Annotated in this window: 52 protein-coding genes and 1 pseudogene (2 of these 53 only partly in view); 12 read left to right on the top strand and 41 right to left on the bottom strand. The window is 60.8% G+C overall.

The features are described 5' to 3' along the window. The 6 genes and pseudogenes from B0E42_RS05875 to B0E42_RS05850 form a co-directional block, all read right to left on the bottom strand. Positions 1–248, bottom strand: partial view of a hypothetical protein gene (locus tag B0E42_RS05875; RefSeq protein ID WP_053178310.1) — the 5' portion only. The gene continues 337 nt to the left of window position 1, outside the view; 248 of the gene's 585 nt are visible here — the first part of the coding sequence; it begins with the start codon at positions 246–248; the stop codon falls past the left edge of the window. Positions 249–333: 85 nt separating this feature from the next. Next, positions 334–675 (bottom strand): annotated as a pseudogene (locus tag B0E42_RS05870) (hypothetical protein); the annotation flags it as partial. A gap of 36 nt (positions 676–711) precedes the next feature. Continuing rightward, a complete protein-coding gene (locus B0E42_RS05865) occupies positions 712–1,062 on the bottom strand; it encodes a phage holin family protein (RefSeq protein ID WP_024618257.1) in 351 nt (116 codons plus the stop codon). Positions 1,063–1,128: 66 nt separating this feature from the next. After that, positions 1,129–1,710 carry a DUF642 domain-containing protein gene (locus B0E42_RS05860; RefSeq protein ID WP_053178309.1) on the bottom strand — a complete coding sequence of 194 codons (582 nt, stop codon included), beginning with the start codon at positions 1,708–1,710 and terminating at the stop codon, positions 1,129–1,131. Between the two features lie 38 nt (positions 1,711–1,748). Then, the gene (locus B0E42_RS05855; RefSeq protein WP_077506046.1) at positions 1,749–1,907 is read right to left on the bottom strand and encodes a Com family DNA-binding transcriptional regulator; all 159 of its coding nucleotides are present in this window, start codon (positions 1,905–1,907) and stop codon (positions 1,749–1,751) included. 460 nt (positions 1,908–2,367) lie between these two features. After that, positions 2,368–3,102 carry an XRE family transcriptional regulator gene (locus B0E42_RS05850; protein ID WP_053178392.1) on the bottom strand — a complete coding sequence of 245 codons (735 nt, stop codon included), beginning with the start codon at positions 3,100–3,102 and terminating at the stop codon, positions 2,368–2,370. A gap of 548 nt (positions 3,103–3,650) precedes the next feature. On the opposite strand from B0E42_RS05850, the gene B0E42_RS05845 reads away from it, so the two are divergent. The 3 genes from B0E42_RS05845 (at position 3,651) to fdxA (ending at position 8,149) form a co-directional block, all read left to right on the top strand. After that, a complete protein-coding gene (locus tag B0E42_RS05845) occupies positions 3,651–4,004 on the top strand; it encodes a DUF6124 family protein (protein ID WP_077505939.1) in 354 nt (117 codons plus the stop codon). A 1,111-nt stretch (positions 4,005–5,115) separates the two neighbouring features. Further along, complete coding sequence (mutS, locus tag B0E42_RS05835) at positions 5,116–7,683, top strand: DNA mismatch repair protein MutS (protein ID WP_174599569.1); 2,568 nt, start codon at positions 5,116–5,118, stop codon at positions 7,681–7,683. 142 nt (positions 7,684–7,825) lie between these two features. Further along, on the top strand, positions 7,826–8,149 hold the full coding sequence (fdxA, locus tag B0E42_RS05830; RefSeq protein ID WP_024618571.1) for a ferredoxin FdxA: 324 nt from the start codon (positions 7,826–7,828) through the stop codon (positions 8,147–8,149). A gap of 952 nt (positions 8,150–9,101) precedes the next feature. Here the strand turns inward: fdxA and B0E42_RS31020 are convergent. The 9 genes from B0E42_RS31020 to B0E42_RS05785 all read right to left on the bottom strand — a co-directional run bounded on the left by B0E42_RS31020 (position 9,102) and on the right by B0E42_RS05785 (position 16,649). After that, complete coding sequence (locus B0E42_RS31020) at positions 9,102–9,269, bottom strand: nucleoid-structuring protein H-NS (protein ID WP_139353156.1); 168 nt, start codon at positions 9,267–9,269, stop codon at positions 9,102–9,104. Positions 9,270–9,522: 253 nt separating this feature from the next. Then, positions 9,523–10,530 carry an RNA polymerase sigma factor RpoS gene (gene rpoS, locus B0E42_RS05820; RefSeq protein ID WP_003198289.1) on the bottom strand — a complete coding sequence of 336 codons (1,008 nt, stop codon included), beginning with the start codon at positions 10,528–10,530 and terminating at the stop codon, positions 9,523–9,525. A 106-nt stretch (positions 10,531–10,636) separates the two neighbouring features. After that, positions 10,637–11,485: a peptidoglycan DD-metalloendopeptidase family protein gene (locus B0E42_RS05815; protein ID WP_033062503.1), complete on the bottom strand. Its 849-nt coding sequence runs from the start codon at positions 11,483–11,485 to the stop codon at positions 10,637–10,639. Between the two features lie 211 nt (positions 11,486–11,696). Then, positions 11,697–12,332, bottom strand: coding sequence for a protein-L-isoaspartate(D-aspartate) O-methyltransferase (locus B0E42_RS05810; protein ID WP_170862085.1), 636 nt, complete (start codon positions 12,330–12,332; stop codon positions 11,697–11,699). Positions 12,333–12,373: 41 nt separating this feature from the next. After that, positions 12,374–13,123, bottom strand: coding sequence for a 5'/3'-nucleotidase SurE (gene surE / locus B0E42_RS05805; RefSeq protein WP_038856712.1), 750 nt, complete (start codon positions 13,121–13,123; stop codon positions 12,374–12,376). Next, on the bottom strand, positions 13,111–14,169 hold the full coding sequence (truD, locus tag B0E42_RS05800) for a tRNA pseudouridine(13) synthase TruD (RefSeq protein WP_018603679.1): 1,059 nt from the start codon (positions 14,167–14,169) through the stop codon (positions 13,111–13,113). Before truD ends, surE begins: the two co-directional genes overlap by 13 nt. Then, complete coding sequence (ispF, locus tag B0E42_RS05795) at positions 14,166–14,639, bottom strand: 2-C-methyl-D-erythritol 2,4-cyclodiphosphate synthase (RefSeq protein WP_003184863.1); 474 nt, start codon at positions 14,637–14,639, stop codon at positions 14,166–14,168. Before ispF ends, truD begins: the two co-directional genes overlap by 4 nt. A 43-nt stretch (positions 14,640–14,682) precedes the next feature. Then, positions 14,683–15,528, bottom strand: coding sequence for an S-formylglutathione hydrolase (fghA, locus tag B0E42_RS05790; RefSeq protein WP_018603685.1), 846 nt, complete (start codon positions 15,526–15,528; stop codon positions 14,683–14,685). A gap of 8 nt (positions 15,529–15,536) precedes the next feature. Further along, positions 15,537–16,649, bottom strand: coding sequence for an S-(hydroxymethyl)glutathione dehydrogenase/class III alcohol dehydrogenase (locus tag B0E42_RS05785; RefSeq protein ID WP_018603686.1), 1,113 nt, complete (start codon positions 16,647–16,649; stop codon positions 15,537–15,539). Between the two features lie 107 nt (positions 16,650–16,756). Between B0E42_RS05785 and B0E42_RS05780 the strand changes: the two genes are divergently transcribed. Beyond that, positions 16,757–17,653 carry a LysR substrate-binding domain-containing protein gene (locus B0E42_RS05780; RefSeq protein WP_018603688.1) on the top strand — a complete coding sequence of 299 codons (897 nt, stop codon included), beginning with the start codon at positions 16,757–16,759 and terminating at the stop codon, positions 17,651–17,653. A gap of 172 nt (positions 17,654–17,825) precedes the next feature. Here B0E42_RS05780 and ispD read toward each other — a convergent pair whose 3' ends face one another. The 23 genes from ispD to rpsB all read right to left on the bottom strand — a co-directional run bounded on the left by ispD (position 17,826) and on the right by rpsB (position 44,255). Continuing rightward, positions 17,826–18,533 (bottom strand): 2-C-methyl-D-erythritol 4-phosphate cytidylyltransferase, encoded by a 708-nt coding sequence (gene ispD / locus B0E42_RS05775; protein ID WP_018603690.1) that lies wholly within the window; start codon positions 18,531–18,533, stop codon positions 17,826–17,828. Then, positions 18,530–18,808 carry a cell division protein FtsB gene (ftsB, locus tag B0E42_RS05770; protein ID WP_018603692.1) on the bottom strand — a complete coding sequence of 93 codons (279 nt, stop codon included), beginning with the start codon at positions 18,806–18,808 and terminating at the stop codon, positions 18,530–18,532. The genes ispD and ftsB overlap by 4 nt, the downstream gene beginning before the upstream one ends. A gap of 171 nt (positions 18,809–18,979) precedes the next feature. Beyond that, on the bottom strand, positions 18,980–20,269 hold the full coding sequence (gene eno, locus B0E42_RS05765) for a phosphopyruvate hydratase (protein ID WP_018603694.1): 1,290 nt from the start codon (positions 20,267–20,269) through the stop codon (positions 18,980–18,982). 252 nt (positions 20,270–20,521) lie between these two features. After that, on the bottom strand, positions 20,522–21,367 hold the full coding sequence (kdsA, locus tag B0E42_RS05760; protein ID WP_003198268.1) for a 3-deoxy-8-phosphooctulonate synthase: 846 nt from the start codon (positions 21,365–21,367) through the stop codon (positions 20,522–20,524). Between the two features lie 4 nt (positions 21,368–21,371). Next, a complete protein-coding gene (locus B0E42_RS05755; RefSeq protein ID WP_018603697.1) occupies positions 21,372–23,003 on the bottom strand; it encodes a CTP synthase in 1,632 nt (543 codons plus the stop codon). Positions 23,004–23,277: 274 nt separating this feature from the next. Further along, positions 23,278–24,603 carry a tRNA lysidine(34) synthetase TilS gene (gene tilS / locus B0E42_RS05750; protein ID WP_077505933.1) on the bottom strand — a complete coding sequence of 442 codons (1,326 nt, stop codon included), beginning with the start codon at positions 24,601–24,603 and terminating at the stop codon, positions 23,278–23,280. A gap of 151 nt (positions 24,604–24,754) precedes the next feature. After that, the gene (locus B0E42_RS05745; RefSeq protein WP_057451689.1) at positions 24,755–25,702 is read right to left on the bottom strand and encodes an acetyl-CoA carboxylase carboxyltransferase subunit alpha; all 948 of its coding nucleotides are present in this window, start codon (positions 25,700–25,702) and stop codon (positions 24,755–24,757) included. Positions 25,703–25,851: 149 nt separating this feature from the next. Beyond that, positions 25,852–29,373, bottom strand: coding sequence for a DNA polymerase III subunit alpha (gene dnaE / locus B0E42_RS05740; protein ID WP_024619347.1), 3,522 nt, complete (start codon positions 29,371–29,373; stop codon positions 25,852–25,854). A 227-nt stretch (positions 29,374–29,600) separates the two neighbouring features. After that, entirely contained in the window at positions 29,601–30,245 is a 645-nt protein-coding gene (gene rnhB, locus B0E42_RS05735) for a ribonuclease HII (RefSeq protein ID WP_168188496.1), read from the bottom strand. Between the two features lie 11 nt (positions 30,246–30,256). Further along, positions 30,257–31,387 carry a lipid-A-disaccharide synthase gene (gene lpxB / locus B0E42_RS05730; RefSeq protein WP_077505931.1) on the bottom strand — a complete coding sequence of 377 codons (1,131 nt, stop codon included), beginning with the start codon at positions 31,385–31,387 and terminating at the stop codon, positions 30,257–30,259. Between the two features lie 2 nt (positions 31,388–31,389). Next, the gene (gene lpxA / locus B0E42_RS05725) at positions 31,390–32,166 is read right to left on the bottom strand and encodes an acyl-ACP--UDP-N-acetylglucosamine O-acyltransferase (protein ID WP_018603708.1); all 777 of its coding nucleotides are present in this window, start codon (positions 32,164–32,166) and stop codon (positions 31,390–31,392) included. After that, a complete protein-coding gene (fabZ, locus tag B0E42_RS05720) occupies positions 32,163–32,603 on the bottom strand; it encodes a 3-hydroxyacyl-ACP dehydratase FabZ (RefSeq protein WP_003184897.1) in 441 nt (146 codons plus the stop codon). The genes lpxA and fabZ overlap by 4 nt, the downstream gene beginning before the upstream one ends. Before the next feature lie 105 nt (positions 32,604–32,708). After that, on the bottom strand, positions 32,709–33,764 hold the full coding sequence (gene lpxD / locus B0E42_RS05715) for a UDP-3-O-(3-hydroxymyristoyl)glucosamine N-acyltransferase (RefSeq protein ID WP_018603710.1): 1,056 nt from the start codon (positions 33,762–33,764) through the stop codon (positions 32,709–32,711). A gap of 3 nt (positions 33,765–33,767) precedes the next feature. Further along, entirely contained in the window at positions 33,768–34,271 is a 504-nt protein-coding gene (locus B0E42_RS05710; protein WP_003184901.1) for an OmpH family outer membrane protein, read from the bottom strand. Positions 34,272–34,316: 45 nt separating this feature from the next. Then, positions 34,317–36,704, bottom strand: a complete 2,388-nt coding sequence (bamA, locus tag B0E42_RS05705; RefSeq protein WP_018603712.1) for an outer membrane protein assembly factor BamA — start codon at positions 36,702–36,704, stop codon at positions 34,317–34,319. 74 nt (positions 36,705–36,778) lie between these two features. Beyond that, positions 36,779–38,131 carry an RIP metalloprotease RseP gene (gene rseP / locus B0E42_RS05700; protein ID WP_018603715.1) on the bottom strand — a complete coding sequence of 451 codons (1,353 nt, stop codon included), beginning with the start codon at positions 38,129–38,131 and terminating at the stop codon, positions 36,779–36,781. A gap of 52 nt (positions 38,132–38,183) precedes the next feature. Further along, positions 38,184–39,374, bottom strand: coding sequence for a 1-deoxy-D-xylulose-5-phosphate reductoisomerase (ispC, locus tag B0E42_RS05695; protein WP_053185899.1), 1,191 nt, complete (start codon positions 39,372–39,374; stop codon positions 38,184–38,186). Further along, positions 39,371–40,177 (bottom strand): phosphatidate cytidylyltransferase, encoded by an 807-nt coding sequence (locus tag B0E42_RS05690; protein WP_018603719.1) that lies wholly within the window; start codon positions 40,175–40,177, stop codon positions 39,371–39,373. Before B0E42_RS05690 ends, ispC begins: the two co-directional genes overlap by 4 nt. Next, positions 40,177–40,932, bottom strand: a complete 756-nt coding sequence (uppS, locus tag B0E42_RS05685; RefSeq protein ID WP_018603722.1) for a polyprenyl diphosphate synthase — start codon at positions 40,930–40,932, stop codon at positions 40,177–40,179. Before uppS ends, B0E42_RS05690 begins: the two co-directional genes overlap by 1 nt. Positions 40,933–40,945: 13 nt before the next feature. Next, positions 40,946–41,503, bottom strand: a complete 558-nt coding sequence (gene frr, locus B0E42_RS05680; RefSeq protein WP_003198238.1) for a ribosome recycling factor — start codon at positions 41,501–41,503, stop codon at positions 40,946–40,948. Then, a complete protein-coding gene (gene pyrH / locus B0E42_RS05675) occupies positions 41,500–42,243 on the bottom strand; it encodes a UMP kinase (RefSeq protein WP_003184915.1) in 744 nt (247 codons plus the stop codon). Before pyrH ends, frr begins: the two co-directional genes overlap by 4 nt. A gap of 216 nt (positions 42,244–42,459) precedes the next feature. Then, on the bottom strand, positions 42,460–43,323 hold the full coding sequence (tsf, locus tag B0E42_RS05670; protein ID WP_024619613.1) for a translation elongation factor Ts: 864 nt from the start codon (positions 43,321–43,323) through the stop codon (positions 42,460–42,462). A 194-nt stretch (positions 43,324–43,517) separates the two neighbouring features. After that, positions 43,518–44,255, bottom strand: coding sequence for a 30S ribosomal protein S2 (gene rpsB / locus B0E42_RS05665; RefSeq protein ID WP_003198231.1), 738 nt, complete (start codon positions 44,253–44,255; stop codon positions 43,518–43,520). A gap of 375 nt (positions 44,256–44,630) precedes the next feature. Between rpsB and map the strand changes: the two genes are divergently transcribed. The 3 genes from map to dapC all read left to right on the top strand — a co-directional run bounded on the left by map (position 44,631) and on the right by dapC (position 49,482). Continuing rightward, positions 44,631–45,413, top strand: coding sequence for a type I methionyl aminopeptidase (map, locus tag B0E42_RS05660; RefSeq protein ID WP_018603733.1), 783 nt, complete (start codon positions 44,631–44,633; stop codon positions 45,411–45,413). Positions 45,414–45,457: 44 nt separating this feature from the next. After that, entirely contained in the window at positions 45,458–48,160 is a 2,703-nt protein-coding gene (locus B0E42_RS05655; RefSeq protein WP_018603734.1) for a [protein-PII] uridylyltransferase, read from the top strand. Positions 48,161–48,282: 122 nt separating this feature from the next. Next, positions 48,283–49,482: a succinyldiaminopimelate transaminase gene (dapC, locus tag B0E42_RS05650; RefSeq protein WP_018603735.1), complete on the top strand. Its 1,200-nt coding sequence runs from the start codon at positions 48,283–48,285 to the stop codon at positions 49,480–49,482. 203 nt (positions 49,483–49,685) lie between these two features. Here the strand turns inward: dapC and B0E42_RS05645 are convergent, their stop codons facing one another. Continuing rightward, positions 49,686–50,048: a DUF6124 family protein gene (locus tag B0E42_RS05645; RefSeq protein ID WP_053178297.1), complete on the bottom strand. Its 363-nt coding sequence runs from the start codon at positions 50,046–50,048 to the stop codon at positions 49,686–49,688. A gap of 504 nt (positions 50,049–50,552) precedes the next feature. Beyond that, positions 50,553–51,908 (bottom strand): hypothetical protein, encoded by a 1,356-nt coding sequence (locus tag B0E42_RS05640; protein ID WP_053185889.1) that lies wholly within the window; start codon positions 51,906–51,908, stop codon positions 50,553–50,555. A 176-nt stretch (positions 51,909–52,084) separates the two neighbouring features. On the opposite strand from B0E42_RS05640, the gene B0E42_RS05635 reads away from it, so the two are divergent. The 4 genes from B0E42_RS05635 (at position 52,085) to B0E42_RS05620 (ending at position 55,299) form a co-directional block, all read left to right on the top strand. Next, the gene (locus B0E42_RS05635; RefSeq protein ID WP_014336784.1) at positions 52,085–52,447 is read left to right on the top strand and encodes an ArsC family reductase; all 363 of its coding nucleotides are present in this window, start codon (positions 52,085–52,087) and stop codon (positions 52,445–52,447) included. 32 nt (positions 52,448–52,479) lie between these two features. After that, positions 52,480–53,514, top strand: coding sequence for a 2,3,4,5-tetrahydropyridine-2,6-dicarboxylate N-succinyltransferase (gene dapD, locus B0E42_RS05630; RefSeq protein WP_003198211.1), 1,035 nt, complete (start codon positions 52,480–52,482; stop codon positions 53,512–53,514). A gap of 178 nt (positions 53,515–53,692) precedes the next feature. Beyond that, a complete protein-coding gene (locus B0E42_RS05625; protein ID WP_077505929.1) occupies positions 53,693–54,898 on the top strand; it encodes an aminotransferase class V-fold PLP-dependent enzyme in 1,206 nt (401 codons plus the stop codon). Then, positions 54,895–55,299, top strand: coding sequence for a SufE family protein (locus B0E42_RS05620; protein ID WP_018603747.1), 405 nt, complete (start codon positions 54,895–54,897; stop codon positions 55,297–55,299). The genes B0E42_RS05625 and B0E42_RS05620 overlap by 4 nt, the downstream gene beginning before the upstream one ends. A 143-nt stretch (positions 55,300–55,442) precedes the next feature. Here the strand turns inward: B0E42_RS05620 and tcdA are convergent, their stop codons facing one another. Next, positions 55,443–56,255, bottom strand: a complete 813-nt coding sequence (gene tcdA / locus B0E42_RS05615; protein WP_018603749.1) for a tRNA cyclic N6-threonylcarbamoyladenosine(37) synthase TcdA — start codon at positions 56,253–56,255, stop codon at positions 55,443–55,445. Positions 56,256–56,633: 378 nt separating this feature from the next. On the opposite strand from tcdA, the gene dapE reads away from it, so the two are divergent. Next, a protein-coding gene (gene dapE, locus B0E42_RS05610; protein ID WP_018603753.1) for a succinyl-diaminopimelate desuccinylase crosses the window boundary here: on the top strand, positions 56,634–57,325 show its 5' portion. The gene runs 460 nt beyond the window's last position; 692 of the gene's 1,152 nt are visible here — the first part of the coding sequence; it begins with the start codon at positions 56,634–56,636; the stop codon falls past the right edge of the window.

Here is a 57,325-nt window from a genome sequence, read left to right as displayed (position 1 = left end):
TCCAGCGCTTTTGTCGCATCGGTAGCATCGAGCACCAGCACGGCATCGAAGCGATCACGCACCGCTTGCAGCGTGACGTTCTGAGCCGCGTTCTTGCTGGCGATGTCGGCGGTGGGCAGGACATAGGCGCAGGGGGTCTGCAGCGGGGTCTCGGCTTGCAGCGTGGCGAGGTCAAAACCTGCGGCCACGCGATGGGCGAGCGTCGGACATTGCTCACGCAACTGCGTGAGGATCGGTGTGATCTTCATGGGGGGCTCCAGTATCTGAAGGCGCGAGTCCCCCTGTGGGAGCAGGCTTGCTCGCGAAAGCGGTGGGTCAGGCAACATGGATGTTGGATGGCAGGCCATCGAGCTCCGTGGGCAGGTCGCATTGATCGCCCGACAGCCCCCAGCGGTTGTCCATGACCAGGTGTTTCAGCTCCCCGGCCAGATCGCAGGCATCCCATCCTGGAACGGCCATGACCACTTGCAAGGAAACCGTCAGGACATGGGCGATACGCCCGTCATTGGCGCGGTTACCGGGCGCATCACGCTCAAGGGCAATCAGCACCCAGGGTTGATCGTCGGTGCCATCGAAATCCTGGGGGCTACCGACTTTCAAGGCGGGATAAATGGCGCGCAGCGTCTGGGCAATGGCCGAGAATAGCTGCGACGGTTTTTCGATAAGGGCAGGCATTGATCGCCTCCTTTGGTATGGATCAGCGCTGTCGATTCACGGCTGGTCGGGAGGAACGTCCCGCGGCGGCACTTCGCAGACGCCGAGCCGCTTGGCGACCCAGCGCTCGTAAAGACCGATCGCCACATCGGCACCGGCCATGGCGGTCAGGCAACCCAAAGCGCAGGCGCTCCAGATCGACATGCCGAGGGCATACAAAAGCATGGTTGCCGATACGCCGCAGACCACGCAGGCACCGGAGCGCAAGGCCAGGCGCCGCAATAACGACCAGCCACGGGCGCCCTCCTTGTCTGCGCGCCACATCTCGCCGGACACCCCGCCCACCAGGGCGAGCACGATGACCAGCCAGATCGGCATGTCCAGCAACGCTTGTTGCTCGTTTGTCATGTCTCGTTTCCTGGGGTGATGGATGATTGCTTGGGGGCGGCGGGTCTTCGCAGGACAAACGATGTTTTACAGTGGCTCAACGATGACGTTGTCGATGAAGGCGAAGTTGGCGTAAGGGTTCTGCTCATTGGAGAACGCCAAAGTCGTTTGAGCCGAAGTGGCCGTGAAGTCATACGTGATGGTGCTCCACTCCACCGCGGTACCTTCCGCCGACGGCGTGTTGAAGGAGACACTCTGCCCCGCCACCTTGACCTGGATGGTGCCGTCGCCGGAGCGGCCGGCGTAGCGCGAATTACCCGCGCTGAAGGTCAATCGGTACTTGGCGCCGACTGCGGTGGCGAAATTCTGCTGGATACCACCGCCGTTGCCATAGACATAATTGGCCAGGTCGACAATCACAACGCCATCCGCAGCCACGGAACCCCCGATCGAGGCGGGCATATTGAAGTACTCGGCACCGGACAAAAACGTCGTCCAACCGGTGATGAAGTTGGCGTTCGCCGGCGTATCAAGGATGCAACTGCCGCTGCAGCCTGGCTGTTCGAAGCTACCGTTGTCCAGAAGGTTGGCGGCGCTGGCGTTGCTCCCGACACCGAGCAGAGCAATGGACAGCAACAGCGGGGCGACGTATTTCTTGAAACGATTCATGATTCACCTCTTGAGTTATTGATTGATCGCGCGGTTGATCAACAGCGCTCATCTCGCTCTCTGGCGATCACTCGAGGCTCAACGGCCTTCACATGATTCAACGTCCCGCACCGGGAACACTTGATCTGGAGTTCGGTGTTCTCGCCCATGCGGGCCAGAAGTCTTTTGCAGTGACCGCATCTGAAATCCTTCAGCATCGAAAGCCCTCCCATTGGCGGCGGTTTGAAGTGCCTCACGACACAGGCATTCCAAAAAGCCCGGTCACCCAGGCTTTTCAGTAATGCGCTTGATCTTTCGGCGCGACTGGCGCGGTACGGATCCATTCAAATTGTTCCTCCGACCGCGGTCCCTGCCCGCCGGATAACTGCTTCTGGTGCTTTACGCTGCACACCCGGGTCAGTTGCCAACCCTCTGAACCGTTAAGGCCGGTTCATCGCTGCCTGTTGATGGAACTAAAGAGCTTCGTTGCCAGCCGCTTTGTCGAGCGGCTTGGACACAGAATATGCATGGATGCATATACAGTCAATGCGCAAATGCATTTATTTATGCACGGAGAATGCGCCAACGCATGAAACCCTCGTAAACACAGGGGCTACGGGTTTTCAGGAGGCGAAAAAAAACCCGCATGGCGGCGGGTTTTATCTGACAGCGGAGGGGTTAGCGGGCGTACATGCCCCACCAGAAGACGTGGCCGAGGATGACGATTTGCTCGTCCTGCATTTCCTGGAAGGTGTAGTCCTCATCCGGATGCTCATCACGGTTGAAGCTGCGCAGGCGGATGCCGATGGGCAGGCGGTAAAGCTGCTTCACCCGCAATTGGCCGTTGTGATTGATGGCGTAGAGGTCACCGTCGACGATGTCGCCGATCCCGCATTTGCCCGCATTCACTCCGACCGTGGCGCCGTCGCGCAGCACCGGCAACATACTGTTGCCGCGCACCGTCACGCACTTGGCCTGGTCGAACTGCACGCCGTTGTGGCGCAGGCTGCGCTTGCCGAAGCGCAAGCTGGAGCGCTCGCTTTCCTCGATGACGAATCTTCCTGATCCAGCAGCCAATTCAACCTCGCGCAGAAAAGGGACCGACACTTCGTCTTCTTCGACGGGTGTTTCGTCGTCCCACAGGCTTATGTCCTTGAGTTCGGAATGCGGCTCATCGCGGCGGGCATTGCCAGCGGGCACAACGTCCGCGCGCCCGCGCAACTGGTCGGTGCTCACGGCAAAATATTCGGCGATCTTCGAGATGTGTTTATCCGAAGGATCGACGATCTTGCCGCTGAGGATCCGCGAGAGGGTGGACTGAGGCACGCCGGTACGCCGGTGAAGCTCCGTGGGGGAGATCCCGTGCTGATCGAGCAATGCTCTTAATACGGTAGAAACGTTGCGTTTTTGCATAACGCGCATAGTGCTTGTTCTTTTCGCAGAAGACAAATGCTGTTTTGCATAAATATGCAATGTGTAGGAGCTGTCGAGTGCAACGAGGCTGCGATCTTTCCCCAGACACTTGAATCTCAAGCGAAAGATCAAAAGATCGCAGGCTTCGCCAGCTCCTACAAAAGCCAAACTCCCCCACCCGGGATTTGCCCTACAGGCCCCTAAGAAAAGACTCCAATCGCGTCCTTCAAATGTGCGACGCAAGGCTACGTTTTCTTGCGCCTCTGCCTACAACTACGCCAGAATCCGCCGGCTTGTGCGCCTTGGGTCTCATCGGTACTTTTGATCCTGTCACTGCCCATCAGTGATCGGGTTTAGTCGCTCGGTATTCCAAGGTGCTCATTGCTCCATTCAGTCAGGTACTTCTATTCCTGCACTTGATGGTAGTTGTGCGCAGGGCGCCCTCGGGCGCGCCGGTTCCTTGGATCCCCGGTCGACTAACCTGCGTACAGCTGCCGCCCCTCGTTTAGTCGCGAGTGAGTGGTGGCTCAACTTCAAGGATCCATAGAATGCCGAAGAACACACCAAATCCCCCAGACGATCACATCTCCCGCAGCCAATCGGCCAACGCCAAGAAACTCGATGACGCGGCCACTCGCGCCCTGGACTATTACCTCAAGCCGAAAGCCGACAAAGAAACCTGCGACACACCCGACACCCTTTTCATCATCGCCCCCAACATCGACGCCGAATGCCTGCTCGCCAACCTCAGCGAAACCCTGGCCTCGGCCAACGCCATGGTCAGCGACCTGGCATTCGACCTGAAGGGCTCGCGGCGGAATATCTTGCTGGGGGTTCAACAGATGATCGAGCTGAGCCAGTTGCTGGCGAATCGGGCGTTGGATGTGGTTGAGGTGAGGTAGGCATCCATGATGCAAGCCGAGACCTAGGAGAAACCCGAGTAACCACTGTGGGAGCGAGCTTGCTCGCGATAGCGATAGTTCAGTGACAACTAAGTTGTATTGGTTGCCGTCATCGCGAGCAAGCTCGCTCCCACATTGGATCTGGGTACAGCCGGAGAGACAGGCCGGCTGTAAGGCCGCCTCGCGAGCAAGCTTTGCTCCCACAGATATGATAGGTGTGCGACCGGGAGAGCCAAGTCGGCTATCAGGCCGCCTCGCGAGCAAGCTTTGCTCCCACAGATATGATAGGTGTACGACCGGGAGAGCCAAGTCGGCTATCAGGCCGCCTCGCGAGCAAGCTTTGCTCCCACAGATATGATGGGGGTACGACCGGGAGAGCCAGGTCGGCTACCAGGCCGCCTCGCGAGCAAGCTTTGCTCCCACAGATATGATAGGTGTACGACCGGGAGAGCCAGGTCGGCTATCAGGCCGCCTCGCGAGCAAGCTTTGCTCCCACAGATATGATGGGGGTACGACCGGGAGAGCCAGGTCGGCTATCAGGCCGCCTCGCGAGCAAGCTTTGCTCCCACAGATATGATAGGTGTACGACCGGGAGAGCCAGGTCGGCTGTAAGGCCGCCTCGCGAGCAAGCTTTGCTCCCACAGATCTGATGGGGGTACGACCGCAAGAGCCAGGTCGGCTACCAGGCCGCCTCGGCGTGGACGTTGATCTCGGCGCCCCGTTAACCACGATGGCTGAACGAAGGTATTGCGCAGTGGGCAACCCGGCATGGATGCCGGGTTAGCCGCGCTGGGCCATGGATGGCCCTTCGCGGCGGCCCACGGAGCAATGCCTTCGTTCAGGCATGCCGAGCCTAGGCGAGGCACCGAGTGGTGGGGCATGAGCGTTTTGCTTACTTTTGCGCTTCTCAAAAGTGAGCCGCCGTCAGGGCGGAACCCTAAGCAGCCGTTACCGAAAAAACGGATAAGCCCCCAATCCCAAAAACCACTCACATATGGGTAGCACAGACCACCCATGTTAACCTTGCGCCCATCGCGGAAAAGCCGGGCCAATGCCCCTCCTTTTGCCCCACACCTTTCAACGAGCTTGCCTGACACCCATGAATACAGCCGTGAACGACCTCTCCAGCCACACGCCAATGATGCAGCAATACTGGCGCCTGAAGAACCAGCACCCCGATCAGCTGATGTTCTACCGCATGGGCGACTTCTACGAGATCTTCTACGAGGACGCAAAGAAGGCCGCCAAGCTATTGGACATCACCCTGACCGCGCGTGGGCAATCGGCGGGCATGGCCATTCCGATGTGTGGGATTCCTTACCACGCAGCAGAAGGTTACCTGGCGAAACTGGTCAAGCTCGGCGAATCCGTGGTGATCTGCGAACAAGTCGGCGACCCGGCCACCAGCAAAGGCCCGGTGGAACGCCAAGTCGTGCGGATCATCACCCCGGGCACGGTCAGTGACGAAGCCTTGCTGGATGAACGCCGGGACAACCTGATCGCCGCCGTGCTGGGCGATGAACGCCTGTTCGGCCTGGCGGTGCTGGACATCACCAGCGGCAACTTCTCGGTGCTGGAAATCAAGGGCTGGGAAAACCTGCTGGCGGAGCTGGAGCGGGTCAACCCGGTGGAACTGTTGATCCCAGATGACTGGCCCAAAGACCTGCCGGCAGAAAAACGCCGTGGCGTGCGGCGTCGGGCGCCGTGGGATTTTGAGCGTGACTCGGCGCTGAAAAGTCTCTGCCAGCAGTTTTCCACCCAGGACCTCAAGGGCTTCGGTTGCGAGAACCTGACCCTGGCCATCGGCGCTGCCGGTTGCCTGCTGGCCTACGCCAAGGAAACCCAGCGCACCGCCCTGCCCCACTTGCGCAGCCTGCGGCACGAACGCCTGGATGACACCGTGGTGCTGGACGGCGCGAGCCGACGCAACCTGGAACTGGACACCAACCTGGCCGGCGGGCGCGACAACACCTTGCAATCGGTGGTCGATCGCTGCCAGACCGCCATGGGCAGCCGATTGCTGACCCGCTGGTTGAATCGTCCGCTGCGGGACCTGACCGTGCTGCTGGCGCGTCAATCCTCCATTACCTGCCTGCTGGATCGTTATCGCTTCGAGCAGTTGCAACCGCAACTCAAGGAAATCGGTGACATCGAGCGGATCCTCGCCCGTATCGGCCTGCGCAACGCCCGTCCCCGCGACCTGGCGCGCCTGCGCGATGCCCTGGGCGCGTTGCCCGAGCTGCAAGTGGCGATGACCGACCTCGAAGCACCGCACCTGCAGCAACTGGCACGCACCACCAGCACCTACCCGGAGCTGGCCGCGTTGCTGGAAAAAGCCATTATCGATAACCCACCGGCGGTGATCCGTGACGGTGGCGTGCTGAAAACCGGCTACGACGCCGAACTCGACGAGCTGCAATCGCTGAGCGAGAACGCCGGCCAGTTCCTGATCGACCTCGAAGCCCGGGAAAAAGCCCGTACGGGCCTGGCCAACCTCAAGGTCGGCTACAACCGCATCCACGGCTACTTCATTGAGCTGCCGAGCAAGCAGGCCGAACAGGCCCCGGCCGATTATGTTCGCCGCCAGACCCTCAAGGGCGCCGAGCGGTTCATCACCCCGGAACTCAAGGCGTTCGAAGACAAGGCGCTGTCGGCCAAGAGCCGCGCCCTGGCCCGGGAAAAGATGCTCTATGAAGCGTTGCTCGAGGACCTGATCAGCCAATTGCCGCCGTTACAGGACACTGCCGGTGCCCTGGCGGAACTGGACGTGCTGAGCAACCTGGCCGAACGCGCGCTGAACCTGGACCTCAACTGCCCGCGCTTCGTCAGTGAGCCGTGCATGCGCATCAGCCAGGGTCGTCACCCGGTGGTCGAGCAAGTGCTGACCACTCCGTTCGTGGCCAACGACCTGAGCCTGGACGACAACACCCGCATGCTGGTGATCACCGGCCCGAACATGGGTGGTAAATCCACCTACATGCGTCAGACCGCGTTGATCGTGCTGCTGGCCCACATTGGCAGCTTCGTCCCGGCGGCCAGTTGCGAATTGTCCCTGGTGGACCGGATCTTCACCCGGATCGGCTCCAGCGACGACCTGGCCGGTGGACGTTCGACCTTCATGGTGGAAATGAGCGAAACCGCGAACATCCTGCACAACGCCACCGAACGCAGCCTGGTGCTGATGGACGAAGTCGGACGCGGCACCAGCACCTTCGACGGCTTGTCCCTGGCCTGGGCAGCGGCCGAGCGCCTGGCGCACCTGCGGGCCTACACGCTGTTTGCCACCCATTACTTCGAACTCACCGTGCTGCCGGAAAACCAGCCTTTGGTGGCCAACGTTCACCTCAATGCCACCGAGCACAACGAGCGCATCGTCTTCCTGCACCACGTGCTGCCCGGCCCGGCCAGCCAGAGCTACGGCTTGGCGGTGGCGCAACTGGCAGGTGTGCCAAGTGAAGTCATTACCCGTGCCCGCGAGCACCTGAGCCGCCTGGAAACCACCAGCCTGCCTCACGAAGCACCGCGCCCGACCAAAGGCAAACCGGCCGCGCCGCAGCAAAGCGACCTGTTCGCCAGCCTGCCCCACCCGGTGCTCGATGAACTGGCCAAGCTCGATCTGGACGACCTGACGCCACGTCGGGCGCTGGATTTACTCTATACATTGAAGACACGGATCTAACGCACAGGCTTTCAAGCTGTTAGAATCTCGCGCGGTTTGGGATGCTGCGGGCCATTAGCCTAGCCTGCAGACTATCGCTCCCGAACCTGGCGAGCCCACCGTGAAGGGGTTCCGCTGCCGCCGCCTGAGGAGAGAATTAGAAATGACCTTCGTCGTCACCGACAACTGCATCAAGTGCAAGTACACCGATTGCGTAGAAGTCTGTCCGGTGGACTGCTTCTACGAAGGCCCGAACTTCCTGGTCATTCACCCGGATGAGTGCATCGACTGCGCCCTGTGTGAGCCGGAATGCCCGGCGACTGCCATTTTCTCGGAAGACGAAGTGCCGGCTGGCATGGAGAACTTCATCGTGCTGAACGCTGAACTGGCGGACATCTGGCCGAACATTACCGAGAAGAAAGATGCGCTGCCGGACGCTGAAGAGTGGGATGGCAAGGAAGGCAAGATCGCAGACCTCGAACGCTGATCACCCCTGCGTTCGTCGAAAAGGCCCCTTGCGGGCCTTTTTGCTTTTTCGGATCAAGAAATCGCGGGCAAAAAAAAGGGGCGGTTTGACCCGCCCACATTTTTTCCCTAATCCCTTTAATCCTTTTCATCATCCTGATGAATCGCGTCCTGCGATGTCCTTCCTTCCCATCATCCTTGACGGGTGTGTCTATCCGTCGACACAGGACTGATATTAGTATTTTCCCAGGCGAGTGCAACGCGGCTGATACAGGCGGCTTGCTCTGTAACGCTACGTTCATCAACAAATTTTCGTTATAAATCAGATGAATACAAAAAGATCACGGTGTTTATAGCGGTCTGTCCCGACGATGAGGAACTGATCGCTTACGTAACACTAGGCAAAGGCTTACACGCTGAACCTACAAATGGATCTCGGCTGGAAAAGCGATTCTTCAGAAACGCTCCAGGCCTAGTCGTTGTTGAGCTGTAGGTTTTATGAGTGGGATTTCAAAGAGGGGGTGTATATCCGTTGCTGCGGTAATGGCCGCTGACGGTTCCGCTCTTACAGCGGGTCACTTTCGAAAAGCGCGAAAGTAACCAAAGCGCTCATGCCCCACCACTTGGCACCTCGCCTAGGCTCGGTGTGCCCTCACTCCGGCATTGCTCCGTGGGCCCGCCGCGAAGGGCCATCCATGGCCCAGCGCGGCTATCCCGGCATCCATGCCGGGATGCCCACTCCACAATGCCTGCGTTCGGCCAGCGTGGTTAACGGGGCGCCGAGATCAACGTCATCCCCGAGGCGGCCTGATAGCCGACCTGGCTCTCCCGGTCGTACACCCATCAGATCTGTGGGAGCAAAGCTTGCTCGCGATGAGGCCAGCAAACCCAACATCCATGTGACTGAACCACCGTCATCGCGAGCAAGCTTTGCTCCCACAGGAGAAACGCGGTCTCACCAAGAGCCAGGTCGGCTATAAGGCCGCCTCGCGGTGGACGTTGATCTCGGGCGCCCCGTTAACCACGATGGCCGAACGCAGGCATTGATCCGTGGGCACCTCGGCATGGATGCCGAGGTAGCCGCGCTGGGCCATGGATGGCCCTTCGCGGCGGCCCACGGAGCAATGCCGGAGTGAGGGCATGCCGAGCCTGAGCGAGGCACCGAGTGGTGGGGCAAAGCGCTTTTGGTTACTTTTGGCTGGTCCGGCTCCCGGCTCTTCCAAAAGTGACCCGCTGTAAGAGCGGAACCATAAGCCGCCGTTACGCAAAAAACGGATATACCCCCAAACCCAAACCAAAAAAAACGGCACTTCCCATTCCTGAAAGAAGCACCGTTTTTTCCAAGTAAACAGCATCACAACCAGTCAGGGCGTTTCTGCTGCACTTGCCTTGGTATTATTGAAACAACGACTCGCTCGACAAGCCGTTCTTCTCCAGGATCTCTCGCAGGCGCTTGAGACCTTCAACCTGGATCTGCCTCACCCGCTCACGGGTCAAACCAATCTCCAGGCCTACATCTTCAAGCGTGCTGCTTTCATGACCGCGCAAGCCGAAGCGGCGAATCACCACTTCCCGTTGCTTGTCCGTAAGTTCCGAAAGCCACTGGTCAATGCTCTGGGACAAGTCATCGTCCTGGAGCAACTCGCACGGATCGGTCGGACGATCGTCGGTCAGGGTATCCAGCAGGGTCTTATCCGAGTCCGGCCCCAGCGAGACGTCTACCGAAGAGACACGCTCGTTGAGCCCAAGCATGCGCTTGACCTCTCCTACCGGTTTTTCCAGCAGGTTGGCGATTTCTTCGGGTGAAGGTTCATGGTCGAGTTTCTGGGTCAACTCACGGGCGGCCCGCAGGTAGACGTTCAGCTCCTTGACCACATGAATCGGTAACCGGATGGTCCGGGTCTGGTTCATGATCGCCCGTTCGATGGTCTGGCGGATCCACCAGGTGGCGTAGGTCGAGAAACGGAAGCCGCGCTCGGGGTCGAATTTCTCGACGGCGCGAATCAGGCCCAGGTTGCCCTCTTCAATCAGGTCCAGCAGCGAAAGCCCGCGATTGACGTAGCGTCGGGCGATTTTCACCACCAGGCGCAGGTTGCTTTCAATCATGCGTTTTCGGCCGGCCGGGTCGCCACTTTGCGACAGCCGCGCAAAATGAACTTCTTCCTCGGGGGAGAGCAGTGGCGAGAAACCGATTTCGTTGAGGTACAGCTGAGTGGCGTCCAGCGCCCGGGTATAGTCGATGTACTTATGTTGTTTAAGTGAAGCGGAGTGTTTGGATTTGGCACGAACGGAAGGTGGAGTCGCCCCTTCATCATTCGACATCGAATCCATAGCGATGCCGGTCTCCATAAGGAGAACCTCATCGTCGATGTCAAACTCCGGCACTTCTTTACTGAGAGCCATTGTTATAGTCCTTTGGTGAGTTCGACCTCAAGCTCAAGCGACGCCTTTATCCTTGGCAACGCTGGAGCCTGTTCCCTCTACGTGACGGAACAGGCTGACAATCAAATCAACGCCGAGGCAGGAATTGCAGCGGATCGACTGGTTTACCTTGCCGGCGAATCTCAAAATGCAGTTTCACCCGGTCTGTTCCCGTTGATCCCATTTCGGCAATTGTCTGTCCGACTTTGACCTGCTGCCCCTCCCGAACCAACAGCCTGCGGTTGTGACCGTAGGCACTGACGTAGGTATCGCTGTGTTTGATGATCACGAGTTCGCCGTAGCCCCTTAAACCACTCCCGGCGTACACAACCGTGCCATCAGACGCGGCTAAAACAGGCTGTCCCAAATCCCCGGCGATATCAATTCCTTTATTCAAACTACCGTTTGAAGAGAATTTTCCAATGAGAACGCCATTAGAAGGCCATCCCCAGCCTGTCGGGGCGGGGCCTGCCGGAGGCATCGGAGCGGGGGGCGATTTGCTCGCGACGGACGGTACTGTCGCCGTGCCAGCCCCCGCCGGCCGGCGAATGACCGTGGTTTTACTCGACGACGAAGCCGTCGAACCCGACTGCGTCACCACTGCGGTAGGCGTTGAACCGCTACGGCCATCGAAGCGAATCGTCTGACCGGGGTGAATCGTATAAGGCGCAGGAATGTTGTTGCGCGCTGCGAGGGCTTTGTAGTCCCAGCCGTAGCGAAAAGCGATGGAAAACAGGGTATCGCCGCGACGGACTGCATATTGACCCGTCGTTACTGTAGGACGTTGAGGTGTTGCGCTGTTGTTGCGATCGACAACCCGAACATTACCCGACGGCGTACTGGAACACCCGACCAGCAAAGTACTCAAGACAAGGCCAGTCACCAGGCGCTGAAAGCTCGTGATACCCATACGCTGCGCAATGACTGTGAGACTCACCCGCCGCTCCCTTTGTGGTGGCTGAAAAATTGGAAACTGCCTGTCCAGGCAGACCTCATACAAATATAGCTGGCAACGACTACGCCTCTATTAATGAAGCGCAATGTGTCGTCGCACACGTTTGCTCGACGCCGTTGGACTCTGTTCAGCAAATCGGTGCCGCTGTAAGACACAGGCCGGGCCACGGAATTCAGCGTCTGTATATAAATGCTCAGGCCAACGGCCCATTGAGTAACGGCACGAACCGTACCGCCCCCAGGACGTGTCGCGAAAAACCATGTTCTTCACGCACGATCAGCATCAGTTGCTGGACTTCACCGGCGCCCACCGGAATGACCAGTCGCCCGCCGGGAGCAAGCTGATCCAGCAGGGCCTGGGGTACATCGGTGGCCACCGCGGTCACGATGATGCCGTTGTACGGCGCCAGGGCCGGCCACCCCTCCCAGCCATCTCCCCAGCGAAACACCACGTTGCGCAGGTTCAACTCAACCAGGCGTTCCTTGGCGCGATCCTGCAGTACCTTGATCCGCTCTACGGAAAACACCCGCTCGACCAGTTGCGACAACACCGCCGTCTGGTAACCCGAGCCGGTACCGATCTCCATCACCTTGTCCAGCGGCCCCGCCTCCAGCAGCAGCTCGCTCATGCGGGCCACCATGTATGGCTGGGAAATGGTCTGGTTGTGGCCGATCGGCAACGCCGTGTCTTCATAGGCGCGATGGGCCAGGGCTTCATCGACGAACAGATGGCGCGGCGTGCGGCGAATGACTTCCAACACCTGGGCGTTGGACAGGCCTTCTTCGTAGAGACGCTGGATCAGTCGTTCACGGGTGCGCTGGGAGGTCATGCCGATTCCGCGGCGCAGCATATCGTCTTGCTCACGAGCCATCAGCGCAGCCCCTCCAGCCAGCCATCGAGATTTCGAAAGGCGTCGTTGAAGGTACGGTCCAACTGCAACGGCGTGATCGAGACATAACCTTGCATCACCGCATGGAAATCAGTGCCCGGCCCGCCGTCTTCGGCATCACCGGCGGCGGCGATCCAGTAACCGGCCTTGCCGCGCGGGTCGACGACATGCATCGGTTTGGCGGCGCGGGCACGGTGGCCCAGGCGAGTGAGCTGGATGCCACGGATGTGATCGAGCGGCAGGTTGGGGATATTCACGTTCAGCACCGTGCGTGGCGGCAGCTCCAGTTCGCCGTGGGCTTCGACCAGTTTACGGGCGAAGTAGGCGGCGGTCGGCAAGTTATCGACCTGCCGCGAAACAAACGAAAAGGCAAACGATGGCTTGTCCAGGAAACGACCTTCCAGGGCGGCGGCAACCGTACCGGAATAAAGCACGTCGTCCCCCAGGTTGGCGCCCAGGTTGATACCCGACACCACCATGTCCGGCTCTCGCTCCAGCAAGCCGTTGAGGCCCAGGTGCACGCAATCGGTCGGGGTGCCGTTGAGGCTGATGAAACCGTTATCCAGATAGCAGGGGTGCAACGGACGGTCGAGCGTCAGCGAGCTGCTGGCGCCGCTTTTGTCCTGGTCCGGGGCGATGACCACGCACTCGGCAAAATCCGCCAGCGCAGCATAAAGCGCGGCAAGACCGGGTGCAGTCACCCCGTCGTCGTTAGAAATCAGAATACGCATGGGCTGTCCGTCTGCCCCACCGGCACCAGATCGACGAGTTCGCGCACCAAGACAGTGGCGAAACATCCGGCCGGCAGGACGAATTCCAGTTGCAGAATGTCAGACTCGGGATAATGCCACGACAGCCCGCCAATGGGCAGTCGCAGGATGCGACGTTCGTGACTCATTCCCGCGTTTATCAACCAGTCCCGCAAATCGGCCTCGCCCGCGGCGATAGCTTGTTCCAGCTCGAACGTCGCGCCGGTGGCAGGCGAAGGTCCCTCGCCCCACTGCGGCCCGGTCGGGTGCAAGTCAAGAATGGCCAGGCGCGGGTCGCTGCACTCAGCCTCGCCGGCCGGGAAAAAACTGCGGCTGTCGGTGAAGGCAAGCAAATCGCCCACCTGGGCTTGCTGCCAGGTACCGTCGGCGACCCGCGCCGCCAGCACCCGGTTGAACAGAAAGCTGCGGGCGGTGGACAACAACCGCGAGCGCACATTGCGCTGTTCCGGCAACGCCTTGCGCGCCGCCCAGCCCCGGGCATCGACAACATTGCCGCCGTCATGGCCGAAGCGCTGGGCGCCAAAATAGTTGGGGATGCCTTGGCGGACAATCTGTTGCAGACGCGCATCGATCGCTGCCGTGTCGCCCTTGAACTGGGTCAGGCGCAGGGTGAAGCCATTGGCCGAATGCGCGCCGCGCTGCAGCTTGCGCCGATGGCGCGCAGTCTTGAGGATCTTCAGCGTGTCGTTCTCTGCCGCCGACAGGTCCGGATCGGCCTTGCCCGGCAATTGGACGCTGAACCACTGGCGGGTCAGGGCCTGACGGTCCTTGAGCCCGGCGTAGCTGACGGTGCGCAACGGCACGCCAGCCGCCTTGGCGATTCGCCGGGCGGCCTCTTCGGTGTTCAAGCCACGTTTTTCAACCCAGATCCACAGGTGCTCGCCATCACCGGTCAACGGGATGTCGAGCACTTCATCGACCTGGAAATCTTCAGCGGTGGCCTTGAGTACCGCACTGCCCAGCGGCTCACCGTAGGCACGCGGCCCTAACAGTTCCAGTTCCGTCATGGGCGCAGCAACAAGGCGACGGAGTGGACGGCAATGCCTTCTTCGCGACCGACGAAGCCCAGCTTTTCGGTAGTGGTGGCTTTCACGTTCACTTGGTCCAACTCAACTTGAAGATCCTCGGCAATCAATTGGCGCATCGCTTCGATGTGCGGCGCCATCTTGGGGGCTTGGGCAACGATGGTGTTATCGACGTTGCCGACCTTCCAGCCCTTGGCATGGATCAGCGAGACAACATGACGCAGCAGCACACGGCTGTCGGCGCCCTTGAATTGCGGGTCGGTGTCGGGAAAGTGCTTGCCGATGTCACCCAGGGCAGCCGCGCCGAGCAATGCATCGCTCAAGGCGTGCAGCAGGACATCACCGTCAGAATGCGCGAGCAGCCCGAAGCCATGTGCGATTCGCACGCCGCCCAGAGTAATGAAGTCGCCTTCAGCGAAACGGTGAACATCGTAGCCGTGGCCAATACGCATAAAAAAACGCCCCGATTTTTGTCAGGGCGTGATTCTACCTGCATTAGGCGTTTAGAGCGCGCGCATGATGCTGCAAGTGGTCGTCAATGAAGCTGGCGATGAAGAAGTAGCTGTGGTCGTAGCCCGGTTGCAGGCGCAGCTCCAGCGGATGGTCGGCAGCCTTGGCCGCCTGTTGCAAGGCTTCGGGCTTGAGCTGGTTGGCCAGGAAATCATCGCGATCGCCCTGGTCCACCAGCAGTGGCAGCTTCTCCTGTGCCTCGGCAATCAATGCACAGGCATCCCATTCCCGCCATTTCGAGCGGTCTTCCCCCAGGTAACGGGAGAAAGCCTTCTGGCCCCATGGGCAATCCATCGGATTGTTGATCGGCGAAAAAGCCGACACCGAACGGTAACGCCCCGGGTTGCGCAAGGCGCAGACCAGCGCACCGTGGCCGCCCATGGAGTGACCACTGATGCCGCGTTTGTCCGAGGCCGGGAAATGCGCTTCGACGAGTGCCGGCAATTCCTGCACCACGTAGTCATGCATCCGATAGTGCCGCGCCCATGGATCCTGCGTGGCGTTCAGATAAAACCCTGCACCCAGGCCGAAGTCCCAGGCATTGTCCGGATCGCCCGGCACGTCGGCGCCACGAGGGCTGGTGTCCGGCGCGACGATGATCAGGCCCAGCTCGGCGGCCATGCGCTGGGCACCGGCCTTTTGCATGAAGTTCTCGTCGGTGCAGGTCAGCCCGGACAACCAATACAGCACGGGCAACTTGCCGCCCTGCTCGGCCTGCGGCGGCAGGTACACGGCAAACACCATGTCACAACCGAGCACGTCGGAACGGTGCCGGTAACGTTTGTGCCAGCCGCCGAAGCTTTTCTGGCAGGAGATGTTTTCCAGACTCATGACCGACCTCAGAAATGGATAACGGTGCGGATGCTCTTGCCTTCATGCATCAGGTCGAACGCCTTGTTGATATCTTCCAGGCCCATGGTGTGGGTGATGAAAGTATCCAGCGGGATCTCGCCCGTCTCGGCCATTGCCACATAGCTTGGCAACTCGCTGCGACCGCGCACGCCACCAAAGGCCGAACCACGCCAGACGCGCCCGGTCACCAACTGGAAGGGACGGGTGGCGATTTCCTGGCCGGCGCCGGCCACGCCGATGATCACCGACTCGCCCCAGCCTTTGTGGCAGCACTCCAGCGCGGCACGCATCAACTGGACATTGCCGATGCACTCGAAGGAAAAGTCCACGCCGCCATCAGTCATATCGACGATGACTTCCTGGATCGGACGGTCGAAGTCTTTCGGGTTGACGCAATCGGTGGCACCCAGTTGCTTGGCGATTTCGAACTTGGCCGGGTTGATGTCGATGGCAATGATGCGCGCGGCCTTGGCCTTCACGGCACCAATCACCGCCGACAGGCCGATGCCGCCCAGGCCGAAGATCGCCACGGTGTCACCCGGCTTGACCTTGGCGGTGTTGAGTACCGCGCCGATGCCGGTGGTGACGCCACAACCCAGCAGGCAGACTTTTTCCAGCGGCGCTTCTTTTGGAATCTTCGCGACGGAGATTTCCGGCAGCACGGTGTACTCGGAGAACGTCGAGGTGCCCATGTAGTGGAAAATCGTCTCGCCCTTGTAGGAAAAGCGCGAAGTGCCGTCCGGCATCAGGCCTTTGCCCTGGGTGGCGCGAATCGCCTGGCAGAGGTTGGTCTTGCCCGACTTACAGAATTTGCACTGGCCGCATTCCGGTGTGTACAGCGGGATCACATGGTCACCCACCGCCACCGAGGTCACGCCTTCGCCGATGGCTTCGACGATAGCGCCGCCTTCGTGACCGAGGATCGACGGGAAGATCCCTTCCGGGTCGGCGCCCGACAAGGTGTAGGCGTCGGTGTGGCAGACACCGGAAGCCACCACGCGCAACAGCACTTCGCCCGCCTTGGGCATGGCGACGTCGACTTCAACGATTTCCAGGGGTTTCTTGGCCTCGAAGGCAACGGCAGCGCGCGACTTGATCATCCGGACTCTCCAGCAAATAAAAACAAGACCGGGAGTGTAATCCTCCGCCGGACGATGAATAATCCAATCAAAAGCAAAACATTATTGCTGTATAGGGATAATCCTTCATGTCCGATAACCGCTGGGAAGGGATCGACGAGTTCGTCGCCGTGGCCGAATGCAGCCAATTCACCGCCGCCGCCGAACGTCTCGGGGTCTCTTCCTCCCACATCAGCCGACAAATCGTACGGCTTGAAGAGCGCTTGCAGACACGATTGCTCTACCGCAGCACCCGGCGGGTCACCCTGACCGAGGCCGGCCAGACGTTTTTGCAGCATTGCCAACGCCTGCAGGACGGGCGCGAGGAAGCACTGCGGGCGGTGGGCGATCTCACCAGCGAACCCAAGGGCATGCTGCGCATGACCTGTGCCGTGGCCTATGGCGAACGGTTTATCGTGCCCCTGGTAACGCGGTTCATGGGGCTGTACCCGCAGTTGCGGGTAGACATCGAACTGAGCAACCGCCCTCTGGACCTGGTGCACGAAGGCCTGGACCTGGCGATTCGCCTGGGTCGCTTGCAGGACTCCCGCCTGGTCGCCACGCGCCTGGCACCGCGGCGCATGTACCTGTGCGCTTCACCCTCGTACCTGGAACGCTACGGGCGGCCCCACAGTTTGTCGGAACTGAGCCGCCACAACTGCCTGATCGGCAGCTCCGACGTCTGGCAACTGGAGCAGAACGGGCGGGAATTTTCCCAGCGAGTGCAGGGAAACTGGCGCTGCAACAGCGGGCAAGCGGTGCTCGATGCGGCGCTGCAAGGGGTGGGGTTATGCCAACTGCCGGATTATTACGTGCTGGAGCATTTGCACAGTGGTGCATTGATCTCGCTGCTGGAGGCTCATCAGCCGCCGAATACGGCAGTGTGGGCGTTGTACCCGCAGCAGCGGCATCTGTCGCCGAAGGTGCGCAAGTTGGTGGATTACTTGAAGGAAGGCCTGGCTGAGCGGCCGGAGTATCGGGGTTAGGCCAGTTTCTGTCCGGAGTTTATCCGGTGCCTGCATGATCGCCTTCGCGAGCAAGCCCGCTCCCACACGGGCCCTGTGTCTGGCCACACTTTTATGATCAACATAGACCTTTTGTGGGAGCGGGCTTGCTCGCGAAGGGCGCGACGCGGTCTTGGAACAGATACGGAGTTGATTAGCGACGATTCGCCCAGCGCTGGCGCAACCACTCCAGATCTTCCGGCCGGGTGACCTTGAGGTTATCGGCTCGCCCTTCGATCAGCCGCGGCGCCTGTCCCGCCCATTCCATGGCGGACGCTTCGTCGGTGATCACCGCATCTGCAACCAGGCTGTCGGCCAAGGCCCGATGCAAGGCGCCGAGGCGGAACATCTGTGGCGTGTAGGCTTGCCAGATCACGCTGCGATCAACGGTTTCCAGCACACGGCCATGTTTGTCGACGCGCTTGAGGGTGTCGCGCGCCGGGACGGCCAGCAGACCGCCAACCGGGTCGTTCGCCAACTCGCTGAGCAGTGTGTCCAGGTCGGCTCGGGCCAGGTTGGGTCGGGCGGCGTCGTGCACCAGCACCCAGTCGTGATCGTCGGCGCCCTGCTCGTGCAGGTGCAGCAAGGCATTGAGCACTGAATCGGAACGTTGTTCGCCACCGTCGACGCGCTGGATGCGTGTGTCGCCGGCGCAGGCCAGGGTCGGCCAGTAGGGATCATCGTGTGCAAGGCTGACCACCACGCCCTTGACGGTGGGGTGATCGAGGAAACAGCCGAGGCTGTGTTCAAGAATTGTGCGTCCGCCCAACTGCAGGTATTGCTTGGGACGGTCCGCGGCCATACGAGCGCCAACGCCCGCGGCAGGAATCACGGCCCAGAAGGCCGGCAAACGAATACTCATTGGGCCAACTGGTAGAGGGTTTCGCCCTCCTTGACCATGCCCAGTTCATGTCGAGCCCGCTCTTCAACGGTCTCCATGCCTTTTTTCAGCTCTGTCACTTCGGCGTCCATCACCCGATTACGCTCCAGCAGCGCCTCGTTTTCGGCGTGTTGGTCGGCAATTTGCTGAGTCAGGTCGGCCACTTGCGCAAAGCTGCCATTGCCCACCCACAGGCGGTACTGCAGGCCGGCCAGCAACAGGAGCAAGACAAGAAACAACCAATTGGGACTGCGCATCGAATATCAGGTATCCAGTGAAAAAAGACCGCCATGCCAAACTTTGAAGCGTCTGATAGCACGAAGCCTGGAGAACCCAGGCTTGTGCTTGATAAGGCATCAGATTAGAGGCAAAACCGCCGCCATGGCGACTTTTGCGACCTAACCCGCTGTCTTTTTATCATTTACCGCTTAACCGCGAAACTCGGCGCGACCGTTGTACTTGGCCTTGCCATTCAATTGCTCTTCGATACGCAGCAGTTGGTTGTACTTGGAAACGCGGTCGGAACGGCACAGCGAACCGGTCTTGATCTGGCCTGCCGCAGTGCCCACGGCCAGGTCGGCAATGGTCGAGTCTTCGGTTTCACCGGAGCGGTGGGAGATCACGGCGGTGTAGCCGGCAGCCTTGGCCATCTGGATGGCTTCCAGGGTTTCGGTCAGGGTGCCGATCTGGTTGAACTTGATCAGGATCGAGTTGGCGATCTTCTTGTCGATGCCTTCTTTCAGGATCTTGGTGTTGGTCACGAACAGGTCGTCACCCACCAGCTGGGTTTTCTCGCCGATCTTGTCGGTGAGGATTTTCCAGCCAGCCCAGTCGGACTCGTCCAGGCCGTCTTCGATGGAGATGATCGGATAACGTTCGGTCAGGCCCTTGAGGTAGTCGGCGAAACCTTCGGCGGTGAACACCTGCCCTTCGCCAGACAGGTTGTACTTGCCGTCTTCGTAGAATTCACTGGCCGCGCAGTCCAGGGCGAGGGTCACGTCGGTGCCCAGCTTGTAGCCAGCGTTGGCCACGGCTTCGGAGATCACTTTCAGCGCGTCTTCGTTGGACGCCAGGTTCGGTGCGAAACCGCCTTCGTCGCCCACAGCAGTGCTCAGGCCACGGGCTTTGAGCACAGCCTTGAGGTGATGGAAAATCTCGGTGCCCATGCGCAGGCCTTCGGAGAAGGTCTTGGCGCCGACCGGCTGCACCATGAATTCCTGGATGTCGACGTTGTTATCGGCATGCTCGCCACCGTTGATGATGTTCATCATCGGCACCGGCATCGAGTAGACACCCGGGGTACCGTTGAGGTTGGCGATGTGAGCGTACAGCGGCAGGTCCTGATCCTGGGCAGCGGCCTTGGCAGCGGCCAGGGACACGGCGAGGATCGCGTTGGCGCCCAGGGTGCCTTTGTTTTCGGTACCGTCGAGCTTGATCATCGCGTGATCGAGGGCTTTCTGGTCGGCAGGATCCTTGCCCAGCAACAGCTCGCGGATCGGACCGTTGATGTTGGCGACGGCTTTGAGCACGCCTTTGCCCAGGTAACGGCTCTTGTCGCCATCACGCAGCTCCAGCGCTTCGCGCGAGCCAGTGGAAGCACCGGACGGCGCGCAGGCGCTGCCGATGATGCCGTTGTCGAGAAGCACGTCCGCTTCAACAGTGGGGTTGCCACGGGAGTCGAGAACTTCACGACCTTTGATGTCGACGATTTTTGCCATTGTTGTAAACACTCCAAAGTTGACTAGAACGTTGCAGAAAACTTGCTCACCCTCAGCGGCGATTCAGCCAAAACAGACCGAATGGGAGCGCTTCGCACTCCAGCGGGAGCAAGCTCCCTCGCCACAAGAGCACGAACTACCGGCGATGGGGACCTCAAGGACGCCATCGCTGGCAAGCCATGCTCCCACAAGAGCAGTGCGGCCAGCGGGCCAGAGCGATAATCGAGCGGTACTTTACCGGAGAAAACCGCGTTACGCGGTTTCTATCGTCGGAAAACTCTTGACCAGCTCGTCCAACGCCTTGAGCTGAGACAGGAAAGGTTCCAGCTTGTTCAAGCGCAAGGCACAAGGGCCGTCGCACTTGGCATTGTCCGGATCCGGGTGGGCTTCAAGGAACAGGCCAGCCAGGGATTGGCTGATGCCAGCCTTAGCCAGGTCGGTCACCTGGGCGCGACGACCGCCAGCGGAGTCGGAACGACCGCCCGGCATCTGCAAGGCGTGCGTCACGTCGAAGAACACCGGGTATTCGAACTGCTTCATGATGCCGAAGCCGAGCATGTCCACTACCAGGTTGTTGTAGCCGAAGCTCGAACCGCGCTCGCAGAGGATCAACTGGTCATTACCGGCTTCTTCGCACTTGCTCAGGATGTGTTTCATCTCCTGGGGTGCGAGGAACTGGGCTTTCTTGATGTTGATCACCGCACCGGTCTTGGCCATCGCCACCACCAGGTCGGTCTGGCGCGACAGGAAGGCCGGCAGTTGGATGATGTCGCAGACCTCGGCGACGACCGCGGCCTGGGCCGGCTCGTGGACGTCGGTGATGATCGGCACGCCAAAGGCTTGCTTGATGTCCTGGAAGATCCGCATGCCTTCTTCCAGGCCCGGGCCACGGTAGGACGTCACGGACGAACGGTTGGCCTTGTCGAAGCTGGCCTTGAACACGTAAGGGATACCCAGTTTCTGGGTGACCTTCACGTACTCCTCGCAGACCTGCATCGCCATGTCGCGGCTTTCCAGCACGTTCATGCCGCCAAACAGCACCATGGGCTTGTCGTTGGCAATCTCGATGTCGCCGACACGAATGATCTTCTGGGCCATCGTCTTATGCCTTTTTCTGGTGTTGAGCCAAAGCGGCCTTCACGAAACCACTGAACAATGGATGACCGTCCCGTGGCGTCGAGGTGAACTCGGGGTGGAACTGGCAGGCGACGAACCATGGGTGATCCGGAGCCTCGACCACTTCGACCAGCGCGCCGTCACCGGAACGACCGGAGATTTTCAGGCCGGCTTCGATCAACTGCGGCAGCAGGTTGTTGTTCACTTCGTAGCGATGACGGTGACGCTCGACGATCACATCCTTGGCGTAGCAATCGTGCACCTTGGAGCCAGCTTCCAGCAGGCAATCCTGGGCGCCGAGACGCATGGTGCCGCCCAGGTCCGAGCTTTCGGTACGCACTTCCACGGCACCGGTGGCATCTTCCCACTCGGTGATCAGGCCCACGACCGGATGGCCGCTGGCACGATCGAATTCGGTGGAGTTGGCGTCTTTCCAGCCCAGCACGTTACGGGCGAACTCGATGACCGCCACTTGCATGCCCAGGCAGATACCCAGGTAAGGCACCTTGTTTTCGCGAGCGTATTGCACGGCAGTGATCTTGCCTTCCACGCCCCGCAGGCCGAAACCGCCCGGCACGAGGATCGCATCGGCGCCTTCGAGCAGGCCGGTGCCCTGGTTCTCGATGTCTTCGGAATCGATGTAGCGCAGGTTGACCTTGGTGCGGTTGCTGATACCGGCGTGACTCATCGCCTCGATCAACGACTTGTAGGCGTCCAGCAGCTCCATGTACTTGCCGACCATGGCGATGGTGACTTCGTGTTCCGGGTTGAGCTTGGCATCGACCACGGCTTCCCACTCGGACAGGTCGGCGCTGGCGCATTGCAGGCCGAAGCGCTCGACGACGAAGTCGTCCAGGCCCTGGGAGTGCAGGATGCCCGGGATCTTGTAGATGGTGTCGGCGTCTTCCAGGCCGATGACCGCGCGCTCTTCAACGTTGGTGAACTGGGCGATCTTGCGACGCGACGAGATGTCGATCGGGTGATCGGAGCGGCAGATCAGCACGTCCGGCTGCAGGCCGATGGAACGCAGTTCCTTGACCGAGTGCTGGGTGGGCTTGGTCTTGGTTTCGCCGGCCGTGGCGATGTACGGCACCAGTGTCAGGTGCATCAGCATCGCGCGCTTGGCGCCGATTTCGAAACGCAACTGGCGGATGGCTTCGAGGAACGGCTGGGACTCGATGTCGCCCACGGTACCGCCGATTTCGACCATCGCCACGTCGGCATCGCCAGCACCCTTGATGATGCGGCGCTTGATTTCGTCGGTGATGTGCGGGATGACCTGGATGGTCGCGCCCAGGTAGTCACCACGACGCTCCTTGCGCAGCACGTGTTCGTAGACACGGCCGGTGGTGAAGTTGTTGTTCTGGGTCATGGTCGTGCGGATGAACCGCTCGTAGTGGCCCAGGTCCAGGTCGGTCTCGGCGCCGTCGTGGGTGACGAACACTTCACCGTGCTGGAACGGGCTCATGGTGCCCGGGTCAACGTTGATGTACGGGTCCAGCTTGAGCATGGTGACCTTAAGTCCCCGCGCCTCCAGGATGGCCGCCAATGAAGCCGAGGCAATGCCTTTCCCCAATGAAGAAACAACACCGCCCGTGACGAATATGTAGCGCGTCATGAAAAACCCTAGAAGTCTGCGTTAAAGCGGTCCGAGCCGCCGGGGAAAGCGAAGGAAGGCCGAAGCCCCCGATCACCTGCATTAATCACAGTGCACCTTTCAAAAAAACCGCCGCGTTGGGACAGACCGGAAGTGAAATCACCGGTACGTTGCTCGCTACACATTTTTTGGAATCGCCCAGCAAAGACTGCTTGGTAATCGGCAACTCCTGCAATTCAGGCGAATCCACAGAAGTTGTATCAAGAAGGGAGCGTAGTCTACCGGAAAGCCCCTTTCAGCTCAAACCCAGATCTTGGCTTCCTGGCGTCCAGATCAATTGCCAACTGCCATCAGCCTGTGCATCGAGCCCGGCCAGGTTGGCCACCGCCAGCAATTGCTGGCCCTGATAGAGCAGCGGCAATCGGCCGCGAACGAACGCCGGCACGGCCTTTTCATTGAGCAAACGCTTGAGGTCACGGTGACCACGACCCGCTAACGCCATCACCTCGCCGCCTTGACGATAGCGCACACTAAGCGGCCCCGCAGGCGGCGTGCCGTCGAGCACCACCCGACCATTGCCTGGCAAGCGCAGTGCAACCGCCGGATCGGCCCAGTCGACGGTGCCTGGCAGCGGACATAGCCAGTGGTCGGATAACCACCAGACCCGCCCGGCGGCGCGGTGCAGCTCACCGCCGGCCAGTCGCCAGATCGGTCGGGCATCATCGGCGGCATCGCGCAGCGAGTCCCAGCCCGACCAGTGATCGCTGTCGGGCAGCAGGGTCATCGGCGCCAGCCAGTGGCTCAAGGCGTTGCGCTGACGGGCCGGCGACAACGCCCGCAAAGGCGCCAGCGCCAGGGATTGCAGCCCGAGCCAGTCGAACGCGCCCGCTGTCGCGGCCTGGGTCAGGTCGATCCGCGCCAAATCGTCCAGCAAGCCTTGGGCTTCCCCCATGTGCGCAGCGCTGCGCGCCAGGGTCGCCGAGGCTTGCGGCCATTGCTCGGCCAACACTGGAAAAACTCGCTGGCGCAGGTAATTGCGCGCGTACCGATGGTCGTCGTTGGACGGGTCTTCGATCCAGCTCAAGCCCTGTTGTGTCGCATAGGCTTCCAGCTCTGCGCGAGACACATCAAGCAACGGTCGCAGCAAATGCCCCTGGCCCAAAGGACGCTGCCGTGGCATCGCCGCCAAGCCCCTCACCCCTGCGCCCCTTAGCAGGCGAAACAGCAGGGTTTCGGCCTGGTCATCGCGATGCTGGGCGGTGAGCAGCACTTCGTTGCTGTGGATCGCCGCGACAAAGGCCGCGTAACGTGCTTCCCGCGCGGCGCGCTCGACACTGGCACCAGGGCGCACTTGCACAGTCACCACGTCCAGCGGCACGCCCAGGGCCGCGCAGACCGAGCGGCAATGGTCCGGCCACGCCTCGGCCACCGCCTGGAGGCCGTGATGCACATGGATAGCACTCAATGCGGGCAAGGGTTCGCGTTGCGAAAGGGTTACGAGCAGGTGCAGCAGGACGGTGGAGTCGAGGCCGCCGGAGAAGGCGATGCGCCAGGTGGCGGCGTTGCGCCAGGGAATGAGCTGGGTAAGCAGGCGGCTTGGCAGATCGTTGCTTGCGTTCATGGGTTTCAGCCTTGGCACAAATCAAATGTGGGAGCGGGCTTGCTCGCGAAGGCGGTGAATCAGTCAACACATAGGTTGAATGTTAAACCGCTTTCGCGAGCAAGCCCGCTCCCACATTGGCTCCCCCACAGCTGCTGGAAGCTTGGTCAGATCAGAGGCCGTAGCTCATCAACCGCTCGTAGCGACGAGCCAGCAGCGCTTCGTTGTCGAACTTCTTGAGCATCGACAGTTGCGAGCTCAGCTCGGCGCGGATCAGTGCCGCCGCTGCAGCCGGGTCGCGGTGAGCGCCGCCGACTGGCTCGCTGATCACTTTGTCGACGATGCCCAGGCCCTTGAGACGCTCGGCGGTAATGCCCATGGCCTCAGCGGCATCCGGCGCCTTCTCGGCGGTTTTCCACAGGATCGAGGCGCAGCCTTCCGGCGAGATCACCGCATAGGTGGAATATTGCAGCATGTTCAGCTGGTCGCAGACGCCGATAGCCAGTGCACCGCCGGAACCACCCTCGCCAATTACAGTGGCGATGATCGGGGTTTTCAGGCGTGCCATGACGCGCAGGTTCCAGGCAATCGCTTCGCTCTGGTTGCGCTCTTCGGCGTCGATGCCCGGGTAGGCGCCCGGCGTGTCGATGAAGGTCAGGATCGGCATCTTGAAGCGCTCGGCCATTTCCATCAGGCGGCAGGCCTTGCGGTAGCCTTCCGGACGCGGCATGCCGAAGTTGCGGCGCACTTTCTCGCGCACTTCGCGGCCTTTCTGATGGCCGATAACCATCACCGGCTGGTCGTCCAGACGGGCGACACCGCCGACGATCGCGGCGTCGTCGGAGAAGTGACGGTCGCCATGCAGCTCATCGAACTCGGTGAAGATGTGGTCGATGTAGTCCAGGGTGTAGGGACGACGTGGATGACGCGCCAGGCGGGCGATCTGCCAGCTGGTCAGCTTGCCGAAGATGTCTTCGGTCAGCGTGCGGCTTTTGTCTTGCAGACGAGAGATTTCATCGCCGATATTCAGCGAATTGTCATTACCGACCAAGCGCAACTCTTCGATCTTGGCTTGCAGGTCGGCGATCGGCTGTTCGAAATCTAGAAAATTCGGGTTCATAGGCGTCCGTCTTGGGTCGACGTCCAAGAGAGCTTGGGCCGGCCGGTTGTCTATTCGCGCCTACCTTAAGGGAGAGGCGCGTTCAGGTCGAGATTAAAAATTCGGGTCGAGATCAGGGGTATTCCGGTTTCAGGAATGGCCCCTGGCCGTCAACGGTATTGGAGGAAGACGTTGTCTTTGCCGAACTGGTCACGCAAGGCTTGAATCAACGCATCCGCCGGATCGATTCGCCAGCCTTCGCCGAACTGCAACACAGCCTTGGCATCGGGGCGTACGTACTCCATGGTGATCGGGCAGGCACCGCGATGGCGCTTGAACAATTCACCCAACCAGCGTAGCTGATCGCCCTTGAGATCCTGGGTCTGCAGCTTCAGGCGCAGGCTTTCGGCCAGGTTGGTACGGGCATCTTCCATGCTCATCACCCGCTTGACCCGCAGCCGCAGGCCACCGGAAAAGTCATCGTTGCTGACCTCGCCTTCCACCACCACCATCGCATCGGTCTGCAACAGCGACTGCGCCGAATGGAACGCATCGGCGAACAATGAGGCCTCGATGCGCCCGGAGCGGTCGTCGAGGGTGATGAAGCCCATCTTGTCGCCCTTTTTGTTCTTCATCACCCGCAGGGCGATGATCATGCCAGCGACGGTTTGCGTGTCGCGCGCCGGCTTGAGGTCGATGATGCGCTGACGGGCGAAGCGGCGGATCTCACCTTCGTACTCGTCGATCGGGTGACCGGTGAGGTACAGGCCCAAGGTGTCTTTCTCACCCTTGAGGCGCTCCTTGAGGGTCAGCTCCTTGGCCTTGCGATGGTTGCCATAGACATCGGCGTCTTCTTCGACGAACAGCCCGCCAAACAGGTCGGCGTGGCCGCTATCATGGGTACGGGCAGTCTGTTCGGCGGCCTTGATCGCCTCCTCCATCGCCGCCAGCAACACCGCGCGGTTGCGGTCGATGTTGGCCTGGTAGGCCTTGGGCTCATCCTGGAAGTAAGGCCCCAGCCGGTCCAGGGCACCACTGCGGATCAAACCGTCGAGGGTGCGCTTGTTGATGCGCTTGAGGTCAACCCGGGCGCAGAAATCGAACAGGTCCTTGAACGGCCCGTCCTGGCGCGCTTCGGTGATGGCTTCCACCGGCCCCTCGCCCACACCCTTGATCGCGCCCAGGCCGTAAATGATGCGGCCTTCGTCGTTCACCGTGAACTTGAACTCCGAAGCGTTCACGTCCGGTGCGTCGAGGCGCAGCTTCATGGTCCGCACTTCTTCGATCAAGGTCACGACCTTGTCGGTGTTGTGCATATCCGCCGACAGTACCGCGGCCATGAACGGCGCCGGGTAATGCGCCTTCAGCCACGCGGTCTGGTACGACACCAGGCCATAGGCGGCGGAGTGGGATTTGTTGAAGCCGTAGCCGGCGAACTTTTCCACCAGGTCGAAAATGTTACCGGCCAGGTCAGGGTCGATGCCGTTGGTCGCGCAACCCTCAATGAAACCGCCGCGCTGCTTGGCCATTTCCTCGGGCTTTTTCTTACCCATCGCCCGGCGCAGCATGTCCGCACCGCCGAGGGTATAACCGGCCATGACCTGGGCAATCTGCATCACCTGTTCCTGATACAGGATGATGCCGTAGGTCGGTGCCAGCACCGGCTTCAAGCCTTCGTACTGATAATCCGAGTGCGGGTACGCCAGCTCGGCGCGACCGTGCTTACGGTTGATGAAGTCATCCACCATGCCCGACTGCAACGGGCCCGGACGGAACAGGGCCACCAGTGCGATCAGGTCTTCCAGGCAGTCGGGCTTGAGCTTTTTGATCAGCTCCTTCATGCCCCGGGATTCAAGCTGGAACACCGCCGTGGTTTCGGCTTTTTGCAGCAGGCTGTAGGTCGGCTTGTCATCCAGCGGGATGAAGGCAATGTCCAGCGGCTCTTCGCCGACCTTGGCCCGCTCACGGTTGATGGTTTTCAGCGCCCAGTCAATGATGGTCAGGGTCCGCAGGCCGAGGAAGTCGAACTTCACCAGGCCCGCCGCCTCGACGTCATCCTTGTCGAACTGGGTCACCAGGCCGTCGCCTTCTTCATCGCAATAGATCGGCGAGAAGTCAGTCAGCTTGGTCGGTGCGATCACCACGCCCCCGGCGTGCTTGCCGACGTTACGCACCACGCCTTCGAGCTTGCGGGCCATCTCCCAGATTTCCGCGGCTTCTTCGTCGACCTTGATGAAGTCCCGCAGGATTTCTTCCTGCTCGTAGGCCTTCTCCAGGGTCATGCCGACTTCGAACGGAATCATCTTCGACAGACGATCCGCCAAACCGTAGGACTTGCCCTGCACCCGCGCCACGTCGCGCACCACCGCCTTGGCGGCCATGGAACCGAAGGTGATGATCTGGCTCACAGCGTTGCGGCCATATTTCTCGGCCACGTAGTCGATCACCCGGTCGCGACCGTCCATGCAGAAGTCGACGTCGAAGTCGGGCATGGATACCCGTTCCGGGTTGAGGAAACGTTCGAACAGCAGGTCATATTCCAGCGGGTCGAGGTCGGTGATCTTCTGCACATAGGCCACCAGCGACCCGGCACCCGACCCACGGCCTGGGCCCACCGGCACGCCGTTGCTCTTGGCCCACTGGATGAAGTCCATCACGATCAGGAAGTAACCGGGGAAGCCCATCTGGATGATGATATCCAGCTCGAAATTCAACCGATCGACATAGACCTGGCGCTTGGCTTCGTAATCTTCGGTGGTGTCCTTGGGCAGCAGGACGCTAAGGCGCTCCTCAAGGCCGTCGAAGGACACTTTGCGGAAATACTCGTCGATGGTCATGCCATCGGGAATCGGGAAGTTGGGCAGGAAGTGTTTGCCCAGCTTCACGTCGATGTTGCAGCGCTTGGCGATCTCGACGGTGTTTTCCAGCGCCTCGGGCAGGTCGCTGAACAACTCGGCCATTTCCTCGGCGCTCTTGAGGTATTGCTGGTTGCTGTAGTTCTTCGACCGGCGCGGGTCGTCGAGGGCCCGGCCCTCACCGATGCAGACACGGGTTTCGTGGGCTTCGAAGTCTTCCTGCTTGATAAAGCGCACATCGTTGGTCGCCACCAGCGGCGCGCCGATCTTGTCGGCCAGGGCTACGGCGGCATGCAGGTGTTCTTCATCATTGGGACGATTGGTGCGCTGCACTTCGATGTAGAAGCGATCCGGGAACACCGACATCCAGTCACGGGCCAGGGTCTCGGCTTCCTCGGGATTGCCACTGAGCAGGGCCAGGCCGATTTCACCTTCCTTGGCCGCCGACAGCATGATCAGCCCTTCGCTGGCCTCGGCCACCCACTCGCGCTCGATGATGATCGAGCCGTTGCGCTGGCCGTCGATAAAACCACGGGAGATCAGCTCGGTGAGGTTGCGATAGCCCAGGGCGTTCATCACCAACAGGCTGATACGGCTCAGCGGTGCGTCCGGGTCCTTGTTCGACAGCCACAGGTCGGCGCCACAGATCGGCTTGATCCCGGCGCCCATGGCGGCCTTGTAGAACTTGACCAGCGAACACATGTTGTTCTGGTCGGTGACCGCCACGGCAGGCATGTTCATGCCCACCAGGGTCTTGACCAGGGGCTTGATCCGCACCAGACCGTCGACCAGGGAGTATTCAGTGTGCAGGCGTAGATGAACGAATGAAGCCGGCATAGTGATCCTGCGTTAAGTCATGAAAACAACAAGGCCCGGATTGTACCGGGCCTTGGGTAAAACATCAGCCATGAGTCTTCTGCCTGGCAAATACTGCCTTTGTGGCGAGGGGATTTATCCCCGCTGGGGCGCGAAGCGGCCCTTTAGCTGACAACCCGGTGCCTGATGGGCTTTGGGGCTGCTTCGCAGCCCAGCGGGGATAAATCCCCTCGCCACAAAAGCCTGCATCAAGAGACCGTAGCCTGATTACCCACGATCAAGCCACCACGCGCCTCATAAGCCAGCCGCACCGGCGCGAACGAACGCCGATGGATCGGCGTTGGCCCAAGGCGCGCCAGGGCTTCGAGATGAACGGGGGTCGGGTAACCCTTGTGGCCGCCGATGCCATAGCCCGGGTAAATCAATTCGAAGGCAGCCATTTCCCGGTCACGGCTGACCTTCGCCAGGATCGAGGCCGCCGCGATGGCCGGCACCTTGGCGTCGCCCTGGACCACCGCTTCGGCGCGCATCGACAGTTTCGGGCAGCGATTGCCATCGATCATCGCCAGTTTCGGCGTGATGTGCAGGCCCTGCACCGCACGCTGCATGGCAAGCATGGTGGCGTGCAGGATATTGAGTTCATCGATTTCTTCGACTTCGGCCCGGGCGATGCACCAGCTCAGGGCTTTCTCGCAGATCTCGTCGTAGAGCTTTTCGCGACGGGCTTGCGTGAGTTTCTTCGAATCGTTGAGGCCCAGGATCGGCCGCTTCGGGTCGAGAATCACCGCGGCCGTCACCACCGCGCCGCACAACGGGCCGCGACCCACCTCATCGACACCCGCCACCAATTCTTCCACTTCGGCGACCAGGTTGAAATCCAGGCCCATCTGCAGCTTTGAGTTGCTCATGGTTTTGCGCCAATCAGGGTCAGTACCGCGTCAGCCGCCTGGTTGGAAGCATCACGACGCAAGGTACGGTGGATTTCATCAAAGCCCCGAGTCTGTTCCTCGCCGCCATCGATCAAGGGCAACAGCGTGGTGGCCAGCGCCTCGGCGGTCGCCTCGTCCTGCAGCAGCTCCGGCACCAACAAGCGCTGGGCCAACAGGTTCGGCAAGGACACGTAGGGGCTCTTGACCATGCGCTTGAGAATCCAGAACGTCAGTGGCGCCAGGCGATAGGCGACCACCATCGGGCGCTTATACAACAGCGCCTCAAGGGTCGCAGTGCCGGAGGCAATCAACACGGCATCGCAGGCCGCCAACGCTTCGTGGGAACGACCGTCGAGCAGCGTCACCGGCAAATCGCGGCCGACCAGCAGCGCTTCCAACTGGGCGCGACGCGGCGCACTGGCACACGGCAGGACAAAACGTACACCGGGGCGCAGCGCCCGAAGGCGTTCGGCAGCGTCGAAAAACAGACCGCCCAGGCGACTCACTTCGCCGCCCCGACTGCCGGGCATCAAGGCCACCAGTGGTCCCTCGGGCAGGCCCAAGGCCTGGCGGGCCGCATCGCGGTCGGCTTCCAGGGGAATGGTATCGGCCAGGGTGTGCCCGACAAACCGCACCGGCACGCCCTTCTCTTCATAGAACCGGGCTTCGAACGGCAGCAGCGTCAGCATCAGGTCGCAACCTTCGCGAATCTTCAGCACCCGCTTCTGCCGCCAGGCCCAGACCGACGGGCTGACGTAATGCACGGTCTTGATCCCGGTCTGACGTAGCTTGAGTTCGATATTGAGGGTGAAATCCGGCGCATCGATACCGATGAACACATCCGGCTTTTCGTCGATCAGGGTCTGGATCAGCTTTTTGCGCCGGGCCAGCAACTCGCGCAAGCGGCCGAGCACTTCCACCAGGCCCATCACCGACAGGCGTTCCATCGGGAAATAGGACGTCAGGCCTTCGGCCTCCATCAACGGCCCGCCAACACCAATGAATTCGACAGCGGGATGCTGCGCCTTGAGCGCGCGCATCAGACCGGCGCCCAGAATGTCACCGGAAGCCTCCCCCGCCACCAGTGCAACACGCAAATTAGCCATGGTCAGCGAGTGATGCCGCGGGTCGAAGACTGGATGGAGTCACGGAAGATCGCGACTTCGGGGTATTGCGCCGAAGCCTCGGCCAGTTCGGCGAGTGCCTGCTCGACCGTCAAGCCCTGACGATACACGACTTTGTAGGCGCGACGCAGCGCCGTAATCGCCTCTTCGCTGAACCCACGACGGCGCATGCCTTCGAAGTTCATGCTGCGGGCTTCGGCCGGGTTGCCGAACACCGTGACATAGGCCGGGACGTCCTTGCCGATGGCGGTGCCCATGCCAGAGAAGCTGTGGGCGCCGATATGGCAATACTGGTGCACCAGGGTGAACCCGGACAGGATCGCCCAATCATCCACGTGCACATGGCCGGCCAGCGCGGTGTTGTTGACCAGGATGCAATGGTTGCCAATCACGCTGTCATGGCCGATGTGCGCGTAGGCCATGATCAGGTTGTGGTCGCCCAGGGTCGTTTCGCAGCGATCCTGAACGGTGCCACGGTGAATCGTCACGCCTTCGCGGATCACGTTGTGATCGCCGATGACCAGACGGGTCTCTTCACCTTTGTACTTGAGATCGGGCGTGTCCTCGCCTACCGAAGAAAACTGGTAGATGCGATTGTGTCGACCAATCCGGGTCGGTCCCTTGAGAATTACGTGAGGACCGATCACCGTACCCTCGCCGATTTCCACACCTGCGCCGACGATCGACCACGGGCCGACCTCGACATCGGCGGCCAGGACGGCCGTCGGATCGATGATTGCGCGAGGGTCAATCAAACTCATAGCTTGCGTTCCGCACAGATGATTTCAGCGGAGCAGACTGGCTTGCCGTCGACCGAAGCCTGGCATTCGAACTTCCAGATCTGGCGCTTGCAACTGATGAACTTGGCTTCGAGGATCAACTGATCACCCGGGGTGACCGGCTGGCGGAAGCGCAGCTTGTCGGAACCGACGAAGTAGTAGAGCGTGCCGTCGGCAGGTTTTACGTCGAGCATTTTGAAACCAAGGATCCCGGCAGCCTGAGCCATTGCCTCGATGATCAGCACGCCCGGCATGATTGGATGCGCGGGGAAGTGACCATTGAAGAACGGCTCGTTGATGCTGACATTCTTGTAGGCGCGAATGCGCTTGCCTTCAACGTCCAGGTCCACCACCCGATCCACCAGCAGGAACGGGTAACGGTGAGGCAGGTATTCGCGAATCTCGTTGATGTCCATCATTTCGGGGGGAAGCCTATGTAAAGATTGGAAGCGCACGAGTGACGCGCACTCCGCTAGCAAATCAAGATGCCCTAACGGCTGTGCACACTTGATATGGAAATGGTATCAGCCATCTGATGAAGCATTACCGCCAGGGGTCACGTCCCCTACACGCTTTTCCACCTGCTTGAGGCGCCGCGCGATGTCGTCGAGCTGGCGGATACGCGCCGCGCTCTTGCGCCATTCGGCTGCCGGCTGCATGGCCGTACCGGAAGAGTAGGCACCTGCCTCGGTAATCGAGTGGGTCACCATGGTCATCCCGGTCAGGAACACGTTGTCACAGATATCGATATGGCCCACCAGCCCCACGCCACCGGCGAGCATGCAGTGCTTGCCGATCTTGGTGCTGCCGGAGATGCCCACGCAGGCGGCCATGGCGGTGTGGTCACCGACCTGGACGTTGTGGGCGATCTGGATCTGGTTGTCGAGCTTGACGCCATTGCCGATGACCGTGTCGGCCAGGGCGCCGCGGTCGATCGCGGTGTTGACGCCGATCTCGACGTCGTCGCCAACGGTGACGCCGCCGATCTGGGCGATCTTTTGCCAGATGCCCTTCTCGTTGGCAAACCCGAACCCTTCGCCGCCCAGCACTGCGCCGGACTGAATCACGACCCGCTTGCCGATGCGCACATCGTGGTACAGGGTGACCCGTGGCGCCAGCCAACCGCCTTCGCCGATCTCGCTGCGCGCGCCAATGACGCAATGGGCACCCAGCGTGACGCCGGCACCGATTCGGGCCGCACTTTCGATGACCACGAATGGGCCGACACTGGCCGTGGGATCAACCACGGCATCTGCTGCGATCACTGCGCTGGGATGAATACCAGCGGCCGATTTCGGCTTGGGATCGAACAGATGGGAAATGCGGGCATACGCCAGGTACGGATCGGGCACGATCAGGGCATCGCCGACAAACCCATCGGCATCAGCTGCCTTGAGCAACAGCGCGGCCGCCCGGCTGTCAGCCAGGTACTTGCGGTATTGAGGATTTGCCAGAAAGCTCAACTGAGCTGGGCCAGCCTCTTGCAAAGTGGCTAGCCCAGTAATTGCCTTCTCCGGGTCGCCACGCAGGGTGGCGCCGAGGAACTCGGCCAACTGGCCGAGCTTGATAGTCGCTGTCATGGATTACTTCAGCTGATTCATGCGCTCGATCACCTGGCGCGTGATGTCGTATTGAGGCTTGACATCAATCACTGCGCCACGCTCGAACACGAGGTCAAAACCACCTTTCTTGATGACTTCTTCCACAGCGCTGTCGAGTTTCGGCTTGAGTTGCTTGAGCATTTCGCGGTCGGCAACAGCTTTGGCTTCGTTCAGCTCCTTGGACTGGAACTGAAAGTCACGGGCCTTTTGCTTGAACTCAAGCTCCAGACGCTCCCGTTCGCCCTGGGCCATCTTGTCGCCACCGGCCACCAGACGATCCTGAATGCCCTTGGCACTGCTTTCCAGGCCCTTGAGCTTGGTCAGTTGCGGGCCGAATTTCTTCTCCGCATCCACGGCGTATTTCTTCGCCGCGTCGGATTCCAGCAGGGCCATCTGATAATTCAGTACGGCGATCTTCATGTCGGCAAAAGCCGGACCTGCGACCAGTACGGTCGCCAGGAGAACCAATTGAGTCAACTTACGCACGATGTACTCCTACAAAATCCATTGTCGTTATCTTGGGTCAAACGCTTAGAACGTCTGGCCGAGGGAGAATTGGAACACTTGGGTTTCAGCGTCATCCGGCTTCTTGATCGGCATCGCCAATGCAAAGCTCAAGGGGCCCAGTGCGGTAACCCAGGTCACGCCCACACCCACGGAGCTGGCCAGGTTGCTCAGGCTGATGTCGTTGCACTTAGCATTGGACCGGGTGCCGTTGGCGTTGGTGGTGTCATCGCAACTGGAGTTGAATACGTTACCCACATCCCAGAATACCGAGGTACGCAAGGAGCGCTGATCTTTGACAAACGGCATCGGGAACAGGAGTTCGGCGCCGCCCTGGATGAGGACGTTGCCACCAAATGGCAGCGGATCCTGATCCGGGTCCGCGATGGTCCCCTGGTTGCCTGTAACAGCTGCACCCCGGCTCGGCGTACTGCGCGGGCCCAGGGTACTGTCCTTGAAGCCACGAACCGAGTTGAAACCACCAGCATAGTAGTTCTCGTAGAACGGCAGGCCATCAGTCGAGCCGTAACCATCGCCATAGCCCAGCTCGGTGTGCAGGCGCATGGTGTAGTTGTCGCTCAACGGCTGGAACAGCTGGCCACGGTAGTCGAGCTTGAAGAACGAGAGGTCACTGCCAGGGGTGGTCGTTTCCAATACCAGGCTCTGGGAATGACCACGGGTTGCCAACACACCTTTGTTCAAGGTCGACTCGGACCAACCGGCAGAGGCCTTGAAGTTCAGGTACTTGTCGCCTTCCTTCTCGACAAAATCGAAGATCTCGTCAACGGTATAGCGGCCAGTGCTGATCTCATCCTGCTGGGCAGTGAGACCGAATGTAAGCCGCGAAGTCTCGCTGATTGGATAACCCACGTTGACGCCGGCACCCAAGCTGTCTACTGCATAGCTGGAGACATCGGAATCGAGCTCGTCATAGTCAGTGGTGCGATAGAAGGCGTTGTAGCCCAGGCTCACACCATCAGCGGTCCAGTAGGGGTCCACGTAACCGAAGTTGTAGCGGGTCTGGTATTCGCTGCGGGTCAAGCCGATGCTGACCTTGTTACCGGTACCCAGGAAGTTGTTCTGGGTGATCGAGCCACCGAGGATCAGGCCGGCGCTCTGGGCAAAACCGACGCTGGCAGTGATCGAGCCGGAAGCCTGCTCTTCGACGCTGTAGTTCACATCGACCTGGTCGTCGACGCCTGGCACGGCCGGGGTCTCGACGTTGACTTCCTTGAAGAAGCCCAGGCGCTCCAGGCGGGTCTTGGACTGGTCGATCAGGTAGGTCGACGCCCAGCCACCTTCCATCTGGCGCATTTCACGGCGCAGCACTTCGTCCTCGGACTTGGTGTTGCCACGGAAGTTGATACGGTTGACGTAGGCACGCTTGCCCGGGTCCACGGCGAAGGTGATGTCGACGGTGTGGTCTTCATCGTGCGGTTGTGGCACGCCGTTGACGTTGGCGAAGGTGTAGCCCTCGTTACCCAGGCGGCGGGTGATCAGCTCGGACGTGGTGGTCATCAGCTTGCGCGAGAACACCTGGCCCTTCTGCACCAGCAGCAGCGACTTGACCTGGTCTTCAGGGACCTTCAGGTCGCCGCTGAGCTTGACGTCACGAACGGTGTACTTGTCGCCTTCGTTGACGTTGACGGTAATGTAGACGTGCTTCTTGTCCGGGGTGATGGACACCTGGGTCGAAGCGATGTCCATGTTGATGTAGCCACGGTCCAGGTAGTAGGAACGCAGACGCTCCAGGTCACCGGAGAGTTTTTCACGGGCGTACTTGTCATCGTTCTTGAAGAACGACAGCCAGTTGGTGGTCTTGAGCTCGAACAGGTCGACCAGGTCTTCTTCAGGGAAAACCGTGTTGCCCACCACGTTGATGTGCTGGATGGCTGCCACGGTGCCTTCGTTGATATTGACCTTCAGGCCGACGCGGTTGCGCGGCTGCGGCACCACTTCGGTGTCGACGGTGGCCGAGTAGCGGCCCTGGGCAACGTACTGGCGTTGCAGCTCGTTACGTACACCTTCGAGGGTGGCGCGCTGGAAGATCTCGCCTTCGGCCAGGCCGGATTGCTTGAGGCCCTTCATCAGGTCTTCAGTGGAGATCGCCTTGTTGCCCTCGATCTCGATACTGGCGACCGACGGACGCTCGACAACGGTGATGACCAGGACATTGCCGTCACGGCCCAGTTGGATATCTTGAAAGAAGCCGGTCTTGAAGAGCGCACGCGTGGATTCCACCAGGCGCCGATCATCCGCCTGCTCGCCGACGTTCAACGGCAAGGCACCAAAGACGCTACCCGCGGAGACCCGCTGGAGGCCATTGACGCGAATATCAGAGATAGTGAAGGACTCGGCGTGAACTTCGGCGATCATCAATACGGTGAGAACCGCAGTTAGCAGCAGACGTTTCATGAAGTCCTTTCTTATTCCAACTGGCAATAAACAAACTGCCGCAAAATGCGGCAGATTCGCAATTCAGCGAAGCGTTACAGACGACCCAGATCGTTGACGAGGGCAAGCAACATGACCCCGACCACCAAGCTGATACCGATCTGTATCCCCCAACCCTGCACCCGATCCGACAAGGGACGACCACGCGCCCACTCGATCAGATAAAACAGCAGATGCCCCCCATCCAGTACCGGGATGGGCAACAAATTCAGAACCCCCAGGCTAATGCTCAGATAAGCAAGGAAATTCAGGAAATCAGCAACGCCCGACTGGGCAGAAGCGCCCGCCACTTTAGCAATGGTTATCGGTCCACTCAAGTTTTTTACCGAGAGCTCGCCGAACAACATTTTCTTGAGCGAGTCCAGCGTCAGGATGCTCATGGTCCAGGTACGCCGCGCACCCTCGCCAATCGCCGCCACAGGGCCGAAGCTGACCTCACGGATCATTTCCGGCGGCCAGTCGACCGCCTTGACACCCGCTCCCAGGTAACCGGTTGGCGCCTTGCTCTCGCCACGGGCGGCCAGGGTCACCGGGACGTCGATTGGAGCACCGTCGCGCTCGACGCGCAGCACAATTTTAGTATCAGGACGTACACGAACCGAATCGACCACCTGCTGCCAGTCGCTGACCGGCTGGCCGTCAAGCGCCAGCAAGCGGTCGCCGGTCTTCAGGCCTGCGGCGTGGGCCGGGCCTTTCGGATCGAGCTCGGCGAGGATCGGCGGCAACGCCGGACGCCATGGCTTGATCCCCAGGGAGCGGATCGGATCCGGCTCATCGGCACCCTTGAGCCAGTTGTCCAGGATCAGTTCGCGAGGCGAATCCACCGTGGAACCCTGCTCACGCACCATCAATTGCAACGAACCGCTCTCACCCAGGCGACGTACCAATTGCAGATTGACCGCCGCCCAGCCGGACGTCGGCTCCCCATCGATGGCAACGATTTCCTGCCCGGCACCCAGCCCGGCACGGGCGGCAACGCTGCCGGCCTCTACCCCACCAATGACCGGACGCACCTGCTCGCTGCCCAGCATGGCCAGGCCCCAGAAAAACACCATGGCCAGCAGGAAGTTGGCAATCGGTCCCGCCGCGACGATGGCGATACGCTGACGGACGGTCTTGCGATTGAAGGATTGATCGAGCTGGTCGGCCGGGACTTCGCCTTCGCGCTCGTCGAGCATCTTGACGTAGCCGCCCAGCGGGATGGCCGCCACGACGAACTCAGTGCCTTTCTTGTCGTGCCAGCGCAGCAAGGGCATGCCAAAGCCCACGGAAAAACGCAGGACCTTGACGCCACAGCGCCGCGCGACCCAGAAATGACCGAATTCGTGAAATGTGACCAACACCCCCAAGGCTATCAGGGTGCCGGCAATCATATAGAGCGCGCTCATCTGTTTTCTCCGCAATCCTGTCCAGGGCAACCCTGGCTAACGTATCGCAGCTTCAACGCCCGTGGCGCTGCAGCCATTGGCCCGCCAACTCACGAGCCCTGGCATCCGCCGTAAATACCGCATCGAGGTCATTGACCGAAACCACGGCCTCGAGATTCAAGACTTCCTCGATGATACTCGCGATCTCGAGGTAACGGACACGTCCATCGAGAAACGCTGCAACCGCCACTTCATTGGCGGCATTAAGCATCGCCGGGGCACTGTTGCCCGCCTCGGCCGCCTGACGCGCCAGGCGCAGGCAGGGGAAACGCTGCTCATCGGGCGCCTGGAAATCCAGGCGAGCGATGGCGAACAGGTCCAGCGGGGCAACACCTGAGTCGATGCGCTCCGGCCAGGCCAGGGCGTTGGCGATCGGCGTGCGCATGTCCGGATTGCCCAACTGGGCCAGCACCGAACCGTCGACGTAGTCCACCAGGGAGTGAATCACGCTCTGGGGATGAATCACCACCTCGACCTGGGACGGCTTGGCATCGAACAGCCAACAGGCCTCGATCAGTTCCAGCCCCTTGTTCATCATGCTGGCCGAATCCACGGAAATCTTGCGCCCCATGGACCAGTTCGGGTGCGCACAGGCCTGCTCGGGTGAAACATGCACCAATTCTTCCAGCGGTGTCTGCCGGAACGGACCACCGGAGGCTGTCAGCAAAATCCGCCGGACCCCTACCGCGCCGAGGCCACGGGAAAAATCCTGCGGCATGCATTGAAAAATCGCATTGTGCTCGCTGTCGATGGGCAGCAACACCGAACCGCTTTTGCGCACAGCCTGCATGAACAGCGCGCCGGACATCACCAGCGCCTCTTTGTTGGCCAGCAGGATCTTCTTGCCGGCCTCCACCGCCGCCAGCGTCGGGCGCAAGCCTGCCGCACCGACGATGGCCGCCATCACGGCGTCGACTTCGGGGTCGGAAGCCACTTGGCAGAGCCCCTCCTCGCCCACCAGCACGCGGGTTTGCAAACCGGCTGCGCGCAGATCGTCCTGCAACCCCCGCGCCAGACCCGCCTCAGGCACCACGGCAAACCGTGGCGTGTGGCGCACGCACAGCGCCAGCAATTCACTCAAGCGCGTGAAACCGCTGAGGGCGAACACCTGGTAACGCTCCGGGTGCCGGCCGATGACGTCCAGCGTACTCAGGCCGATCGAACCGGTCGCACCAAGGACCGTGATCTGCTGGGGGCGACTCACGATGCCGCCATCCACAACAGCACGGCAAAGACCGGGATCGCAGCGGTAAGACTGTCGATGCGATCCAGCACACCACCGTGACCGGGCAGCAGGTTACTGCTGTCCTTGATCCCGGATTGACGCTTGAACATGCTTTCGGTCAGGTCGCCGACCACGGACACAAAGACGATCAGGGCGGCGCCAATCAGGCCCATCAGCAATTGCGCGACCGTCCAGTCCCGCACGAAACCGACCACAGTGGTGATCACCAGGCTCAAGGCCAGGCCACCATAGACGCCTTCCCAGCTCTTGCCGGGACTGACTTTCGGTGCGAGCTTGCGCTTGCCGAAGGCCTTACCGGAAAAATAGGCACCGATGTCGGCACCCCAGACCAACACCATCACAGCCATGATCTGCCAGTTGCCCAGCGGGCCTTGCTTGATCCAGATCAGCCCCTGCCAGGCCGGCAGCAGGATCAGCAGGCCGATCACCAGCTTGGTCGCCGCATTGGCCCAATGATGGGTAGTCCGCGGATAGGTCAGGACCAGGAAGGTCGCTGTCGCCCACCACAGCACCGCGGCACCCAACACCCAAGGCCCGAGGCCGGGTACCACGTACATGATGAACAGCATGGCCGCCACGGCCGCTGCGTAGGCCACGCGCGCCGACTGCGCAGGAAAACCCGCCAGCCGCGCCCACTCCCACGCACCCAAGGTCACGACCAGCCCGATGAACAGCGCAAAACCGGCACCTTTGAGCAGGAAGAAACCGCCCAGGGCGATGGGCAACAGGATCAAGGCAGTGATGATTCGTTGTTTGAGCATTAAACCCGGGCTCCAGCTTCGATCTGCTCGCTCGTTTTACCAAAGCGACGCTGACGGGAAGCGAAATCGGCTAGCGCAGTGCGCATGGCTTCGTGTTTGAAGTCCGGCCAGAACAGGTCGGAGAAATACAACTCGGCATAAGCCAACTGCCAGAGCAGGAAGTTGCTGATGCGATGCTCGCCACCGGTACGGATGCACAGGTCTGGCAACGGCAGGTCGCCGGTCGCCAGACAGGTCTGCAGCAGTTCCGGCGTGATGTCTTCCGGGCGCAAGTGCCCGGCCTGGACTTCCCGCGCCAGCCGCTGGGCGGCCTGGGCAATGTCCCACTGACCGCCATAGTTGGCGGCGATCTGCAGGACAAACCGGTCGTTGCCCGCGGTCGCGGCCTCGACTTCGCGCATCGCAGCCTGCAACTCAGGATGGAAGCGCGAGCGATCACCGATGATCCGCAGGCTGATCTTGTTATCGTTGAGGCGCTTGGCCTCGCGACGCAGGGCCTTGAGGAACAGGTCCATCAAGGCACTGACTTCATCGGCCGGGCGCTGCCAGTTCTCGCTGGAGAAGGCGAACAGGGTCAGCACCTCGACCCCTGCCTCGGCGCACACCTCGATGACCGCACGAACCGCGTCGACCCCCGCCTTGTGCCCGGCGACGCCAGGCATAAAGCGTTTCTTGGCCCAGCGGTTATTGCCGTCCATGATGATCGCCACGTGGCGCGGCACCACGAACGGCACGGCCTGCTTGGTCTTTTCCATGAAAACGAGACCCTTATACGGCCATCAGGTCTTTTTCTTTCTGCGCCAAATCCGCGTCGATCTTAGCCACGTACTTCTTGGTCAGGTCGTCGATCTCGCCAGTGGCACGACGCTCTTCGTCTTCGCTGATTTCCTTTTCCTTGACCAGGTCCTTGAGCTGGCTGTTGGCATCACGACGGATGTTGCGCACGGCAACACGGGCGTCTTCAGCCACATCACGGGCCTGCTTGGTGAAGCCCTTGCGGGTTTCCTCGGTCAGGGCCGGCATGGAGATCAGCAGCAGCTCACCCAGGTTGGTCGGGTTCAGGTTCAGGCCGGCACTGCCAATGGCCTTGTCGACTGCGCCCAGCATGTTGCGCTCGAAGGCCACGACCTGCAGGGTGCGCGCGTCCTTGACGGTGATGTTGGCCACCTGCTTGATCGGGGTGTCGGAGCCGTAGTACGGCACCATCACGCCCTCGAGGATGCTCGGGTGCGCCTGGCCGGTGCGGATGCGACCGAAGTTGTGCGCCAGGGACTCCAGGGATTTCTGCATGCGCTGTTCAGCGTCTTTTTTGATTTCGTTGATCATTGTTGAGCTTCCTCGATCAGTGTTCCTTCGGCGCCGCCATGGACGATGTTCAGCAGGGCACCGGGCTTGTTCATGTTAAAGACGCGCAGCGGCATCTTGTGGTCGCGGCACAGGCAGATAGCCGTCAGATCCATTACACCCAGCTTGCGATCCAGCACTTCATCGTAGGTCAGATGATCGAACTTCTCGGCATGCGGGTCCTTGAACGGGTCAGCGGTATAGACGCCATCGACCTTAGTGGCCTTGAGCACGACATCGGCATCGATCTCGATCGCTCGCAGGCAGGCGGCCGAATCCGTGGTGAAGAACGGATTACCGGTGCCGGCGGCAAAAATCACCACTTCCTTGGCATTGAGGTGGCGCATGGCTTTGCGGCGGTCGTAGTGATCGGTCACGCCCACCATGGAAATGGCCGACATCACGATGGCCGAGATATTGGCACGCTCCAGCGCGTCACGCATAGCCAGGGCGTTCATCACAGTGGCCAGCATGCCCATGTGGTCGCCCGTGACCCGATCCATGCCGGCCGCGCTCAGCGCTGCGCCGCGGAACAGGTTGCCGCCGCCGATGACCAGGCCGACCTGAACGCCGATCCCGACCAACTGGCCGACTTCCAGGGCCATGCGATCCAGCACTTTCGGATCGATCCCGAACTCTTCCGAGCCCATCAGGGCCTCGCCGCTAAGCTTGAGTAGAATGCGTTTATAGCGAGCCTGATAACCACTGCCCTGCTGAGCCATTGCGAATCTCTCCTGCGGCGTATGTGTTCAAAAAATTCTTTGCGGGCTGTTTTCAGCCTGCGTTCACTCTAGCTTGACGCTGACACAGCGCCATCGGAACACGGCTTTGTAAGCCAGTTCCGACAGGAAACCAATAAAAATCGGCATCCCCATCCAAAAAGAGGCTGCGCGCGTTAAGCGGGCAGCCTCTTCAGGGCGACAGTTATAAAAACTGTCTTATTGCTTGCTGGCAGCCAGTTGAGCAGCAACTTCTTCAGCGAAGTTGTCTACTGGCTTCTCGATGCCTTCGCCCACTTTGAAGTAGGTGAAGGAAACGATTTCAGCGCCGCCTTTCTTGGCCAGTTCACCGACCTTGATTTCAGGGTTCTTGACGAACGCCTGCTCAACCAGGCTGGCTTCAGCCAGGAACTTGGTGATACGACCAGCAACCATTTTTTCAACGATTTCGGCTGGCTTGCCTTTGATCTTGTCTTCGTTGAGCTGCATGAACACAGCTTTTTCACGCTCGATGGCGTCAGCGGAAACTTCCGACGGCAGCAGGAACTCAGGGTTGCTGGCAGCGACGTGCATCGCGATGTCTTTGGCCAGCTCGACGTTGCCGCCTTTGAGGGCCACGACAACACCGATCTTGTTGCCGTGCAGGTAGGAACCGACAACATCACCTTCGACGCGAACCAGACGACGGATGTTGACGTTTTCGCCTACTTTGGCAACCAGGGCTTCACGAGCCGATTCCTGAGCGGCGATCAGCGGAGCTGCGTCGGTCAGTTTGTCGGCGAATGCTTTTTCTACACTGGCAGCAACGAATGCTTTGAAGTCGTCTTGCAGGGCCAGGAAGTCAGTCTGCGAGTTGACTTCGATGATAACGGCAGCTTTACCGTCATCCTTGATGCCGATCGCGCCTTCAGCGGCAATGTTGCCAGCTTTCTTGGCAGCCTTGATGGCGCCCGAAGCGCGCATGTCATCAATGGCTTTCTCGATGTCGCCGCCAGCCTTGGTCAAGGCTTTCTTGCAGTCCATCATGCCTTCGCCGGTACGCTCGCGCAGTTCTTTGACCAACGCTGCAGTAATCTCTGCCATTTCAAAATCCTCTTGGATAGGTTTTCAACCATTCCACCCGATCGAACGGGCGATCAATTCTTCCTGGAAAACCACTGCTTATAGGCCGCGGCAGGTTACAAACAGGTCACTGCGCTGGCGGCAAATGGTTTTCGAGGTGGCAAAAAGGGGGCCAAGCCCCCTTTTTGCTTACTGAGTCAACGCCAGGGCGTCAATTACTCAGCGGCTGCTGCCGGAGCTTCTTCAGCGAAGACTTCGGTGCCGCCATTCACGTTGTTGCGACCACGGATAACAGCGTCAGCCATCGAACCCATGTACAGCTGGATGGCGCGGATGGCGTCATCGTTGCCTGGGATGATGTAGTCAACGCCTTCCGGGCTGCTGTTGGTGTCGACAACGCCGATGACCGGGATACCCAGCTTGTTGGCTTCGGTGATCGCGATGCGCTCGTGATCAACGTCGATCACGAACAGTGCGTCAGGCAGACCGCCCATGTCCTTGATACCGCCCAGGGAGCGGTCCAGCTTCTCAAGATCGCGAGTGCGCATCAGCGCTTCTTTCTTGGTCAGCTTGGCGAAAGTACCGTCTTCGGACTGGACTTCAAGGTCACGCAGACGCTTGATGGAAGCGCGAATGGTCTTGAAGTTGGTCAGCATGCCGCCCAACCAGCGGTGATCGACGTACGGCGAACCGCAACGTGCTGCTTCTTCAGCAACGATCTTGCCAGCGGAACGCTTGGTGCCGACGAACAGAATCTTGTTTTTGCCCTGGGCCAGGCGCTCTACGAAGGTCAGTGCTTCGTTGAACATCGGCAGGGTTTTTTCAAGGTTGATGATGTGGATCTTGTTACGCGCGCCGAAAATGTACTTACCCATTTTCGGGTTCCAGTAACGGGTCTGGTGACCGAAGTGCACACCGGCCTTCAGCATATCGCGCATGTTGACTTGGGACATGATAGTTCCTTGATAAGTCGGGTTTGGCCTCCACGTATCCCAATGACCAACCAGCGGCTATAAAAGCCAAAGGCACCCAGGTCATCGTGTCGACACGTGTGTGGATTTAAGCTTGCGGGGTCATCCCCGGAAAGCGGCGCATTTTATACCACAGCAAGGGCGAAAACGGAACACGGATTCTGAAATCCTGGTGAGGAGCCCCTCCCACAGCCCTTTCATGGGCAGTGGATGCACACCCTTATAGAGAGAAGCGATGCATGTAGACGCGGATTTGCGCTGATCGTCTGTTAGAATCGCCTCTTTCAGGGCCACGTGAAGCATCATCCGCCGCCCATTTCGTTTTGAACAGCGCCGTCGGGCGCAGAGAGAGCCTGTATGACCGTTACCCTCAAGACTCCCGAGGACATCGCCAAAATGCGTGTCGCCGGCAAACTCGCCGCCGATGTGCTGGAGATGATCGCCGACTACGTCAAGCCTGGCGTGACCACCGAAGAGCTGGACCGCATCTGCCATGACTACATCGTCAACGAGCAGAAAGCCATCCCGGCCCCGCTCAACTACAAAGGCTTCCCGAAGTCGATCTGCACCTCGATCAACCACGTGGTCTGCCACGGCATCCCCAACGAAAAACCGTTGAAGGATGGCGACACCGTGAACATCGACGTTACCGTCATCAAGGACGGCTTTCACGGCGACACCAGCCGCATGTTCCATGTCGGCAACGTGCCGGAGTGGGCCGAGCGCCTGTCCAAGGTCACCCAGGAATGCATGTACATGGCCATCGAACTGGTGAAGCCGGGCTGCCGCCTGGGTGACATCGGCGAAGTGATCCAGAAGCACGCGCAGAAGAACGGCTTCTCGGTGGTACGCGAGTTCTGCGGCCACGGCATCGGCAAGGTGTTCCACGAAGAACCGCAGATCCTGCACTACGGCCGTGCCGGCACTGGTATGGAACTGCAGGCGGGCATGACGTTCACCATCGAGCCGATGATCAACCAGGGCCGCGCCGACACCAAGGTGCTGGGCGACGGCTGGACGGCCATCACCAAGGATCGCAAGCTGTCGGCCCAGTGGGAACACACCTTGCTGGTCACCGAGACCGGCTACGAAATCTTCACCCTGCGCAGCGATGACACCATCCCTCGCGTTTCCGCCTGATCCGAACCCAGCCTATAGATATAGATAGAAAGGAAAGTCATTCAATGCCGCAGGTGGATCCCGAACTCTTCGACCGCGGCCAGTTCCAGGCTGAACTGGCCCTGAAGGCAAGCCCCATCTCGGCGTTCAAGAAGGCGATCCGCCAGGCCCACGAAGTGCTCGACCAGCGCTTTCGCAATGGCCGGGACATTCGTCGGCTGATCGAGGACCGCGCCTGGTTCGTCGATAACATCCTGCAAAAGGCCTGGGAGCAGTTCGACTGGAGCGAAGACGCCGACATCGCCCTGGTGGCGGTGGGCGGCTATGGACGTGGCGAGCTGCACCCCTACTCCGACATCGACTTGCTGATCCTGCTGGACAGCGCCGATCATGAAGTTTTCCGTGACTCCATCGAGCGGTTCCTGACGCTACTATGGGACATCGGCCTGGAGGTCGGCCAGAGCGTGCGCTCGGTGCAGGAATGCGCCGACGAGGCCCGCGCCGACCTGACGGTGATCACCAACCTGATGGAAAGCCGCACCGTCGCCGGCCCCGAGCACCTGCGCCAGCGCATGCTCGACGTCACCAGCACGGCGCACATGTGGCCCAGCAAGGACTTTTTCCTGGCCAAGCACGCCGAGCAGAAGGCTCGCCACCACAAGTACAACGACACCGAATACAACCTGGAGCCCAACGTCAAGGGCTCGCCCGGCGGGCTGCGGGACATCCAGACGATCCTCTGGGTCGCCCGGCGCCAGTACGGGACGCTGAACCTGCGCGCCCTGGCCGGCGAAGGCTTTTTGGTGGAAAGCGAAAACGCCTTGCTGGCCTCGTCCCAGGAATTTCTGTGGAAGGTCCGCTACGCCCTGCACATGCTGGCCGGGCGCTCCGAGGACCGGCTGCTGTTCGACCACCAGCGCTCCATCGCCAGCCTGTTGGGTTTCGAAGGGCAGGATGCCAAGCAATCCATCGAAAACTTCATGCAGCAGTACTACCGCGTGGTGATGAGCATTGCCCAGCTCAGCGAACTGATCATCCAGCACTTCGAGGAAGTCATCCTCGCCCCCGAGGACGAAGAACCGCCGCAGCCGATCAACTCACGTTTCCAACTGCACGACGGCTACATCGAAGCGCGTCACGACTATGTGTTCCGCCGCACGCCGTTCGCCATGCTCGAAATCTTCGTGCTCATGGCCCAGCAGCCGGAAATCAAGGGGGTGCGCGCCGACACCATTCGCCTGCTGCGGGAAAACCGTCACCTGATCGATGAAGATTTCCGTAACGACATCCGCAACACCAGCCTGTTCATCGAGCTGTTCAAATGCCGGATCGGCGTGCACCGCAACCTGCGGCGCATGAATCGCTATGGGATCCTCGGGCGTTACCTGCCGGAGTTCGGTTTCATCGTCGGGCAAATGCAACACGATCTGTTCCACATCTATACGGTCGATGCCCACACCCTGAACCTGATCAAGCACCTGCGTAAGTTGCAATACACCCAGGTGTCGGAGAAATTCCCGCTGGCCAGCAAGCTCATGGCCAAGTTGCCCAAGCCCGAACTGATCTACATGGCAGGGCTGTATCACGATATCGGCAAGGGCCGCCAGGGCGATCATTCCGAGATTGGTGCGGTGGATGCCGAGGCGTTCTGCCAGCGCCATCAACTGCCCCTGTGGGACAGCCGGCTGATCGTCTGGCTGGTGCAGAACCACCTGATGATGTCGACCACCGCCCAGCGCAAGGACTTGTCCGACCCGCAGGTGATCCACGACTTCGCCCAGATCGTCGGCGATGAAACACGCCTGGATTACCTCTACGTGCTGACCGTGGCCGACATCAACGCCACCAACCCGAGCCTGTGGAATTCCTGGCGCGCCAGCCTGCTGCGCCAGCTCTACACCGAGACCAAGCGCGCCTTGCGCCGTGGCCTGGAAAACCCGGTGGACCGCGAAGAACAAATCCGTCAAACCCAAAGCGCCGCCCTGGACATCCTGGTACGCGGCGGCACCGATCCGGACGATGTCGAGCAGCTCTGGTCGCAATTGGGCGATGACTATTTCCTGCGCCACACCGCCGGCGACGTGGCCTGGCACAGCGACGCGATCCTCCAGCAACCGGCCGATGCCGGGCCGCTGGTGCTGATCAAGGAAACCACCCAGCGCGAGTTCGAGGGCGGCACGCAGATCTTCATCTACGCCCCGGACCAGCACGACTTCTTCGCCGTGACCGTGGCGGCGATGGACCAGCTCAACCTCAACATCCATGACGCCCGGGTCATCACCTCGAGCAGCCAGTTCACCCTCGACACCTACATCGTGCTCGACACCGACGGCGACTCGATTGGCGACAACCCGGCGCGGGTCAAGAAGATTCGCGACGGCCTGACCGAAGCCCTGCGCAACCCGGCGGACTACCCGACCATCATCCAGCGCCGGGTGCCGCGCCAACTCAAGCATTTCGCCTTCGCGCCCCAGGTGACGATCCACAACGACGCCCAGCGCCAGGTCACCGTGCTGGAGCTCAGCGCCCCGGACCGCCCGGGCCTGCTGGCGCGGATCGGCCATATCTTCCTGGAGTTCGACCTGTCGCTGCAAAACGCCAAGATCGCCACCCTCGGCGAACGGGTGGAAGACGTCTTCTTCATCACCGACGCGCATAACCATCCGCTGTCCGATCCGCAGCTGTGCAGCCGCTTGCAGGAAGCGATCGTGCAGCATTTGAGCGTCAACCAGGAACCTGATACCAACCTGATGCGCATCAATATCTGAACGAATACATTTCCCCTGTGGGAGCGAGCCTGCTCGCGATGGCGGCGGAACATCCAGCATTGATGTTTCCTGACACACCGCTATCGCGAGCAGGCTCGCTCCCACATTGAAAGAGGCCCTCGATGAACAACGCTCTGAACCAGCTCCAGCCCTACCCGTTCGAAAAGCTCCGCGCCTTGCTTGGCAGCGTCACGCCCAACCCGGACAAACGCCCGATCGCCCTGTCCATCGGCGAACCCAAGCATCGCTCGCCCAGCTTCGTGGCTGAAGCCCTGGCCAGCAATCTGGAAAAGATGGCGGTGTACCCGACCACCCTCGGCATCCCGGAGTTGCGTGAGGCCATCACGGGTTGGTGCGAGCGCCGCTTCAACGTGCCAAACGGCTGGCTGGACCCGGCGCGCCATGTGCTACCGGTCAATGGCACCCGTGAAGCCCTGTTCGCCTTCACCCAGACCGTGGTCAACCGTGGCGACGACGCCCTGGTGGTCAGCCCGAACCCGTTCTACCAGATCTACGAAGGCGCCGCGTTCCTGGCCGGGGCCAAGCCGCACTACCTGCCGTGCCTGGACGCGAACGGCTTCAATCCGGATTTCGATGCCGTATCGCCGGACATCTGGAAACGCTGCCAGATCCTGTTCCTGTGCTCCCCTGGCAACCCGACCGGTGCGCTGATCCCGGTGGATGTGCTGAAGAAACTCATCGCCCTGGCTGACGAACATGACTTCGTCATCGCTGCGGACGAGTGCTACAGCGAACTGTACTTCGACGAACAAACCCCGCCGCCGGGGCTGCTCAGCGCCTGTGTCGAACTCGGTCGCAAGGATTTCAAGCGCTGCGTGGTGTTCCACAGCCTGTCCAAACGCTCCAACCTGCCCGGCCTGCGCTCCGGTTTCGTGGCCGGCGACGCCGACATCCTCAAGGGTTTCCTGCTGTACCGCACCTACCACGGCTGCGCGATGCCGGTTCAGACCCAACTGGCGAGCATCGCCGCGTGGAACGACGAAGTGCACGTACGCGCCAACCGCGCGCTGTACCGCGAGAAATTCGACGCCGTGCTGGAGATCCTCAGCCCGGTGCTGGACGTACAGCGTCCCGATGGCAGCTTCTACCTGTGGCCGAACGTAGCGGGCGATGATGCGGCGTTCTGCCGGGACCTGTTCGAACAGGAACACGTGACCGTCGTGCCGGGCTCCTACCTGTCCCGCGACGTGGACGGCGTCAACCCAGGCGCCGGGCGCGTGCGCATGGCCTTGGTTGCGCCATTGGCTGAATGCGTGGAAGCGGCGGAGCGAATCCGCGCGTTCATCCAGCGTCGGGGTTGATGGCTGTATCGGGGCTGTTGTGGCGAGGGGATTTATCCCCTCGCCACAGGTTCAGTGCTTCACAGTTATTTTTGTGTTTGCCTTCGATTTATCGCGAGCAAGCTTTGCTCCCACAGTGGATTTGTGTGGCTCACACAACCTGTGATCGATACCAGATCCTGTGGGAGCAAAGCTTGCTCGCGATGAGGCCGGCACTTATTACATCAAGTCCGAAGCTCTACCCGATCCAGGCACTTGTTCGCCAACAACATCCCCAACTCAATCATCTGGGCGACTCCCAATGCTACATGTCGTCGCGAGCCGTCCTGATCGAAGGCAAGGTCATTGAGCATCGCATTGGCCGAAGCCAGGGTTTCACTGAGGTTGGCCAGCAACACTTCGGTGTCGATACCGTCAGCCACGGTGAATAACTGTACTGAGGGCTTGGGTTCTGACTTGCTGTCGTCAGGTTTGAGGTAATGATCCAGCACACGGTCAGCTGCCTCTTGCAGCTTTTCGGGTGCGTAATCGCCGTAGGGGAAAGTGGATGCGGGCTTTGGTGCGTTTTGAGTCTCTTTCTTGTCCATCAAAATTGCTCCCTAGAGCTGAAGTATGTAAAGCCCCGCGCCCGGATAGCGCAGAAGCCCTTGCTCCTAGAGGTTTTTTATTCGGATTCTCACGTCCGGCCGCTGAATTGGCAGCGACACCCAGAGGCTAGAGCCCCCACTTCCGACGGACAACCTTAAAAACTTGTCGGAAACTTCGGCGCGTCTGACAGACCACGATCGCTTGCTCAGACAAAAAAAGAAATAAAACCGGCCTCCATAGAACAACCCATTGATTTTATTGGTTTAGAAGCTCAACAGATCTCATGTAGCGCTGTTTCAAGAATCAAGCTGGCTTGAATTCGTTATTACCGGCAACCATGATCGCCCCGTCACCAGTGAACGCTGGCAAGAGTCTGGGTCCATCCTCGGGTGGACCCAGCCACGCAGACGGGGCCAAGCACGCTCAGTTGCGTGTCGATTGAAGTCGCCCCCCTGGCCGCTCCTAACCTCCATGCGGCAGGAGCGACCGGCGACTAGCCGACGCTAAACAGCTCGCTCAGCAGCACTGAGCGTCGAGCGGGCCGAGACAAAATCGACGCTGTCACCCTCGTTGTCGCTGTCTTCCACGATCGGTTCGGCCGTCGACCTTTCGACCAAGGGCAACATTCCCTCCAGCTCATCCGGATGCGCGGGACCGGCGGAAAGCCTGTCCAACGCAGCAGAAGCCTTGTCCGCCAACGGTTGGGTCATCACAGCCGTGGTCACCCAGGCGGCGAGCACCGGGGCCATCGTGGCCGTAACCGTCGCCTTGCCCGCCGCCGCAACACCCGCAGGCGAAATCCCGGCGCGCCTGGCGGCGTTGACAGCGGCGGTCTGGGCCATGCCGATCGCAGTAATACCGCCGGCCAACGCTCCGAGACCACTGACCAAGCCTGTCGGCGTAACCAAGGCTTGCAGCGATTTGCTGCCATCGCGCATCGCGTCCAGCGGCAGGCTGCCGACCCGCTTCGCAATGCCCATCGCTGCACTCCCTACGCCATAATTCTTGAGGTCCTTGTAACGCTGGTGCCAGTCTTGACGCCCCAGCAAGTATTCCGGGCCAACCCGGTGTTTGGATTTATCGATGGAATGTTGCAGGTCATAAGCGGCCATGCCTGAAAGCGGAGAGCCGATGGCAGCTATCACCGAGTCCACCTTGCTGCCCGTTTGCGCATCGACGGTCTTCGTCACGACGGGTTGGATGACCGTGCGCAACACGTTTCGCGCGGAGAAGGTCTGGAACGTCAGGCTGCCTTCGATAGCCTGGGTCGTCAGGCTCGGCTTCACCGCCTGGGCGGCTTCCTGCATGACCGGCTCCAGATCGGCATTTTCAGCCACCAGCCACTGGGTGTCGCTGGTGGCGCGCTTTATCAGGCCATTGCCGACCGTGTCGGTGGCGCTGCTGACCAGGCCGGCAATTGCCGACAGCGCCAACGGCGCGGTAATCGAGCCATTGCCGGTCACCGCCGGAACGAAGTCCAGCGCGATGGACGCCGCGCCGAAGGGAACCGAACGAAGGAATCCAACAGTGTCATGGGACGCGCGATCCAGCCGCGAGCCTTTAGTCAGCACGGCATCGACGCTTTCCGCGGTTTCCCCGTCATTGGCCAAGGTACGCGAACGATCGTCGATCAATGCTTCGAAGGCCTCGCGATTGGCACCGTTTATGTGCGGCTCGAATACCCGGGTGAGCTGGGCCTTGATTGCACCAGTGCGATTTGCCAGGTCCTGTTCAGCCGAGACAGGGCCGATCGGGACGGATGCGGCGGTCCTGGTGGTCGATGTCGTTGAATGGGGCGGGAGTGTTTCTTCAGTTTGATGCATCAGTGGATGGGGTAGTGTCAGAGAGATGGAATCCATGGGCGGGCCTCTTGTACGCAAAAGTGCTGGGTTTACCCGTGCTGTGTGGTCACCTCTTTCCTGTCGGTTCCGCCTCGTCCGATCCGTCGCGACAGTCAAGGCACTGAAAGGAACGACGTGGCATAATCGTCCGCTGATTTTCAGGACGATACCGGGAACGTTTTGGGGGAGCATTCATGCCCAAGGAAAACAAGCACTTACAGCTTTTCGGCATCAAAGCCTGCGATACGATGAAAAAAGCGCGTACCTGGCTCGATGAGCACGCGGTGCGCTATGACTTTCACGATTACAAAACTGCCGGCATCGACCGTGAGCACCTGACCCAATGGTGCAACGAGCATGGCTGGCAAGTGGTGTTGAACCGTGCCGGTACGACCTTTCGCAAACTCGACGACGAACGCAAAGCCGATCTCGACCAGCCGAAAGCCATCGAACTGATGCTCGCCCAACCCTCGATGATCAAGCGCCCGGTGCTTGACCTCGGTGACCGAACCCTGATTGGCTTCAAGCCAGATATTTATGCGGCAGAGATCAAGTAAGCCTGCCCAGTCCATTTTGTAGAGGTAATTTCATGTCCACTACCCTGTTCAGCCTGGCCTTCGGTGTCGGCACTCAAAACCGTCAAGGCGCCTGGCTTGAAGTGTTCTACGCACAGCCGCTGCTCAACCCGTCGGCTGACATCGTCGCAGCCATCGCGCCAATCCTTGGCTACAGCGAAGGCAACCAGGCCATCACTTTCACCACCGCCCAGGCCTCGCAACTGGCAGAAGCCCTCAAGGGCGTCGATGCCGCGCAAGCCGCGCTGCTGACCCGCCTGGCCGAAAGCCACAAGCCGCTGGTCGCCACGCTGCTGGCCGAAGACGCCCAACTGTCTTCCACACCTGAGGCTTACCTCAAGCTGCACCTGCTGTCCCATCGCCTGGTCAAGCCTCATGGCCTGAACCTGGCCGGCATCTTCCCTCTGCTGCCGAACGTGGCCTGGACCAGCCAGGGCGCGATCGACTTGAGCGAACTGGCCGAGCACCAGCTCGAAGCCCGCCTGCGTGGCGAGCTGCTGGAAGTGTTCTCGGTGGACAAGTTCCCGAAAATGACCGACTACGTGGTCCCGGCCGGCGTGCGCATCGCCGATGCCGCGCGGGTCCGCCTGGGCGCCTACGTGGGCGAAGGCACCACCGTGATGCACGAAGGTTTCGTCAACTTCAACGCCGGCACCGAAGGCCCGGGCATGATCGAAGGCCGTGTTTCGGCGGGCGTATTCGTCGGCAAGGGTTCGGACCTGGGCGGCGGTTGCTCGACCATGGGCACCCTGTCGGGCGGCGGCAACATCGTGATCAAGGTCGGCGAAGGCTGCCTGATCGGCGCCAACGCCGGCATCGGCATCCCGCTGGGCGACCGCAACACCGTGGAGTCGGGCCTGTACGTGACCGCTGGCACCAAAGTGAAGCTGCTGGACGAAAACAACCAACTGGTCAAAGTGGTCAAGGCCCGCGACCTGGCCGGCCAGCCCGACCTGTTGTTCCGCCGCAATTCCGAGACCGGCGCGGTGGAATGCAAGACGCATAAATCGGCCATCGAGCTGAACGAAGCACTGCACGCCCACAACTAAGCCGCTTCACACCCCACCTGTGGGAGCGAGCTTTTTTTGTGGGAGCAAAGCTTGCTCGCGATGAACGATGACGCGGTCTCACCGTAAACCGTGTCGCTGCCATCGCGAGCAAGCTTTGCTCCCACAAAAAAAGCCCGCCCTCACAGGGGCCGGCGTACCTCCAGCAGGGCCCGAAAGCATGTTGATCCAATCCCCCTGGCGTGCCGATTTCCCGGCCATCGCCGCCCTGCAACGGCAAGGCCAGACCTATCTGGACAGCGCCGCCACCACGCAAAAACCCCAAGCCCTGTTGGACGCCCTGACGCATTACTACGCCAATGGCGCGGCCAACGTGCACCGGGCGCAACATTTGCCGGGCGCCCATGCCACCCAGGCGTTCGAGGACAGCCGCCTCAAGGTTTCGCAATGGCTCAATGCCGGAAACTGCGGGCAAGTGGTCTTCACCCACGGCGCCACTTCGGCGCTGAACCTACTGGCCTACGGGCTGGAGCATCTATTCAACCCGGGCGACGAGATCGTCATCAGCGCCCTGGAACACCACGCCAACCTGCTGCCGTGGCAGCAACTGGCCGAGCGCCGTTCGTTGACCCTGGTGGTGTTGCCACTGGATGCCGACGGGGTGATCGATCCTGGCGCCGCCGCCGAACGGATCGGCCCACGTACGCGCTTGCTGGCGGTGAGCCAGTTATCCAATGTGCTCGGGGCCTGGCAGCCGGTGCCGGCGCTGCTGGCGCTGGCCAAGGCCCAGGGCGCACTGACGGTGATCGACGGCGCCCAAGGTGTGGTCCATGGCCGCCACGACGTCGAGGCATTGGGCTGCGACTTTTATGTGTTTTCCAGCCACAAACTCTACGGCCCCGACGGGCTGGGCGTGCTGTTTGGCCGTACCGAAGCCCTCGGCAACCTGCGTCATTGGCAGTTCGGCGGCGAAATGGTGCAACAGGCCGATTACCACAGCGCCAGCTTCCGCCCGGCGCCGCTGGGCTTCGAAGCGGGTACACCGCCGATTGCCAGCGTGATCGGCCTGGGGGCGACCCTGGATTACCTGTCCGACCTCGACCCGCAGGCGATCATTGAGCATGAGGCAGCGCTGCATGACTACCTGCTCCATGGCCTGTTGGCCCGCAACGGCGTTCGCCTGGTGGGCAACCCGCGCCTGGCCCTGGTCAGCTTCGTGGTCGAAGGCATCCACAATGCCGACCTGGCGCACCTGCTGACCGAGCAAGGCATCGCCGTGCGCGCCGGGCATCACTGCGCAATGCCGTTGTTCAAGCATTTGAAGCTGTCCGGGGCGATCCGGGTGTCGCTGGCGCTGTACAACGACTCCGCCGATCTCGAACGTTTCTTCGAGGCCCTGGACCAGGCCCTGGAGATGCTCCGATGAACCTGCCCGCCGAGGCCGCCACAGCGCTGCAGATTTTCCAGGAAGCCTCGGGCTGGGAACAACGCGCCCGGCTGCTGATGCAATGGGGCGAGCGCCTCCCGCCTCTGAGCGACGAGGACAAGTGCGAGGCCAACCTCGTCCACGGCTGTGAAAGTCAGGTGTGGTTAGTGGGTCAGTTGCACGACGGGCACTGGCAGTTTTGTGCCAGCAGTGATGCGCGGTTGATCCGTGGGTTGGTGGCGTTGCTGCTGGCGCGGGTCAACGGTTTGTCCGCCGCTGAACTACAACAGGTGGACTTGCCGGACTGGTTCAATCAGTTGGGATTGTCGCGGCAGTTGTCGCCGTCGCGTAGCAATGGCTTGAATGCGGTGCTACAGCGGATGCGCGAATTGACGCAATAATTGTGGCGAGGGGATTTATCCCCGTTGGGCTGCGAAGCAGCCCCTCTAAAGCTGTGACCTCAATCCTCTTGGCATACTGAGTTGCCTGGTTTGGGGGCCGCTTCGCAGCCCAGCGGGGATAAATCCCCTCGCCACAAGAGCGGTCACTGTTCGGGTTTGACCCTGTCCGCCGGCCGCCGCACGCCCGCCACGATCTTATCCACAGCCTTGGTCGCCGCGACCATGCCGAACGTCGCCGTGACCATCATCACCGCGCCGAACCCACCGGCGCAGTCGAGCTTGACACCGTCGCCGACAAAACTCTTCTGCAAGCAAATGCTGCCGTCCGGTTTCGGGTAGCGCAGTTGTTCGGTGGAGAACACGCAAGGCACGCTGTAGTGGCGGGTCACTGTGCGGGAGAAACCGTAGTCGCGGCGCAAGGTGGAGCGCACCTTGGAGGCCAGCGGATCGTTGAACGTACGGTTCAAGTCGCAGACCTGGATCAGCGTCGGGTCGATCTGCCCGCCTGCGCCGCCGGTGGTGATGATCTGGATCTTGCGGCGCTTGCACCAGGCAATCAGCGCAGCCTTGGCGTTGACGCTGTCGATGCAGTCGATCACGCAGTCGATGTTCGGCGTGATGTACTCGGCCATGGTGTCGCGGGTGACGAAGTCGGCCACCGCGTGCACGGTGCAGTCGGGGTTGATCCCGCGCAGCCGCTCGGCCATGACCTCGACCTTGGGCTTGCCGACGGTGCTGTCCAGGGCGTGCAACTGGCGGTTGGCGTTGCTCACGCAGACATCGTCCAGGTCGAACAGCGAGATCTCGCCCACGCCGCAACGGGCGATGGCTTCCGCCGCCCAGGAGCCGACACCGCCAACCCCGACAATCGCTACATGGGCCGCCCGCAGGCGCTCCAGGCCTTCGATGCCATACAAGCGGGCGATACCGGCAAACCGTGGATCTTCTGTACTCATGACCATTACCCCAAAAACCGGCGCGCATTATAGGGCTTTGTCTCGGCAATTTAAGCAAAACCTCTGTGGGAGCGAGCCTGCTCGCGATAGCGTCAGTTCAGTCAATATAAATGCCGGCTGATCCACCGCTATCGCGAGCAGGCTCGCTCCCACAGTTTTTGTGTTCCACCGGTCCCGCGCCAGGGGCCCATGGTGGTCGTTTTGCTATAAGATAACCGCCATTTTGTAAGCCTCGACCGAATACAATCCAACGGTCGAACTCAGGACCTGTGGGAGCGGGCTTGCTCGCGAAGCTTTTAGCGTCAGTGATGACGCCTTCGCGAGCAAGCCCGCTCCCACATGGACTGTGATCTCCTTTCCAGCTTTCCGGAGTTTTCCATGACGGCCCACGCCGACCTCTCGCCGACCCTGCAACTCGCCTGCGACCTGATCCGCCGTCCGTCCGTGACGCCGGTGGATGCCGATTGCCAGAAACTGATGATGCAGCGCCTGGGCAACGCGGGCTTTACGCTCGAGCCGATGCGCATCGAGGATGTGGATAACTTCTGGGCCAGCCATGGCAAACATGACGGTCCGGTGCTGTGCTTCGCCGGGCACACCGACGTGGTGCCGACCGGTCCGGTGCAGGCCTGGCAGCTCGACCCGTTCGATGCGGTCATCGACGAACAGGGCATGCTCTGCGGCCGTGGCGCGGCGGACATGAAAGGCAGCCTGGCGGCGATGGTCGTGGCGGCCGAACGGTTCGTCGCCGACTACCCGGACCACAAGGGTTCGCTGACCTTCCTGATCACCAGCGACGAAGAAGGCCCGGCCCACCACGGCACCAAAGCTGTGATCGAGCGCCTCAAGGCCCGCCAGGAGCGACTGGACTGGTGCATCGTCGGCGAGCCGTCGAGCACCACGCTGGTGGGCGACGTGGTCAAGAATGGCCGACGCGGTTCCCTCGGCGCGAAGTTGACCGTGCGCGGCAAGCAAGGCCACGTGGCTTATCCACACCTGGCGAAGAACCCGATCCACCTGGCCGCGCCCGCCTTGGCCGAACTGGCCGACGAGCATTGGGACCATGGCAA

This window comes from Pseudomonas sp. A25(2017) (genome assembly GCF_002001065.1).
Lineage (GTDB): Bacteria > Pseudomonadota > Gammaproteobacteria > Pseudomonadales > Pseudomonadaceae > Aquipseudomonas > Aquipseudomonas kilonensis.
This window is presented reverse-complemented; position numbering and strand designations above follow the sequence as displayed.

Excerpts from the sequence above, each read along its gene's own strand:
- B0E42_RS05865 (WP_024618257.1), bottom strand. The coding sequence starts at position 1,062 with ATGACAAACGAGCAACAAGCGTTGCTGGACATGCCGATCTGGCTGGTC.
- B0E42_RS05860 (WP_053178309.1), bottom strand. The coding sequence starts at position 1,710 with ATGAATCGTTTCAAGAAATACGTCGCCCCGCTGTTGCTGTCCATTGCT.
- B0E42_RS05855 (WP_077506046.1), bottom strand. The coding sequence starts at position 1,907 with ATGCTGAAGGATTTCAGATGCGGTCACTGCAAAAGACTTCTGGCCCGC.
- B0E42_RS05850 (WP_053178392.1), bottom strand. The coding sequence starts at position 3,102 with ATGCAAAAACGCAACGTTTCTACCGTATTAAGAGCATTGCTCGATCAG.
- B0E42_RS05845 (WP_077505939.1), top strand. The coding sequence starts at position 3,651 with ATGCCGAAGAACACACCAAATCCCCCAGACGATCACATCTCCCGCAGC.
- fdxA (WP_024618571.1), top strand. The coding sequence starts at position 7,826 with ATGACCTTCGTCGTCACCGACAACTGCATCAAGTGCAAGTACACCGAT.
- B0E42_RS31020 (WP_139353156.1), bottom strand. The coding sequence starts at position 9,269 with ATGCCCTCACTCCGGCATTGCTCCGTGGGCCGCCGCGAAGGGCCATCC.
- rpoS (WP_003198289.1), bottom strand. The coding sequence starts at position 10,530 with ATGGCTCTCAGTAAAGAAGTGCCGGAGTTTGACATCGACGATGAGGTT.
- B0E42_RS05810 (WP_170862085.1), bottom strand. The coding sequence starts at position 12,332 with ATGACCTCCCAGCGCACCCGTGAACGACTGATCCAGCGTCTCTACGAA.
- surE (WP_038856712.1), bottom strand. The coding sequence starts at position 13,123 with ATGCGTATTCTGATTTCTAACGACGACGGGGTGACTGCACCCGGTCTT.
- truD (WP_018603679.1), bottom strand. The coding sequence starts at position 14,169 with ATGACGGAACTGGAACTGTTAGGGCCGCGTGCCTACGGTGAGCCGCTG.
- ispF (WP_003184863.1), bottom strand. The coding sequence starts at position 14,639 with ATGCGTATTGGCCACGGCTACGATGTTCACCGTTTCGCTGAAGGCGAC.
- fghA (WP_018603685.1), bottom strand. The coding sequence starts at position 15,528 with ATGAGTCTGGAAAACATCTCCTGCCAGAAAAGCTTCGGCGGCTGGCAC.
- B0E42_RS05785 (WP_018603686.1), bottom strand. The coding sequence starts at position 16,649 with ATGATCAAGTCGCGCGCTGCCGTTGCCTTCGAGGCCAAGAAACCCCTG.
- B0E42_RS05780 (WP_018603688.1), top strand. The coding sequence starts at position 16,757 with ATGTCCGATAACCGCTGGGAAGGGATCGACGAGTTCGTCGCCGTGGCC.
- ispD (WP_018603690.1), bottom strand. The coding sequence starts at position 18,533 with ATGAGTATTCGTTTGCCGGCCTTCTGGGCCGTGATTCCTGCCGCGGGC.
- ftsB (WP_018603692.1), bottom strand. The coding sequence starts at position 18,808 with ATGCGCAGTCCCAATTGGTTGTTTCTTGTCTTGCTCCTGTTGCTGGCC.
- eno (WP_018603694.1), bottom strand. The coding sequence starts at position 20,269 with ATGGCAAAAATCGTCGACATCAAAGGTCGTGAAGTTCTCGACTCCCGT.
- kdsA (WP_003198268.1), bottom strand. The coding sequence starts at position 21,367 with ATGGCCCAGAAGATCATTCGTGTCGGCGACATCGAGATTGCCAACGAC.
- B0E42_RS05755 (WP_018603697.1), bottom strand. The coding sequence starts at position 23,003 with ATGACGCGCTACATATTCGTCACGGGCGGTGTTGTTTCTTCATTGGGG.
- tilS (WP_077505933.1), bottom strand. The coding sequence starts at position 24,603 with ATGAACGCAAGCAACGATCTGCCAAGCCGCCTGCTTACCCAGCTCATT.
- B0E42_RS05745 (WP_057451689.1), bottom strand. The coding sequence starts at position 25,702 with ATGAACCCGAATTTTCTAGATTTCGAACAGCCGATCGCCGACCTGCAA.
- dnaE (WP_024619347.1), bottom strand. The coding sequence starts at position 29,373 with ATGCCGGCTTCATTCGTTCATCTACGCCTGCACACTGAATACTCCCTG.
- lpxB (WP_077505931.1), bottom strand. The coding sequence starts at position 31,387 with ATGGCTAATTTGCGTGTTGCACTGGTGGCGGGGGAGGCTTCCGGTGAC.
- lpxA (WP_018603708.1), bottom strand. The coding sequence starts at position 32,166 with ATGAGTTTGATTGACCCTCGCGCAATCATCGATCCGACGGCCGTCCTG.
- fabZ (WP_003184897.1), bottom strand. The coding sequence starts at position 32,603 with ATGATGGACATCAACGAGATTCGCGAATACCTGCCTCACCGTTACCCG.
- lpxD (WP_018603710.1), bottom strand. The coding sequence starts at position 33,764 with ATGACAGCGACTATCAAGCTCGGCCAGTTGGCCGAGTTCCTCGGCGCC.
- bamA (WP_018603712.1), bottom strand. The coding sequence starts at position 36,704 with ATGAAACGTCTGCTGCTAACTGCGGTTCTCACCGTATTGATGATCGCC.
- rseP (WP_018603715.1), bottom strand. The coding sequence starts at position 38,131 with ATGAGCGCGCTCTATATGATTGCCGGCACCCTGATAGCCTTGGGGGTG.
- B0E42_RS05690 (WP_018603719.1), bottom strand. The coding sequence starts at position 40,177 with ATGCTCAAACAACGAATCATCACTGCCTTGATCCTGTTGCCCATCGCC.
- uppS (WP_018603722.1), bottom strand. The coding sequence starts at position 40,932 with ATGGAAAAGACCAAGCAGGCCGTGCCGTTCGTGGTGCCGCGCCACGTG.
- frr (WP_003198238.1), bottom strand. The coding sequence starts at position 41,503 with ATGATCAACGAAATCAAAAAAGACGCTGAACAGCGCATGCAGAAATCC.
- pyrH (WP_003184915.1), bottom strand. The coding sequence starts at position 42,243 with ATGGCTCAGCAGGGCAGTGGTTATCAGGCTCGCTATAAACGCATTCTA.
- tsf (WP_024619613.1), bottom strand. The coding sequence starts at position 43,323 with ATGGCAGAGATTACTGCAGCGTTGGTCAAAGAACTGCGCGAGCGTACC.
- rpsB (WP_003198231.1), bottom strand. The coding sequence starts at position 44,255 with ATGTCCCAAGTCAACATGCGCGATATGCTGAAGGCCGGTGTGCACTTC.
- map (WP_018603733.1), top strand. The coding sequence starts at position 44,631 with ATGACCGTTACCCTCAAGACTCCCGAGGACATCGCCAAAATGCGTGTC.
- B0E42_RS05655 (WP_018603734.1), top strand. The coding sequence starts at position 45,458 with ATGCCGCAGGTGGATCCCGAACTCTTCGACCGCGGCCAGTTCCAGGCT.
- dapC (WP_018603735.1), top strand. The coding sequence starts at position 48,283 with ATGAACAACGCTCTGAACCAGCTCCAGCCCTACCCGTTCGAAAAGCTC.
- B0E42_RS05645 (WP_053178297.1), bottom strand. The coding sequence starts at position 50,048 with ATGGACAAGAAAGAGACTCAAAACGCACCAAAGCCCGCATCCACTTTC.
- B0E42_RS05640 (WP_053185889.1), bottom strand. The coding sequence starts at position 51,908 with ATGGATTCCATCTCTCTGACACTACCCCATCCACTGATGCATCAAACT.
- B0E42_RS05635 (WP_014336784.1), top strand. The coding sequence starts at position 52,085 with ATGCCCAAGGAAAACAAGCACTTACAGCTTTTCGGCATCAAAGCCTGC.
- dapD (WP_003198211.1), top strand. The coding sequence starts at position 52,480 with ATGTCCACTACCCTGTTCAGCCTGGCCTTCGGTGTCGGCACTCAAAAC.
- B0E42_RS05625 (WP_077505929.1), top strand. The coding sequence starts at position 53,693 with ATGTTGATCCAATCCCCCTGGCGTGCCGATTTCCCGGCCATCGCCGCC.
- B0E42_RS05620 (WP_018603747.1), top strand. The coding sequence starts at position 54,895 with ATGAACCTGCCCGCCGAGGCCGCCACAGCGCTGCAGATTTTCCAGGAA.
- tcdA (WP_018603749.1), bottom strand. The coding sequence starts at position 56,255 with ATGAGTACAGAAGATCCACGGTTTGCCGGTATCGCCCGCTTGTATGGC.